This window comes from Paraburkholderia sp. CNPSo 3281, assembly GCF_024206515.1.
GTDB lineage: Bacteria > Pseudomonadota > Gammaproteobacteria > Burkholderiales > Burkholderiaceae > Paraburkholderia > Paraburkholderia nodosa.
The window spans coordinates 1-56599 of record NZ_JAMBPS010000009.1 but is presented as its reverse complement, the minus strand read 5'-3'; the positions used below and the strand labels follow the sequence as shown (position 1 = coordinate 56599).

Below are 56599 nucleotides of genomic sequence, written 5' to 3'. Positions count from 1 at the left end.
GGCGCGCTGGCTTTGACGGAGTCGAACTGCACGCCGCGAATGGCTACCTGTTCGATCAATTTCTGCACGACGGATCGAACCAGCGTACCGACCGCTATGGCGGTTCGATCGAGAACCGCGCGCGCTTCCTTCTCGAAGCACTCGATGCCGTGCTGACCGTCTGGCCGGCCGACCGCGTCGGCGTGCATCTGAATCTGATGTCCAGCTCACACTCGATGCATGATTCGAATCCGCGTGCGCTGTTCCGATATGTCGCACAGGAATTCGGCGCGCGCAACATCGCGTTCATCTTCGCGCGAGAGGGCCTCGATCGCGGCGAAGAGCGAATTGGCCGCGACGTAAGGCAGATCTTCAAGGGGGCCTACATTCTCAATGAAGGGCTGACGAACGAAAGCGCACAGGCCGCGATTGATCGCGGCGAAGCGGACGCCGCAGCGTTCGGGCGGGCCTTTATCGCCAATCCTGATCTCGTCGAGCGCTTTCGACGAGACGCGCCGCTCAATGCCGTCAACGCGGAGACGATCTATACGGACGACGCAACCGGATATAACGACTATCCGTTGCTTGACGACGCCACCGTGAGCCTATGACCGACTTGGGGAAAATCTCGGCCATCGGCAACACCGTGTACGCCAGCGTTGCGCGCGAGCCGCAGGAACGGCGTGAGCCGCTTGCCGTACGCAAGCTCGCAGGCGATGCGCGCTAGCGCTGCGGTACGCCGTTGCGCCACTCGCCCCAATGCGTGACGATGTCCTGCACTAGCGGATTGCCCGCGAGGAACAAATTGTCGATCGCGATCGTAAAGCCGCCTTGCGACGCGTAGTTGAGCAGATTGTCAGCGCTCGACTGGCCCGCGTACGGCCGGTCGAAATCCGAGCCGGCGCGCAGCACCGCCACACGGTTCAGGTCGACACGATGCACGTTCGCCGCACGCGTCAGCGCCTCGAAAGTGGCGTTGTCTTCCTGCTGCGTCGTGCAATAGGTGCCCTTGCCGTCGGTCAGGATCTTCGTCCATTGCCGCGCCCGCTCACCGAGGTCGGTGCCCGACCACCAGGTATCGCCCGCCAGCGTATCGCACTGGATCACGGTCGGCGGACGGTTTGCGGGTGCATAGCTGTATTTGGCACGGGCGGCCTGTGCCTGGGCGTCGTCGGTCAGCGTCACGTTGCGAGACAGCGCGAACGCCGCGTTCGTGAGCGCCGGATTCAGCTGGAACACTTCGGTGCGATAGTCGAGCGGCGGCTTCTGGGTCGGGCCCGTCGTGTTGATGCCGAGATAGCCGGTGTTCCAGCCCGGCGGAATTTCGCGTCCGTCGATCTCCCACTGAATGCCGAAGTCGACGAGCCAGTTCGCCCAGGCAGCGGAACCGACGGTCCCCTGAAGCGGATCGATACCGGCGATGCCCGCCACCATGAAGTAGGTATGGCGCAGGTCGAAACGCGGCGAGAACGTCAGCGCCATGATCGACGCGGCGGCGTTTGCGTGCCCCATGCCGGTCGTCATCACGCAGACATCCTGGCGGTTGCAGTGCACGGCCGGGTAATCAGGGGACAGACCCGCGACGGTGATGTCCTGCCACGGTCCGAGATGATCCAGCCACACCTGCCCTTCCGGACCGAACATCGAAATGATCATCACCTTGACCGCCCGGCTATGCGACGCGCCGTCGTCCTGCGCGAAGCTGTCGTCGGCATGCGCGATGGCTGGTGCTGCGGCCGCGCCGGCCACGAGCAACGATGAAATCACTGCGCCAAAAGCACGATTTAGCATGATAGGTCCCACCCGTTATGTAAGAACCGCGGTTGCGAAACGTGAATCGCGTGCCGTGTTGTCGACTGATGTCGTGGTTTTTTTCGGCGTGCAGCGTGGGACCTGGGCGTGAGCCACTCAGGCGACAGTGAGTATAAGCGGAGAAAAAAATCGCCTGTTACGACCTGCAACGACTACGACTGAACCTCTCCTCCAAGCCACCGTCTCACCCGGAGCATTCGGCAGGGACCACGTCGATCAAGCGCGGCCCCACTTTTTTATCCACGACTGGAGGAAATGGAACATGCCAAAGAAGCCCTCAGTTCGAACGTCAACCAGCAGTGGCAGTGGCCGCGTTCTCGCCGCCCCCGTCTTCTCGCAGCCGCAGCCTACACCAGATCCGCAAACCTTCATCGTCAGGCACGCCTCCGATGTGGCGGCCTACAGGATGATCGACGAACTCAACCGCGAGCACAAACTCAAGGCCCTTGCGTTTCCTGCCCCGCGCGGCGGCGTCGAGCCCCGCCTGACACTCGCTGACGTGATCGACAACGATCAGACCATCCTCGACCAGATCAATGCGAACGGTCAGATCGTTTTTCACTCGACGGGCGATTGCGGCAGTACCCGCGGCCCGAAAACGCAGAACGAGGTGTCCGACAAGATGGTCAGTGACTTCGACGAAACCGATCCTGCCGAAGTGCCGCAATTCAATTTTCTGCTGGGCGACATCGTCTACAGCTTCGGCGAAGCGCAGTACTACTACGATCAGTTCTACGAGCCCTATCGCGACTATCACGCACCGATCCTCGCCGTCGCCGGCAATCATGACGGGATGATCTCGCCTTTGCAGCACGAAAAGAGTCTGCAGGCGTTTCTGCGAAACTTCTGCTCCGACTGCTTTCAGGTCTCGCCCGATGCGGGCAACCTTTCACGTACTGCGCAAATTCAACCTGGCGTTTTCTTTACATTCGAAGCGCCGTTCGTGCGCATCATCGCGTTGTATAGCAATACGCTCGAAGATCCAGGGGTGATTTCGAATAGCGACATCGGCAATAGCCAGCTGAAGTTTCTCAAGGCGGCGTTGACGCGGGTGAAAAAGGAAGGCTACACGGGCGCACTGCTGTTCGCGCATCATCATCCGCCGTATGTCGCGCGCGGACGTCACGGCTGGAGTGTCGAGATGCAGCAGCAGATCGATGCGATCTGCGAAGAGGTGGGCGTATGGCCCCATGCCGATCTTGCGGGACACGCGCACAACTATCAGCGCTTCACACGCACACGCCCGGACGGCACCCACATTCCGTACATCGTGTGCGGCAACGGCGGACACAACGTACAGCGACTGACCACCAACGGACAACCGCCGCTTCGTGCACCGCAACTGATCCAGGCCGCAACGAAGAGCACCGATGCCGTGGTCATCGAGAACTACGACGACCAGAATTACGGCTATTTGCGCATTGTCGCGAACGACACCCAGTTGCGCATCGAATATCACGCTGCCGTCGATGGACCGTATACCAAGGCGCCCGACGATCAGGTGACTGTCGACCTGAGTACCCGCCAGCTTTCCCACTACGTGGCCCGCAATGCTGGCATACCCGCGCTGGCCACGCGCATCCGTGAATATGCGCAAAGCGGGAAGCCCTGACGCTGATCGGGACGTCAGCACCGGTACGGTACAAATCAGGTGACGTGTTGAACCCTGAGGAATTCGGTGGCTCGCATCCACGAGTTCCTCTTCTCCCCTCTCTGGATTCTGCGCACGGATCATGCTTTGCCGGAAGTTGATAAAGACTCTTATTCAAGTCCGGCATTCGACATGGTTCCCACGCATGACGTGTGGTCGGATCCGTATGTGACGCCTGGAGACTTTGCCGATGCCAATTTTTCAAAATGCCGTCGGCGAAAAACGCGCAACCGTACAAGGGAACGCCGGGTCATCCCGCCTGCATCGGGCGCTGCATCGCGTTGTTCGTAGTTCTCCTTAGTAGAATCGATTCCCCCGCTCCCCGTGGCACATCGTATGCGCGAGGCGGCTGTTGGCGTACGCGCAGAATTTGAGCGCGGCACCGGCGCACTTTCGAAGCGGTTTGTACGAGGAAAGGGGCGGACGATGAACCGAGCGACGAAACACACGGCGACATGGGTGGTGATGTTAGCGCTGTCCGGTGCGGCTTATGCAGCAGCAGGCGGCAACGGTGGCGGTGGCAATGGTGGCGGTGGCGGCCACGGCGCGGGCGCGGGCGCGGGCGGCAATGGCAATGGCAATGGCAACGGCGGCCACGGTGCGGGCGTCGGTGCGGGTGTCGGTGCGGGTGTGGGTGGCAACGGCGCAGGAGTGGGTGCGGGCGTCGGCGCAGGTGTGGGTGGCAACGGAGCAGGCGTCGGTGCGGGTGTCGGCGCAGGTGTGGGTGGCAACGGAGCAGGCGTCGGTGCGGGTGTCGGCGCAGGTGTGGGTGGCAACGGAGCAGGCGTCGGTGCGGGTGCGGGCGCCGGCGGCAACGGTGCCGGTTCAGGCGGCAACGGTGCAGGCTCGGGGGGCAGCGGTTCCGGCTCCGGTAGCGCCGGTGCCGGTTCGGGTAGCGGCGGCGCAGGTTCGGGTGGCAGTGGCGCAGGTTCGGGTGGCAGTGGCGCAGGTTCGGGCGGCAGTGGCGCAGGTTCGGGCGGCAGTGGTGCGGGTTCGGGAGGGAGCGGCCATGGTGCCGGTAGTTCCGGTGCCGGTAGCTCCGGTGCCGGTAGCTCCGGCACAGGTAGCTCCGGCACAGGCAGTTCGGGCACGGGTAGCTCCGGCACAGGGAGTTCGGGCACGGGTAGCGCAGGTGCAGGCGCCGCCGGCGGAGGTAACGCGAGCGCAGGCGGCCCGGGCGTGGCATCGGCCAGCGCCCTGGGAAGCGTGTTCGCCCGGTTGCGCATGAGGCAGAACGTGGTCGCGGTAATGCCCCAGACCGCGCCTGGTGGGAACTCCATAGCGCACGCCGCGCCGGCAACATACAGCCAACCGAGGGTAACGGGTGCGGGCGGCAGCACAAACGCCCCGGCGACGGCTACCTCGGATACCGGCTACGGCCCGCCAGGCGTCATCGGCACGGGGACCGGCTCTCGCGGTACGGCGGCCGCCATACCGGTCAGCAGCGAATACAGCCCGCCGGGTGACATCGGCCCGAGTGTCGGTTCGGGCCCCTGGGGCGGCTTCGCCGTGGATACGGGCGGCATTGAACCACCGATCCTGACCCCCAACGGGCCGGTCAGGTGATCAAGGGCGGTTGCCACGCGGAACTGCTACAGCAACGCGTTGGCACCCGTCCCGGCGCGGGTTTGCGAACCGTTTGCCCTGGTTCCTCGTTTTGATAAGGCAGAGGGTCACCTTCGCCCTACTCGCCCGGATCAACGCCGCGTGCACGACGGCCGTCACGCGCAAACGCGTCCATGATCGCAAGACGATCCGCGCTGTCGGGTGCGGCCCCCCCGAGTCCAACGGCACATGACCAGGAGAAATGACGAAGACTCACTCGGACGGACCAGGGTGCGGATCGGGCCATCGCGCAGGCCGCCGCTATCGACGCCAGGAGCCTGCCTGCCGGATGCATTCAAACCTTGCTTCGCACTTGCAAGCGATACCGGCTGGGGCTCTGACCAAACATCCTTTTGAAAGTCGAACTAAACGTGGTCTCCGATGCGTAGCCAACGGCGGCGGCGATGCTCGCGAGATTATCGTTGCCCGTCTTCAAGGCATCCCTTGCGATCGTCATGCGCCAGCGGATCAGATATTCCAGTGGAGGCAATCCCACGAGGTCTTTAAAGCGCTCGATGAAGGCGGTGCGTGACATGCCGACTTTCGACGCCAGTTCGTCCACCTTCCACCGACGGGCCATGTCTTCATGCACCATCTTTAGCGCGGCGCCGATCCTTGGATCCGACAACGCGCCTAGCCAGCCGGTGGACCCCGAACTCGCGGCCAGATGCGCGCGCAAGATGTTCACGAGCACGATATTTGCGAGGCTGCCCGCCATCGCCGCCGCGCCAGGCCGGACTGATTCTGTCTCTGTCCTGATCAATTCGAGGGCCGCACGCAGCGATCTGGCATCCGGAGAATCCGCGGAAACGAGCACGAGCGGGGGCAAGATATTGAGCAGCAAGCCGCTCATGTCTCCGTCGAATTCGAACGTCCCCCCGACGCTTATCGTGCGCGTGCCTCCCCGTCCATAGCGAACGATCCCGTCCGCATCCAGGTGACTGGCAAACACCTTGTCTCCGTCCTGCATTTTCACGGCGGGGTCACTGGCAAAACAGTAGGGCGATCCGTCGGTGAACAGACAGAAGTCCCCCTCCTCCATCTTCGCGGGCGTGGTGACGCCTTCGATCCATACCCATCGGGCGCCCTTGATGACACCGCCGAATTTCACATGACGATAGGCGGGAAATCTAAGGGCCCACGGACCGGCTGCCTCAAAGCGGGCCGAGAGCACGCTTTTGACTTTCAGCAGCGAGAACACATCGGAAAGCGGGTCCATGTGAAATTTGTACGATGCAATAGGAAATCTGATCGATTGATTATGGATTGAACGTACATCATGAGCAAGAATGGCGGCTCCCATCCACTGCCGCCACCGATGCACACAGGAGCGAGGTCCAGAATGTCTCAGAGCCAATTCGCAACCACCCGGGACGAACTCGTCGCACGCTTTATCCCCTTGCTGCAGGAGATCAAGGACATGACCGCGGGCACCGAGGTCGAGCAATGGCTGAATTCGAAATATGGCGTTGAAAGCGCGTTGTACAGGGACCTGTCGCAACTGATTATCGCCGGCGTGAATGAAGGCTGGGCGGCCGACATCGAGGTCGCCGGTCCGCGCTATCGTCGCTCACGAGTCGTCGTGCCGAGCGCGGAGACGCTCTTCTTCAGCGCCACGGCGGTACTGCTGGACAGCACGGACAATACCCAGAACAACCCGGAAGGCAGCTTGCGCGCCGACGACCATTTGCACCCCTATGGCGAGATCAATCTGGTGGTGCCGCTCAATGAAGGCGCAGCGCTCGCGGGTCCGAACGGCTGGTGTTATGGCGGCTGGACAGCACCCGCGCCGGGCAGCCATCACTTTCCTGAAGTCAAGGGCGGTGCCGTCGTCTCGCTCACTTTTCTACCGGCGGGACGGATTGCCTTCGACGTCGAGCCGCCGCAACTGGCGCGTCGGCCTTCTTCGTCTGCTGCTGGTGGGCGAACGGCCTCTGGGACAAGTGTCCCCGCTTCCGCGTAACCTCAGCCTTGCTTGCGCGGCGCCGAAGTCAGCGCAACCGCCGAGCGCTCGACGGCGTCGGCGATCCGCTTCGACAGCGCCGGATCCGGCACCGCCCGCGCCAGCGTGACTCCGCCCGACAACATCGCAAGCAGCGCGATCGCCTTGTCGTCGCGCGCCGCGCCGGCTTCGTCGGGCAGGCCCGCCGAGACCTCCTCGATCAAGCGGCGCAGCTCCGCCTCATAGGCTTCGCGAGTCTCGCCGTCGGCGCGAACCATCTCGGGCGAAAAGCTCGGCAGCGCGCAGCTTTCGCCGATGTCGCAAGTGCGCTTCGGGCCCAGATAGAAGCTAATGAACGTCTTGAGCCAGCGTTTGCCGCGGCTCGCTTTCAGATCGGCGACGGCGAGCCGCAACTGTTCCATGCCAGCCAGAACCACCGTGCGGAACGCCTCCCCCTTCGATTTGAAGTGCCCGTAGAACGCGCCGTTGGTGACGCCCGCCTCCTTCGTCAGGCCGTCGATGCCGGATCCGCCGTAGCCGTCGCGGCGGAACAGGCGGCTCGCTGCATCGACGATGCGTTTGCGGGTTTCGTTCTTGTGCTCGGCGGTATAACGCATCGGAATCTCACATTCGGAGCGATCGCTCTTTTTTCTTGCTTAAAGAGCAACCAGTGTCTATACATAGAGAGCAGTTGCTACATATATACCACTAACCGCAGTCACTGACACGTGAGGATCTGACATGCCTATCACGCTGACCGTATCCGAAGGAGTGCTGTCCACCGAGGCGGAAGCCCATACCTTCGCCGCCTTGACGCAGGCGTTGTTGAGCGTCGCGCAGCTCGAAGGCAACGCGTTTATGACGCCCAATGTGATCGGAACGCTGAACGTCATACCGGCCGCACGCGTGTTCTCGGCCGGCAAGCCTGCGGCCGCGGCGTTCGTCGAACTCACGCTGCCGCAGATCGCGCTCGCGACGTCCGAGGCCAAACAGGCTTTCACCGAAAAGGCGACCGCGATCCTCGAACAAGCCGCCGGCGGGCGCCTGACGCGGAATCACATCTGGACCAATATCGTCTATGCGGCGGACGGTTCCTGGGGAATCGCGGGCCGTGCCCACAGCAACGCGGAGCTCGTCGAAGCGATACAGGGAGCGGCGATCGAGTGAACCAGGCGCACGCGTTCCACTGGCTTCCGGCTTTCTTCACTTTCGAGTGCGCCTGTTCCGGCGACTGGCCTAAGGCAAAATAGACGCGGAAGTCACGCGCGACGGGCGGCATCGTACCGCTCGTCGCGCCAATCAGACGCGTGGAGATGCGCTATGGATAGCCGCCCGAAAAACCGCTCGACGCTGACTGCGCTGTCGCTCCTGCTGGCTGGATGTGCCGCCAGCGGCGTGCCGCAAAGCGGGTCACATCTGAGTCCAACGGAGTGCCGTGACCTGGCCGCGCTCAGGACCAATGCGCCTCCGACGATGGCACAACACCAAAGCGAAGTTGCGGCGCTAAGGAAAGCCGGCTACGACCCGTCACCATGGAACGACCCGTACTACCCCGAGGATCTTCAGGCGGCGCAGCGCCTGGTCGACCATTGGTTCGCAACGGAGTGCCAGCAGTTTCAAGCCGGGTGAGAAACCCCGTCACGCCTGTGCTCCTCAGCCGTCAGTCGAGACTGTCACGCTCTCCCAGGCACGGATTTCGTCTTCCAACGTCGACAGCTTGTCCCTCACGAGCCCGAGTGCATCGCTACCGAGCAAAAGATGCGCGGGAGGGTGGTCCGCGGCGATTGCGGCAAGCATCGCGCGCGCTGCCTTTTGGGGATCGCCCAATTGCTTGCCGCTTTTCTCCTCGCGCGCTTTGCGGATGGGATCGAAGTTCGCGTCGTAATCCGGGATCGAACGGGGCGTTCGTCGCATCGAGCGACCGGCCCAGTCGGTGCGGAAGGAGCCAGGCGCAACGGCTGTCACGGCGATACCGAAAGGCTTGACCTCCTTACCAAGCGCCTCGGAGATGCCCTCCAGGGCGAACTTGCTACCGCAGTAATAGCTGATGCCCGGCATGGTGATATAGCCGCCCATCGACGTGATGTTCAGAATGTGGCCACGTCTGCGCGCACGCATGAACGGCAGAACTGCCTTCATCATGGCGACGGCGCCAAACACGTTGACGTCGAACTGTCTGCGCATTTCGGCCAGGGGCGATTCTTCCATGACGCCTTCGTGCCCGTAGCCAGCATTGTTGACCAACACGTCGACCGGTCCGACGCTCGCCTCGATTTCCTCGACGATACCGTCGATCGCGTCGAAGTCGGTCACATCGAGCACGCGTGCGAATGCGGCATTTGCAGAGAGAGACTCGAACTCGCGCTTCGCCTCGAGACTTCTCACGGTACCGACGACTCTGTGACCTGCCGCAACCGCCTCTTGCGCTAGCGCGCGACCAAAGCCGCTGCTCACGCCAGTGATGAGCAGGATTTTGCTGGACTCCATTGAAGCTTCTCCCGAATGTGGTCTGGTGAGTGCATACTAGTCTGAAGAGCGGGCCGAACCAAGCTAGATTCCGCTATTTTTCTTGCCTAAAACTATGAGCACGAAGCGGGCCTCCATCCACAATCCTGACCTCTCGTCGCGCAGCCGCAAGCGCATCATTGCCTTGCTTCGCGCGCTGGCGCCCGAGGAGGGCTACAACCTGACCGCGCTGCCGGGGGTCCGTATCCTGCGTTCGAACCGGCCGCTGTCACGCACGCCGGTTCTCTACGATCCCGGCATCGTGATCGTTTGCCAGGGGCGCAAGCGAGGTTATTTCGGCGACCGTCTCTACCTGTACGATGAACAGCACTATCTGGCCGTGTCCGTGCCAGTTCCGTTCAGCATGGAAACCGACGCAACCGCGGAGCGTCCGTTGCTTGCGCTCTACCTGCATCTCGATTTCACGCTGGCCGCCGAACTGGCTGTACAGATCGATCGCGAAGGCGTAACGGAGCGCGTGCAAGCGCCCCAAAGCATGATGTCGACGCCGATGGATGACGCGATGCAGGTCTCGTTGCTGCGCTTGCTCGAGGCGATGCATCGGCCCCTCGAAGCCGCCGTATTGGGCCCGTGCCTGCTGCGCGAACTCTATTTCCGGGTGCTCACCGGCGCACAAGGCAGCTCGATGCGCGAGGCTTTGGCGATGCGAGGTCAGTTCGGCCGGATAGGCAGATCGCTACGCCTGATCCATGCCGGCTACGCGCAGCCGCTGGACGTGATGCAGTTGGCGCAGGAAGCTGGGATGAGCGTGCCGAGCTTCCATAGCCACTTCAAGGCGATCACCCAGGTCTCGCCGATGCAGTACGTGAAGTCGACGCGTTTGCATCAGGCTCGCCTGTTGATGGTCCGTCAGGACCTGACCGCGGAGGCGGCGAGCCTCGCGGTGGGCTACACGAGTGCGTCCCAGTTCAGCAGGGAGTTCAAAAGACTCTTTGGCCTCACGCCTGCAGCGGAAACGAAGCGGATACGCGCAAGCTTTGCCATTCCGGAGCCGTTTGCGGATGCGATATATGTTTCGTCGCACTGAGTCTGGCGCACGCAGGTCGAGCACCGACTTAGGGATGTACCGCCGCGGGCCATCGGACTCTTTCGTTATCCTCACAGACGTCCATAGCTGTGCAACCCGGACAGGAACATGTTCACCCCCAGGAATGCGAAGGCGGTGACCAGCAGGCCCGTGAGCGCCCACCACGCAGCAACATGCCCCCGCAACCCCTTCATCAGCCGCATATGCAGCCAGGCCGCATAGTTCAGCCAGACGATCAGCGCCCACGTTTCCTTCGGATCCCAGCTCCAGTAACCGCCCCACGCCTCGGCGGCCCACAGCGCGCCGAGAATCGTCGCAATGGTGAAAAACCCAAAACCGACGGCGGTCGACTTGTACATCACGTCGTCGAGCACATCGAGCGCCGGCAGCCGGTCTGCCAGCACGCCCCGCTCCTTCAGCAGGTACGCCACGCCCACCATCGCCGACAGCGCAAAACTGCCGTAGCCGATGAAGTTCGCCGGCACGTGAATCTTCATCCACCAGCTTTGCAGCGCCGGCACCAGCGGCTGGATCTGCTGCGCGTCGCGCGCGATCGAGTACCACATCAGGAACCCGACCGCCGCGCCGATCACGAGCAACACGAAGGCGCCGAGCGAGCGCGTGTTGTAGTGCTCCTCGTAGTACAGGTAAAAGAGTGCCGTGATCACGCTGAACAGCACGAACACTTCATACAGATTCGAAATCGGAATATGGCCGACGTCCGTACCGATCAGGTACGACTCATACCAGCGCACCATCATCCCGACGAATCCCATCAGTACCGCGGCCCACGTCAGCTTCGAGCCGATTGCGCCGCCCGACGGCGAGCGCGACAGCGTGCCCAACCAGTAGAACAGCGTGGCCAGTACGAAAAGCACGCTCATCCAGAGAATGGCCGACTGGCTGGACAGGAAATACTTCAGGAAGAACGTGCTGTCGGCGCGCCCCAGGTCGCCCTGGTACATCTGGATCGCGAACAGCGATAGCGCTGCGATTGCGGCAATCAGCATCCGCGCGGGCTTCCATCGCCAGCCGAGCACGACGAAGACCGGCACCGAGCAGACCAGCACCAGTCGATCGTAGGCGCTCATGTACGCGTGGTAGCGCGACAAGGCGAAGCCGGTGCCTGCAAGCATCGCGAGGGCAAACAGCCAGTCGAATGCACCAAGGCGCCTCGCAAAGGAACGCTCCTCGGACAACAGACTCGTTCGATCCGCGCTCCACGTGGGCCGAGGCCGATGCATCGCCACTGAAGCCGTTACCGCTGCATCGGAAGACGATGAGGATGATTTCATGGTATTTAAAGTTCAAAGATGACGTCGACGGATCGGTGTCTGCACGCCTGCTTGCTCATCGATCGCCAGGGGGACCGGCAGACGCCTCCCCTTCGGGCGGAAACACCTCGACGTACGCCGCGACGGCACGCATATCCCGATCCGACATGTTGGCGCACACCGCCTTCATGGCCGCGCCGCGAGGCCGGGTGTCGGTTCGCTGGAAGACCTGGAGCTGCTTCATGACGTAGTCCGCGTGCTGGCCCGCAAGCCGGGGAAACTGATTCATCCCTTCGCCATGCTGGCCATGGCACGCCATGCATGGCGTGACGCCCTTGTCCGGCAGGCCCAAATGATAAATCGCGTTGCCTTCATTGATGAGCGCGAGATCGCTCGCTTCACCGAGGACTGCGGGTTGACTCGAGAAGTACGTCGCAAGCTCGTCGATCTGCGCGTCAGTCAAATGGGTGAAACCCCACATAAAACGCTGCGCGTTCGGGTCAGCTCGCGAATGACTCTTGAAGTCCGTCAGTTGATCGACCAGGTATTCCTTGCGCTGCCCAGCGAGCTTCGGAAACGTAGGCGACACCGAAACGCCGTTCGCACCATGGCAGTTCGAGCACACCTGCAAGGCGATGGTCTTTCCGCGCACCTGCGGGTTGTCGACCTGCCGCGAATGCTCCAGGTCCTGACATGCCGTCCCGGCCAGCAGCATCCCGATGGAGACGATATGCGTCACTTTGCTCATGGCAACAACCTCCTTGCTGCATCCTTTACGGTCCTCTGCCACTCTCACGGTGCACGGGCCGTCACCACGAAGCAGCCCACAGATAGATGAAAAGCGTGTCGTTGTCTCTCGCGTTACGCCCGGCGCCGTCGTAGTTTGACGTGGCTCCCAGAAACTTGGTGTAGTGCGTGTACTGAATGCCTATCCGGATGCGTTGATTCGGGATCCAGAATATTTCAGGCGTCCATCCCTGCGTGTTCGGGTGGAAGTTCGCGCTGGCCGCGTAGGCTGTGCTGTCTGGACTACCGGTCGTGTTGAAGAACGAAAGACTGAACCCGTACTTGGCCTGGTAGACATACGATGCCTTGATCCTCAGCGAGTCGAGATTCCCCGACGTGCTGTCGCTGAACACGAAATTGTTCGGATCATGGACGTTCTCACGCACATAGCGAGCTTGCGCAGTGATCGTGTGCGGCTCGAGCAGGTACTCGTACTGAGCGTCCATGCCGTAATCGCGGTAGCGCGTCACGCCCTGCGTAAAGATCGGGAACTGGTTGGCGTCGTTCGGATAAATGTTCACGTTCAGCAGGAACGCGCCGACCATTGCGCTATGGGGTCCCCAGTCTCGCGTCAACGCGACGCGCGCGTACGGGTTGTAACCGCGCAGATAGGTTTGAGGGTGAGCCGAGTCGCCTGCCTTGTTGCCGTGACTCATGAACGACCAGATGCCGTCGGCCGTGCTGTACGCGGTCAGTTCGGCGTAGACCGTCTTGTTCCAGTACAGGTAGCCGCCGATGCCTGCCACCTGGGTCGCAAGACTTCCTTCGATGACCGGAAGATTGGGGATTTTGGCAACCGGACTGATCGTCGATGAAATGTACGGGTAACCCCATGCCGGCGCGGAGTTCCAGACATCCTGCACGGTCGGATTGTTGTGCAGCGTTACACCGAGGATAAGGTCGTTCGCTTCGCCCATGATCCGGTCCACGAACCGGAAGTCTGTATTGTCGGATGCCCAGTGGCCTTCCCATTTGTTCGTTGCGCCATTCTGATGGTCGTAGTTCGTGTAGGTGAACTGCGTAAAGGCACCAATTTTGTCGGTGATCTTTCCGGCAAGGAAGATGCTCGCGAAGTCGAATATCGGGAGACCATTTTTGGTGTTGATGGTGTTGCCGCTCGCGTCAGTATTGACTCGCGTCTGGCTCAGATCGCCGATTGCCATCGCGGCAATCGGGATCGTGCGTTCACCTAGCGTATAGCCAGTGAGCTTGAACATGCGCCCATATGGCGTGAGTTCAGGAAATTGCCCCCCGGCGTGGCAAGCCACACAACTCTGGCCGGTTTGGCGCGCGAAGATCGGCAGCGCGTGTGCGACGGTCGCCGGCAACAATGCCAGCAACACGAACGCAACTGCCCACCCACAGAACAGCCAATGATGAAATGCTGCGTGGCTGACGAGTACCTTTGTCATGGCTGTCACTCCTGCGCCGCGTCGAGAAAATGCGTCGCATCGGCGGTAGGCGCTGAAGTCCGTACTCCGTGTGCCGCGGCGATCAAGGAGCGACAGGCTCCATCTGGTGAAACCGTTCACGATGAACCCTTTTCACGCACGCGACGTCTGCATTGTGCAAACGCGCAATCAGAATCGCGATGGGTCAACCTCCTCTATTTTTGGTAGGGGGCTCGCTAGCCGTCGCGGTGCATCGATACAGCGGTTCGCAGCTCGCGCGTAACATCGAGCGACACGACTGTTAGGGACGAAGCACTGCGCGCACGATCGACCTGATCGAGCATGACGGGTCGCGCCACCGCCGCGCGGCGTTGTGCGACTCGCGTTCTGCTTAAACGAGAAGGCGCCTCGAATATTCCCGAAGGGCTGCGCGCAAGACAATGGAAAGGTATCCGAAAGATCCGATAGCCGGCGCGAGGCCGTGGCGCCGACGCCCGGCGCAACCGGTTGCCCGTATTCGAGCGCATGGGGCGCGAATTGCCGGGCCAGGCGGCCCGAGATCGTGTCGAACCTGGCGGTGTCGGAACTGGACGGATCGCGCCCGGTCGAATCCGATTCACGGATCGAAAATGAACCGCGCAAGTACAAGGCGCTCAGCGACATGAAGCGGTCGGACACTACTGCCTTGCCATGGCGGGCAGGGGCAGTGGTCGTTGCCAACACGACTAATCGCTTCGCCTTGCCTGATGTGGGCGACGGATTGATATTTAATCCGTATTCCGAATCAATTACCCCGCAATCCATGTTTTTGCTTTGCGCTTCTATTCACGCGCCGACATTTCGCCGCCCTCCCCATTCTGATAGGTGTGGGCGGCCGCGGTAAGCGCTATAGTCTCCATTGAGGGTGCCCCCCGCGTCCTCTCTTTGTGTCTCCTCAAACCTCTTGCCCGCCTTGTGCGGGTATTTTTTTTCCTCGCTAACGCATTGCGCCTCCTCCCACACGCGCACGATACGCAATTGCCAGGCAATCCTCTCCATCCCATCGTGCGCAATCGCCTCATCGATTCAATACGCATAAGACCCATTATTTGGGATGCCAGACGATCAGTGTTTACACGAATGGGTTAGAGCATCGCTCTTTTCATAATATCAACGCACTAAAAGCGGCGGTACGAGACTACTCCACAGGAGGCACCGTGACGGGCATCCGACTGAGCGGCGTAACGAAGCGGTATGGCGAAACCGAGGTGATCACCGGCCTCGACCTCGACATTCAATCCGGTGAGCTCCTTGTCTTTCTCGGCCCTTCGGGCTGCGGGAAATCTACCTTGCTGCGCATGATCGCCGGGCTCGAAACCGTGAGCGACGGCCAGATCAGCATTGGCGAGCGGCGCGTGAACGACCAGCCGCCGGGCAAGCGCGGCGTGGCGATGGTGTTCCAGCACTACGCGCTCTACCCGCACATGACCGTGTACGACAACATGGCGTTCGGCCTGCGCAATACGGGCGTGAGCACGGGCGAAGTCGACCAGCGCATCAACGAGGCCGCGCGCATGCTCGAACTCGGCCCGCTGCTGCAGCGCCGTCCCGCCCAGCTTTCTGGCGGCCAGCGCCAGCGCGTCGCAATCGGCCGCGCCGTCGTCAAGGAACCCGAGGCCTTTCTCTTCGACGAGCCGCTCTCCAACCTCGACGCCGCATTGCGCAGCCGCACGCGCCTCGAGCTCGCGCGCATTCATCAGCGCCTGCATTCCACCATGGTGTTCGTCACGCACGATCAGGTGGAAGCCATGACGCTCGCCACGCGCATCGTCGTCATGAACCGCGGGCGCATCGAGCAGATCGGCGCACCACTCGACATCTACAAGCGGCCCGCCACGCGCTTCGTCGCGGGTTTCATCGGCACGCCCGCCATGAACTTTATCGATGTCGAGCGCGTTGGCGACAACGGCGGCCGGCTGATCGTCGCCCTGCCGTTCGACGGCGTAGAGGCGCCCACCGCCATTGCCGCGGCGAGCTTGCCAGCAGGCAAGCTCACGCTGGGCGTGCGCGCCGAACACGTGCTGCTGGACCCGCAAGGGCCGCTGGTCGGCCGCGCCGAAGTCATCGAACGGCTAGGCGACCGCTCGCTCGCGCATGTGAGCATGCCCAACGGTCAATTGCTCGTGGCCGAGTTGCCGCGCGCACGCGAACTCGAAATCGAGACTGGCGACACCATCCGAATGAGTCTCGATGCAGCCCACCTGCATGTATTCGATGAAACCGGCAAGGCCTGGCATGGCCTCTAACCGCTCGCTCGCCATGCCGCTGCCGGAAACGCGCGAGGGCCGCCGGCGCAACCTGCGCGCGCCGTGGTCCAACGCGCTGTTCGTGCTGCCGTTCGTGATCGTCTACGTGCTGTTGCTGATCGTCCCGTTGTGCTTTGGCTGGTGGCTCAGCCTGCAACGCGTGGACCTGCTCGCCGGCACGAGCGAGTTCATCGGCATTCGCAACTATCTCGATCTCACCCTCGACCCGATCTTCCGTGGCGCCCTGCGCAACACGTTCTACTTCGTCATTCTCACGGTTCCTGTTTTCGTGCTACTCGGCCTCGCGCTCGCGCTGGTGCTGAACCGGCCCGGGCGCTTCGGCGCCGCGCTGCGCGCGCTCTTTTTCGGCTCATCCGTGTTATCGGTCACAATCGTCACATTGGTCTGGAAGCTCGTGATGATGCCCGGCAACGGCCTGCTCGCCGACCTGAGCCACGCGCTCCATTTGCCGGAATTCGTTCCGCTGATGCACGAGGCCACCGCGCTGCCCGCCATCGCCGTCGTCACAGTCTGGTGGATCATGGGCCTGCCGATGATGCTGTTCCTGGCCGCGCTCCAGCAGATTCCGCAGGAGCTTTACGAGGCCGCGGCGCTCGACAACGCCTCGCGCTGGCGCACGTTCACGAAGATCACGCTGCCTTCCATCTGGCGCACCGTTGCGCTCGTGGCGGTGATCGAAGCGGTGCTGCAGTTTCAGTTGTTCGGCCAGGCACAGTTGCTCACGGACGGCGGCCCCAACAATTCCACGCGCCCGCTTGTGCAATTCATCTACGAGACCGGCTTCCGCCAATGGTCGTTCGGCTATTCCGCAGCGGCAGCGCAAGTGCTGTTCGCGCTGATGCTGATCGGCGTAGTTGCGCAGGCCTGGCTTCTGCGCAAGAAGGAGAAGGCATGAGCACGTTCGCTTTCGAAACCCGCTCGCGCGGCTCGCTGACGGGCCGCATGGGCGACCGCCTGAGGCTGGGTGCCGTGGTCGTGCTCGCGCTTTTCTGGATCACACCGCTCGTCTGGGTGCTGTGCCTCTCGTTCAAGCCGAATGCGTTTCTCGAACAGCACACCGACGTGCTCTTTTCGCCGCCCTTCACGCTGCAGAACTACACGAACATCCTCAACACCTCGGCGGTGGGCGGGTGGCTCGTCAACAGCCTCATCGTTTCGATCGGCCAGACGCTGCTCACGCTCGTGATCGCCTCGCTCGCGGGCTATGGCTTTGCGCGCACCGAGTTTCCCGGCAAACGCTATATCTATGTGCTTTGCCTGTGCGGACTCGCCGTGCCCGAGCAGGCACTCGTGATTCCGCTGCACCACATCTTCGCCACGCTCGACTGGCACAACACCTACGGCGCGCTGATTCTGCCGCGCCTCGCCTCGCCGTTCGGCGTGTATCTGATGACGCAGTACTTCAAGGCCGTGCCCCTCGAGATCGAGGAGGCCGCCTTGCTCGACAATGCCTCGCGCTTCAAGGTGTTCTGGCGCGTCGTGCTGCCGCTTTCGCTGCCGGCGCAGGCTACGCTCGCCATCTTCACGTTTCTCAGTGCGTGGAACGACTATCTCTGGCCGCTCGTTTCCGCGTCGAAGCCCGAGATGTACACGCTGACGATCGGGCTCGCCTCCACGCAAGGCAATTTCGCGCAGTCCGAGGGCATCGGCTACCTCATGGCGCAGGCCGTCTTCGCCGGCTTGCCCATCTTCGTGCTGTACCTGTTCTTCCAGAAGTACATCGTGGCGGCCGTGGCCGGCACCGCAGTCCGGTAGGCGGCGGCCCCGAACCACGCATCGGCCGGCCGCGCCTGATTTTCATTTGATTCGCAGTACAAACAAAATGATCCACTGGGAGCGCGTGAACAGCGCGCCAACGGGGTCTTGCACAGGAGAGAGACATGAGAAGATCGTTGATGCGCGGCGCACTCACGCTTGCTGCGCTCGGCCTTGCGGCAACCTTGACGGCGCCGGCCCAGGCCAAAACGGAAATCACGCTGTCACGCTTTTTCGGCGCCTGCGACGCCGAATACGGCAAGGTCAACGACGTGAGCCAGGCCTCGGGCGAGTGCGGCATCATCACGACGCTCGTCAACCAGTTCAACGCGACGAACAAGGAAGACATCGTCGTCAAGCCGCAGATCATCGAGTGGGCGCCCTACTATACGCAGATCGACGCGCGCATTCTGAGCCGCGACGTGCCGACCATCTCGGTCATGCACGAGGCCGTACTGGGCGACTACGTGAAGCGCAATCTGGTCGAACCGCTCGACGAAGGCTTCAAGTCGGTCGGCGTGGACAAGGGCGATTTCACGTCCCAGGCCCACCGCGCCGTGACGTTCGGCGACAAAACCTATGCGCTGCCGTTCGACACGCATTCGTGGCTCTGGCACATCAACGTGAACCTGTTCAAGAAGGCGGGACTCGTCGACGCGAGCGGCAAGCCCCTCCTGCCGAAGACGCCCGACGAACTGCTCGCTCAGGCGAAGCAGTTCAAGGACAAGACGGGCCTGCCCTACTTCGCTGTGCCGATCGCCAACGAATCGGCCGCGCAAACGCGCACGTTCGACACGTGGGTCTATCAGCAGAACGGCACGCTGTTCCCCAATGGCCCGTCGAAGATCGACATGGACACGCCGGCCGCCACCAATGCGCTCACGCTCTACGACAAGCTCATGAAGGCGGCCGCGATCACGCCGGGGCTCGACTACGGCGCGGCCAACCAGGCCTTCGAAAACGGCAAGGCGGGCGTGCTCATGTGCGGCACGTGGATGATCGAGGACTTCACGAATCTCGCGAAGAAGGCAGACTCGCCGCTTGCCAACGGCTACGACGTGGTGCCGTTCCCGAATCTGTATCAGAAGAAAGCGGTGTGGGCCGACGGCCACTCGTGGGTCATGCTCAAGGGCGGCGCAAAGGACGAAAAGACGCGCCACGCCGCACTCGTGTTCCTCAAGTTCCTCTACGACCACGACGGCGACTGGGCCCGCACCGGCCATCTGCCCGCGCGGCAGTCGATCATCACGAGCGCCACGTTCAACGCGCTGCCGCATCGCGCGGAAATCAAGGAGATCTCCACCACCGGTTACGCACTGCCGAACACCGTGCCGCGCCAGTTCGCGATCCAGCAGATCGTGGGCGAAGAGATCAGCAACATGCTCTCGACGGGCAAGTCGGTCGCCGACGTGCAGAAGCAAGCCGAACAACGCACCAACGCCCTGCTCGCGCGATAACGCCACCGGAGGTCCGCGCCCGCCCGGCGCGGCCGCCTCACTTCACAGCTACAGGATGGATAGAGGAACACCATGATCGCTTCCCGCCTCATCGTCGATCGCGACTTCGTCATTTCCGAGCTCGACCGGCGCCTCTTTGGCGTCTTCGTCGAGCATATGGGCCGCTGCGTCTACACCGGCATTTTCGAGCCCGGCCATCCGGACGCCGACGAGCGCGGTTACCGCAAAGACGTGATGGCGCTCACGCGCGAACTCGGCCCGACGATCGTGCGTTACCCGGGCGGCAATTTCCTCTCGGGCTACAACTGGGAAGACGGCGTGGGCCCGCGCGAAAAGCGCCCGCGCCGCCTCGATCTGGCGTGGTACTCCACCGAAACCAACCAGTTCGGCACGAATGAATTCATCGAATGGTGCCGCTCGCTCGACATCGAGCCCATGTACGGCGTGAACCTCGGCACGCGCGGCCCAGACGAGGCGCGCCGCTTCGTCGAGTATTGCAATCATCCGGGCGGCACGGCGCTCTCCGACCTGCGCCGCGAGCACGGCTATGAACAGCCCCACGACATCAAGTTCTGGTGTCTCGGCAATGAAATGGACGGCCCGTGGCAGATCTGCCGCAAGACTGCCGAAGAATACGGACGTGCCGCGCTCGAAACGGCCAAGCTCATGCGCTCGGTCGACCCCACCATCCAGCTCGCCGCGTGCGGCTCCTCCACGCACGAAATGCCCACCTATGGCGCGTGGGAGGACCGCGTGCTCGACCATTGCTTCGAGCAGGTCGATTTCATTTCGCTACATACTTACTTCGAGAACCGGCGCGACTCGACCGCGGAATTCTTCGGCAACATCGAAGTGATGGACCTGTTCATCAAGGAAATCGTCTCGGTGGCGGACAGCGTGGCCGCGCGCAAGCACTCGTCCAAACGCATCATGCTTTCATTCGACGAATGGAACGTCTGGTACAAGGCGCGCACCATCAACGACCTGCGAAAACCGGGCTGGCCCGAGGCGCCGCGGCTCATCGAGGAGGTCTACAACCACGAGGACGCGCTCTTGGTGGGCGGCGCGCTCATCACCATGATGAACAACTCGGACCGCGTGAAAACCGCCTGTCTCGCGCAACTCGTCAACGTGATCGGGCCGATCATGACGGAGCCCGGCGGCCGCGCGTGGCGCCAGACCATCTTCCATCCGTTCGCGCAGGCCTCGAAATTCGGACATGGCCGCGTGCTCAAGCCGGTGATCGATTCGCCCACCTATGAAGCGGAAACCTTTCCGGAGATCCCCTATCTTTGCGCAGCGGTGGTGGACGATCGCGCCACGGGCACGACGACCCTCTTCGCGCTCAACCGCCACCTGAGCGACGAAATGGAACTCGATGTCGAGCTGCGCGGACTCGGCAAGGAACGCACGCTCGATCACGCGCTCGAGTTGTATCATGCCAACATGAAAGCGGTGAACACGGTGGAGGCGCCAACGACAGTGGCGCCGGCAGTCAACAGCGCCGTGTCGGTCGAGGGGGAACGCGTGCGCGCGAAGCTCAAACCGGGCTCGTGGAACGTGATTGTGACGACCGCCCGATAACACAGCACGGACACGCTGTGCACGACGTCCACGAAGGGGAAGTGATGTTCGAGCGCGAACCGGTCGTTGGCAATATAACAACGCAGATCGCCAAGATTATCGGCATGCGCGTGGTCTCGGGCGAGTTTGCGCCCGGCGACGCGCTGCCGGTCGAAAGCGAACTGTGCAGCGCGTACGGCGTGAGCCGCACCACGCTGCGCGAAGCGATCAAGCAGTTGGCGGGCAAACGGCTCATTGCCGTTTCGCCCAAGATCGGCACACGGGTCCTGCCCTTCTCCGACTGGAACCTGCTCGACCGCGATGTGCTCGCGTGGCGCCTCAATGCGCAGTTCGACTCGAAGATCGTCGAAGACATATTCGAAATGCGTATCTGCTTCGAGCCGCGCGCGAGCTTTCTCGCCGCGCGCCATGGCAAGGAAGAGACCTTCCAGATCATCGAGCGCCGCTACCTGGAACTGGCGAGCGCTTACGGCCAGTCTGCCCAGCACGGCGCCTCGGACATACGCGCGGCCGCCGACGCGAATCTCGAATTCCATCTCGCCATCATCACGGCCTCGCAGAACGGCATGTTCATCACGATCGGCAACGCCATCAAGGCCGCGCTGCGCGTGTCGTCGGAAATGATGCAGCGCCAGGCCGCAAAGCCTAGCGAAGACCTCGAACTGCATGATGCCGTGCGCCGGCACATCGTCGCGCGCGAAGCCGACGCTGCGGCGGCTGCGATGACGCGCCTGCTCGAGCAGTCGCGCGACCGGATTCTGCGCTATACGATCGCACCTTGACGAGCGCAGGCGCGCGTTGCCGCGCTGTGCCGATTGCACCACCCTCCACTACGCACGGCTTGCGCGCCGCCGCTACCCGTGCGCACCCTGGTCAGCGCCCCCTTCCGGCCACTATGCAGAAATCGTCACGAGGCGCACGCTAATCGACCAAGACGCGCCGATTTTCGCTACCTAGACTGCAATCGCCGATCCCGCCACGTTACGCGGCAACGCGAAACCCGCAGGCGTGCTCCGCAACAACTCCAAATCGCACTCGCCGGCACTGCAGCACCGAGCGGCCGGCATTGCCCAACATGCACCTGAGGGGAAGTGAAAAGTGAAATTGAAGGTTAAGCACTCCGCACTTGTAGTCGCCTGGGCATTTTCATGTGCCGCCGCGCACGCCGACGTCGTCAAGATTGGTTTTGCGGCGCCGCTCACGGGCGCGCAGTCGAACTATGGCACCGACATGCAAAAAGGCGTGCAGCTGGCCATCAACGATTTCAACGCCACGCATCCCACCATCGGCGGCAAGCCCGTCTCGTTCGAACTCGACTCGCAGGACGACCAGGCTGACCCACACACGGGAACCGTGGTGGCGCAACGCCTGATCGACGACGGCGTCAGCGGCATCATCGGCCACTTCAACTCGGGCACCAGCATTCCCGCCTCGGATCTGTACAACCGCGCCGGCCTGCCGCAAATTTCGATGGCGACCTCGCCGGTGTATACGGCACGCGGCTACAAGACGACGTTTCGCCTGTTGACGAGCGACGCGCAGGCCGGCCGCATCGTCGGCTCCTATGTGGTGAAGACGCTGCACTACAAGCGCATTGCGATCATCGACGACCGCACCGCATACGGCCAGGGCATTGCCGACGAGTTCGCGAAGGCCGTCGAGGCCGCCGGCGGCGCGGTGATCAAGCGCGACTACACGAACGACAAGGCACTTGACTTCTCTGCAATCCTGACCAACCTGAAGGGCCTCAATCCGGACGCCGTGTTCTACGGCGGCGGCGACGCGCAATCGTCGCCGATGATCCGCAAGATGCGCCAGCTTGGCATCAAGGCGGCGTTCGTGACCGGAGAAATGTCGCGCTCGCCCACCTTCCTCAAGATCGGCGGCAGCGCGGCCGAAGGCGCGATCGTGTACATGGGCGGCCTGCCGAAGGAAAAGATGCCCGGCTTCGCCAGCTACGCCACGCGTTACAAGGCGCGCTTCGGCGAAGACCCCATCACGTACTCGCCGTACTCGTACGACGGCACGATGGCGCTTCTCAACGCGATGAAGGACGCGAACTCGACCGATCCGAAGGTCTATGGACCCTACCTCGACAAGCTGGCGATCAAGGGCGTGTCGGCTGCGACGATTTCGTATGATTCGACCGGCGACCTCAAGGATGCGCCCGTGACCATCTACAAGGTCCAGCATGGCGATTTCAAGCCGGTCGACACGATCGCGGGCAATTGATGTCGTTCGCGGGTCCAGCATGGACCCGCTGAATCTGCACTGATCGGCCTCGGCCGTCGGTGCGGATGGGTGCGTCTCCCGCCTGCCCCCATACGCTTGCCCCCAGGTGCCAGATCGCCCCTATCGGGTGTTCCCGCAATCGGGCATGACCGTTGCGCCCACGCCTCGTACGCGGCGGCATCGCCGCCCGTCGAAAGCGAAGGGAGACAGTCATGAGACAAACCGTATTGGGCGTCTACGACAGCTATGGGAGCGCACGTTCCGCGCAAAAGGCACTTGGCGACGCCGGCGTCGCGCAAGCCGATATCGCCATTTACTCAATGTCGGTCGAGGCCCCAGAGGAAAAAGGGCCGCGTGTGTATGCAACGGGCTCGAGCGACACGGGACAACACACGCCGGTATTCGATCAACTCGAACGCTTGTTCGCGCGGCTCTTTACGCACGGCGCCTATCCGCCGGAGACCGAAGATTACCGCGAGTTCATCCGTCGCGGCGGAGCCGTCGTCAGTGCGGACGTTTCCGAAATGCAAGTGAATCTGGCGCGCGAGGTAATGCGCAGCGCGGGCGCAGCGGACATCGAGGAACGCAGCAGTGCCTGGCACAACGCTTCGTCGGGCATCGCGCCCTCCCGGAGCACGGCTCGGGCGGCCGGCAGTTCGCACGAGACATCGCCCGAGGCGGCAGCCGAAACACGGCATGCGGCATTTTCCTCTGCAGTGCCAACCGTAGTCAGCGGCATGCAGCAGGTCACAACGCACGCAACAACGGTGCCCGAGCGAACCCCGAGCGCGGCCAAAGCGCAGTCGACATCGGCGAGAGGCCTGGTGGGCGATCCTGTCATGGGCACCCCGCTCGACGACGCATCCTACGAGACGGAAGTCCGCAAAGACTATGACGCAAACTACGCGGACTCAGGCATGTCCTACGAAGAATATTGCGCAGCTTACGAGCACGGCGCAACGCTAGGCCAGGACGAACGGTATCGCGGACACGACTGGCAAGGGATTGAGCCGAGTGCTCGCGAGGATTGGGAGTCGCGCTACCCGGAAAACGGCTGGGAAAGATTCAAGGCCGCCGTGCGCCACGGCTGGGAACGCATGAAGAGGGTTTGACGCCGCCTGCTTCCACCTGCCTTTACCTGTTCCCGGGCTGCTGACCCAGGCAGCCTGGGAACACGCGCTCGATTCACCGACTTCGTCTCCCCTCCTCCTTCCCCTCCCAATACGCGGCGCACGCAAATCGCGTTTGCGGATTTCCTTCCGTTCCCGCCTGGTTCATCGCCTCGTCAGCGGCCTCCGGCCGTACTCCCGCCGTTCAATCTTGCACATTCGTATACCCCTGGAAGGACTCGTAAGCGATTGGCCAAAGGCCACGCTGATTCCTGCTTCATGCGAGCGCTCTGGAAGCGAAGATTTGCCTCGCCGCACGCCGATTGCCCCCCGATCGGCGTAAGGCGGGGCGCGCTTCCCCCTTCTCGGCGCGCCCCTTTTTTGTTCCATTGCGCCAAGGAGGCCCATCATGACCAGCCCTATCGGTTCGAGCAGTATCGCGCACACGTCCTCGTTGACGACGCTGGGCGAAAACCGCAACACCAAAAACTCCAGCACGGGAGGCACCGCCGGTAACCCCTTTCCGCAGCAAGAAACCGTGAATCCGGCCTCGCCGGTCGGTCCGCTCGGCCACAACATCAACACTTCGGCATGACCACTACGCCCTCACGGGAGCCGTCGACGCAGCGCTCGCCCATGTGCCTGACACCTCGGTTGTCATCGCATCTGGGGCGCGCCGCGTCGGCCATTGCCCTCGCCTGCCTCGCGCTGCCGCTCGACGGCTGTGCCGTGGTGGCCTTTCCATGCCGGGTCGCATCGGCCACGCTGAAGATCGTGCCGCTGGTCGGTCACCCCGCAGCCGTGCCATTTGACGCGTGCGCGGCGGCGGTCGACTGATCGAGGTCCAGCCGATGAAACGGGCGTCATTGATCGCTTTCGTTTTGAGCGCGGCATACCTGGCCGCGCCGCTCTCACCCGCGCACGCGGACACGCACTACGAAGGGCGAGTGCAAATCTACGTCGCGCCGAAGGCCCCCGCGCCAGCGAACCCGCCGAGCGAGGCGAGCGCAGTGAATACCGCGAGCGCGGCGCATGCGGCAAGCGCAGCGAAGCCGCCCGCACCGCCGGCGAAAAGGCGACGGTCGGCGCCCGTTGCACCGCCCACCCGTCCGCGCGTTCCGGCGCCGGATGACTCGCCCTTTGCGTTTCGCGGCATTGTGCTCGGCACGCCGCTGAGCGCGCTGCGGCAATCGGACATGGTGCGCGCGACGCCGCACGAGAGCGAACTGCTTTGCGAGACCGACATCGCAGGCAGCGACATCGGCATGATGGTCAAGAGTTACACGAGCCTAACAGTCGCTTGCCGGTGGGCGCACCACACGGCGCAAGGCTGGACGCCCTCGCGCGCCGTCGTGGACGGCGTGCCCGCGGTGGACCACATCCTGCGCTTTGCGCACGCATCGGCCGGCGAGCCGCTGCGGCTCTATGAAATGTCGTTCGTCGTGGACTCGACAACGGCATTCGATCTGCGCAACCTGCTCGCCTCGCGCTACGGTGCGCCTCGCGTGCTTGGCGCGTCTTCGCTGCCGCTGCTCGTGTGGGAGAACGCATCGAGCACGATCACCATCTGCCTGCTGCCCGACAGCCAGCGCGCGACGCTCACATACCTGCTCAAGCCCGCCACGCTGCGCGCCAAAGGCAGCGAGAAAGGGCTCAAGCTGAGCCAGTTCGACGAAGGCTGAAGCGGTGCACGCCAACCCGTCGCCGAGCGGACGAACTCGACGAAGCCGCTGAATTTGCTAAAGCCGATGAATCACTCTTGCACCCGCCCCTCCGCCATGCCATTCGATCAATCGGAATCCTCAATTTCCAGCGCATGCCGCACGACTCATTCGAAAGGCCTGCCGTACGTGTTGCTGTGCGCGTCGCTCGCCGCGGCGCTCGCTGGCTGCGCGACGCCGGAGTCGATCGTCAACACGCCCATGACGCCACCGCTCGCGGAACCGCTGCTGAACGTCAATACCAGCGGCGCGATCTATCAGTCGGGCACCGCCATCTCGCTGTACGAAACACCGCGTGCTCAGCGAATCGGCGACGTGCTCACAATCCGGCTGTCCGAAACCTATAGCGGCAACGATGTCGCGAATGCCGCCGCGAAGCGCGACAGCAACATTACAGCCACGGCTGCCGACCAGTCGACCGGCGCGGCGGCGCGACTCGCGCGCCTGTTCAATATCGGCTCGGCTTCGACCTCGTTCAACGGCAGCGGCAATCACTCGCTTTCGAGCGACATGACCGGCACGCTGGCCGTCACGGTCATCAGCAAGACGCCTACGGGTAATCTGGTGGTATCCGGGGAGAAGATCATCGCGATGAGCGGTGAGCATCAACGGTTGCGGCTTTCCGGGATCGTTAATCCTAACGATGTGGAAGCCGATAACTACGTTGAGTCGGGGAAGATTGCTAATGCCCGGATCGAGCAGGTGGGGCGTGGGTTGCTCAATGATGCGACTACCGTCGGGTGGTTGCAGCGTATGTTTCTTAGTGTGCTTACGTTTTGAGGTTTTTTGGTTGCTTTCGCGTTTTCTTGTTTTCGCGTCGGTACGCGGGCGTTGCCCCTGTGCGGGGCAACACTTGCATACTGCCGCGAAAACAAGAAAATGCCAATGGTTTAAAAAACGATCCCAAAGAACCGCTCAGTCATCCTCACCATCAGGCATTTCACCTTCAAACTCATCGCCATACTCACTGCCGGCTTCACCGGCCGGCTCCCGAGCAGCATGCTCACCAAACCGCTCGGCGAACCCCACCTCGCCATCCGGCACGAACACATACCCGTGCCCCCACACCGTCTGAAGATACCGCGGCTCAGAAGGATCGGTTTCAATGAGCCGCCGCAAACGCCAGATCGCGACATCGAGACTACGGTTCCGATACCGCCCAGCCTCCCCATACACGATTTCGATAATGCGCTCGCGTGAAAGAATCGTCATCGAGTGATTGACGAACAGCTTGAGAAACGCGAATTCGCTAGAACGCAGCGGCATGCGGACTTCGTCGCGATACAGCTCCCGCGAACGGAAATCGAGTTCAAAAGGGCCGAAGCGAAACGATTCCCGGCTCTCCGGCGCGCCGGTGAGGTTCGAAATGCTGCGCCGGCGCATGACAGAACGAATGCGCGCCACAAGCTCGCCCGGATCGAACGGCTTGCCCACGTAGTCGTCGGCGCCGAATTCGAGGCCCAGCACGCGGTCGATCACTTCGTTGCGCGCGGTAAGCATGATGACTGGCAAGTCGTCGCCGCTTTCGCGCAAGGCGCGCAGCGCGCTGATGCCATCCACTTCCGGCATCATGATATCGAGCACGACAACCTGCGGCCGCTCGGAGCGCAGCCGCTCCTGCATCGCGCGCACGGAGGGCAGCGTCGTGACAGTAAAGCCACGCATCTGCAGATATTCGGCCGTGACGTCGCGCACGACCGGATCGTCGTCGACGAGAAAGATATGATTTGCCATGCGTAAATCGTAAGGGACGAGAACGAGCCGGTACAGGCCCGCAGCCTTACCAATCCTTTCCCGCGCCTCGCGCGGGATACCAGTTTTACTGGTCGCTCGAAGCGGACTGGAACGAATTGCCCAATTGCGTCTGGTCGACCACCATGCTGTCCAACAACCCTTTGAGCTTCACAGCCGCGCTCGAATAGCGGTCGGTGCCGAGGCCGCGCACTTCGTAACGCCCCGTAACGGCTATATGGTTATGCATGAAGATCGTCAGATTGATCGTCGAAAGATAAGCCCGGCTTTCGTCGCTGAACGTCGGCTTGCCGAATTCGATCGATGCGTTATACACGAGCCGTCCTTCACAACTCACCGGCTCGGTTCCGGCGCCATAGACGTCCGAAGTCACGCCGCGCTGTGCGAGCACGAGCTGCAACGATGGCACAAAGTCTCCCGATGTGACCATGGGATTATTCTCGATGCAGATCGAACTGAGATTGACCGGCCGGCCCGACACGAATTTAGGCGAGGAGTAATTCGACGCGACCGCATAACCCGCCTGAATCATGGAGCCGGTCGCATCGGCCGCGGTGATGAGCGTCCACGCGCAGCCGTTGAGCGCGAGCGCCGCGGCGCTCGCGGCGCCGAGTTTCACCGTGCGCGCGCTCGCACGGCTGACGTATGACACGATTTCATGTGGCATGGGAGCGGATACCCGATGCGTTGATGGGCTGCGCGGAACATGACACGTTCCCGGCAGGACTCGCCACGCATGATCGGTGCAAAGCGATACGCGCGATGGCCGGGACATCGGTCAATGTTGAATGCCACTTTCCATTTCTTCAAAAACCTCCCGTTCGGTAAGGAGTTGAACGGCGATCGTGCGCGCTTTTTCAATGCAAAGGCGCGCACCACCCGCGCTCGACAAACTTCGATCATTACCGCGCGCGGCTGCGCGTGTAATGTTTCGTAAGCGCTCCTGCATTCTCCCCGCTGAGTGAGACATTGCGGATTCACCGCCGCGCTATCGTTCTCATTGCGGTTCTCACTGCGGCGCCTCGCGCCTTTGCGACGCCGGACGAGCCACACGCTGCTCCTGTCTTTCTCCTGCTATTTCAACATCATCATGCCTGCCATGAACCGAGAACCGATAATCCGTCGCGCCCCCTTCTTCAAGCGCGGCCTGAACGCTGCTGCGATCGCGCTGTTCGCGTCGCTCGCTGGCTCGCCGTTCGCGCACGCTGCAAGCTTTCACTGCCCGCATAACGCGTCCGCTTCTGAGCGGCTCGTGTGCAACGATCCGACGCTCTCCGCGCTCGACGACAAGCTGGCCGCGCTCTATCGCAGCGCATTCGATGCGGGCACCGATACGACCGCTCTCGAAGCCGACCGCGTGAGCCAGTGGCAATGGCGCCAGCACAACTGCAAGGACAAGGCGTGCGTGACGAACTGGTACGACCGACGCATCGCCGAACTCGAAGGCGATCTCAAGCATGGCAAGCAGGCTGCCGTGCGCCGCGTGAAGGAAGGCGTCGTCGAACAGCAACTGGCCCCGTCCGCACAGGACGCCGTGCTCGAAATGCACGGCATCCCGCCCGCGCCGAAGACCGATGGCGCAGCGGCCGCCCCCTCTGCGGACAGCGCGAAAAGTGTGAAGAAAGCGGGCGCGAAGGTCGCGGCTGCCGAAGCCGATGCGTCGCTGCACCTGCAAAAGATGCCGAGCGGCGTAGCCGCCGACGCGCGCCAGACGCGGCTCGCGCAAGCGCAAGCACACGCGCATCGCCTGCCCGCGAAAGATGCCGCACCGTCCGGCGACGTCTCGGCGATGACCGCGAAAATGGCTGGCGCTAACTCGGCATTCGCCAAAGCGGCAGGCATGGCGTCCATCGACGCGCCGGCCGCGCAGCCCGCGAATCCCGCAGCCAACGAAGCAGCCGCGAAGCCGGCGGCGGACCAGGCGAGCGCAGAGCAGGGCGTGAGCGCACTCAACTGCGCATCCGTCGCGTCGACGGAATCCGCGCACGCGACGCAGGCATCCATCGAGCAAGGCGCCGTCGCCATGAAGTAAGGGGCCATGTAAGCTACGGCAAGAATTCTGCGGTCGCGCGCTGTTCTGCCGGTTGTCGATATCAAATAAAATACGGCGACGAGTCCACACGTTCTCATCGTCGACGACGATCCGGTCGTGCGCGATCTCCTCTCCAGCTTTCTTCGGGCCAACGGTTTCGAGGCCTCGGTCCTCCACGACGGCACGCATCTCGGCGCGCGGCTGGAACGCGAGCGGCCATCGGTCGTCGTGCTCGACGTCATGATGCCCCGCACCGACGGCTTGCGCGCCCTTGCCGCCCTGCGCGCGCAAGGCGACGACATTCCGGTGATCTTCGCGTCCGCGCGCGGCACAGTGGGCGACCGCATTGCGGGTCTCACGCTGGGCGCGGACGACTACGTTGCCAAGCCCTTCGATCCCCAGGAATTGCTGCTGCGTATCCAGACCGTGCTGCGCAGGCGCGGCAACGGCCCCGCGGGCGCACCCGTGGCTCGCGAGCGCTATCGCTTCGGCGCATTCGAGCTCGATTTCATGGCGCGCACGCTCGAACGCGACGGCAAGCGCGTGCCACTGCGCAGCAGTGAGTTCGTGCTCCTGAAGATTTTCACGGAGCATCCCTACCGCGTGCTTTCACGCGTGCTGATTCACGACCTGCTCCACGCAGACGGCCTGGAATTCAACGAGCGCAGTCTCGATGTACCGGTCTGGCGCCTGCGCCGCGTGATCGAAGACAATCCCGCGCAGCCGCGCTACGTACAGACCCTGCGCGGCAAGGGCTACGTGTTCGTGCCACAGAGCGGGGTCGGCATCGAAGGCGACATCGACAACCTCCCAGCAGACGACAGCGGCCGCAGCCTGAACGCGTAATGGCATGAACAATCCGTTGAATACGCTGTTCGGGCGCATGGCGCTGATGTCTGCGCTCCTGCTGTTCGCCATTCAGGCATGCTGGTTCGTCGTGTTCGCGCCGCAGCCGCGCCGCCACGAAGTGGAAGGCTTCGAGCGCGGCCTGCTGCTCATGCTGCATGCCGCGACCAGCGCAGCGCCCGGTACGGCGACGAGCGCGGCACCCAGCACGCCCCCCAACGAAATGGACCTCGCGCCGGCGCTGCGCGTGCATCTCGTGCCCACCTGGAACATGCCCGCCGACGTGCAGCTCGAAGTGCCCAGGCGCGAGCCGCTCGCCGACTTGCGCAAGCAACTCCTGCGCGACCTGCCGCCCGGCACCGAGATTCTCGCCGACCTGCGCCATCGCGAAGCCCTGTGGGTGCGTTTCGCGGGCCAACCCACGTGGATCGTCGCGCCCGTCGATCTGCCGCCCCCGCGCAACCTGCTGCCGCTGTTCGGCTCGATGCTCGCCATCTCGCTGCTTCTCGCGCTGCTCGCCATGTGGCAAATGCAGCGCCCGCTTTCGCTCGTGGCCCAGGCCGCGCGCGCGTTCGGCACCGGCCATCGTCCCGCGCCCGTCAAGCAGCATGGCCCGCGCGAATTGCGCGAACTGATCGGGTCGTTCAACGGCATGATGAAACAGCTCAACGAAGCCGACGACGATCAGGCCGTCATGCTCGCGGGCGTCGCTCACGATCTCAAGTCGCCGCTCACGCGCCTGAAGCTGCGTGCGAGCATGATGGGCTCGGAGCGCGAGCGCGAACAGCTCATCCGCGAAGTCGATTCGCTGAACGATATCGTCCAGCAGTTTCTGGAATTCGCCCGCCAGCGGCCCGAATCGGGTCCCGAAGTGGAAGTCGATGCGCTGCTGCGCGAGCAGTTCTTTTCCGACGCCGGCGACGACGACGATGCGCTCTTCAGGCTCGATCTGCGCGCGGGCTCGGCGTTCCGGCTGCAGCGCTCGCTGCTCGACCGGCTCGTGTCGAATCTCGTCGACAATGCGCTCGAACACGGCGTGCCGCCCGTGGAAATCGCCACGCGCCGCGAAGGCGCGCAGTGGATCGTCGAAGTGCGCGATCATGGCCCCGGCATCCCGCCCGAGCGCGTGGCCGCGGCGCTCAAACCCTTCGTACGCCTTGACGAAGCGCGCGGCGGCGAAGGCCATTGCGGGCTGGGGCTCGCTATCGTGACGCGCCTCACGCGCAATCAGGGCGGCCGCTGCGAGTTGTCCAATCATCCCGAAGGCGGGCTGCGCGTGCGTATCTCGCTGCCGGCCGATGCACGGGCGGCTGTGTAGGTCCCTTGTTGCCCTCTGCTTACCCGTTGATTCGACGCTGCGCTGCCGCTCAGACCACGAGCCGGCCACGCAGACGATTCACCGTTTCGGGCGCAAGGCCGAGACCCACGGTGAGATAGCGGTTGAGGTCGCCGTAGCTGCCCTGCACTGCGTCGAACGCGGCCTGCAGATAGCTGGCCTGCACGGGCGGCGTCAGATTGGCCGAATCCACGCCCGTTGAGCGCCACGCATCCGTCAGCATGAAATCCTTCACGATGATCTCGAGCGGCACGTTTGCGATCAGCAGCAACAGCGCGCACGCCCAGCCCACCACGTCCACGCCGGTCGCACCCGTGATCAGCAGCGGCCCCGGCGCGTCCGCGATATGTTCGAGCAGCGCGCCGTAGATCGAACATTGCATGCGGCCTGTTACGAGCGTGCGCCAATGCATTTGCATCGCCGCATCGAGTTCGCCGGCCAGCATGCCCGCGAACGAAGGTGGCTCGAGTGTGCCCAGCACATTGAGCGCGAGGTAACTCGCGGTGCTGGGCGTCACGTCGGGCGCCGCGTCGATTTCCGCAGGCGTGCGCAGATCGTAGACATTGGAAAGCGCCATGCGCTCGAGCGTCGGGGCGTCGGCTGCGTTCGGGGCGAGCGCGTCGGAGCGGTAAATCAGGGCGCGGCGCACGTGCGCGCCGTCGCTCGTCGAGTAGCCCGGCGCCGCGCCGCCCAGATCGCGGAAGTTCGCGACGGAACCGATGACGGGCGTCGGCGCATCCTGCGCGCCGTCGCCTCCCGTGTATTCGCCGCCACACGCACTCAACAACGTGCTGGCGCAACCGCTCAGCGCCAGCAGGCTCACCGTGCCCTTGAGCAACGCGCGGCGCGGCGGGTTGGCGAGTGCGCCGCCACTTCGGTTGAAGTTGCCGGTCGCGGCCACATGCAAACGCTTACGCGCCTGCGCGAACGAAGAAGTGTAGGCGGAGAAAGGCAAATTCATCGGTTGGCAGCTTATGTAGGGAACCCGCCGTTCGAGCGGGCCGCTGCAACGTCGCGCGTCGCATGCGTTCGGAAAGGGCGCAGTTTACCGGCAGATGCGCCTGAAAAGGTAAAAGCGCAAAACGCCGTAATAATTTTTTCCGATTCACGGGGCATTGCGCACCGATATTCTTCGCCGGTTTTTACTTATATTCTTACCGGACCTTTCCATTTACGCAGAACAGGTAATTCCTGTGCTAATGCGCGGATATTTCCCGTTTCAATCCATGCCTGAATATCGGCCGCGCGGGGTATTTTCTTTATAGATCCTTCAAGTTCTTTCCAAATATTATTCTTGACGCTCTTTGTCGCGCTTTTATAATCGCCCGTGAATTCAGGCATTCGCCTGGGCCACCGTGGCAGTCGTCGACTGCCCCTGGGAGTACCACGTCATGTACAAAGGCAGTGTGACCGAAGAAGCGCGTGAAGTGCTGCGCGCAATCGAGCTGATCCAGCTGGGCGCACGCATGCCTGTGCTCGAAAAAGAACTGACGCTTTCGCGCAATCGTTTGATCAGGCTTTACCGGGAACTCAAGAACGCTTCGCCGCCCAAGGGCATGTTGCCGTTTTCGGCAGACTGGTATTTCACGTGGCTGCCGAACATTCATGCGTCGCTCTTCTACAACATCTATCTGTTCCTTACGGATAGAGCGAAATGCAGCCGGCTCGACGCCCTCACGCGGGCGTACCGCCTTTATCTCGAGCACTGCGAGAGCGCCGAAACCGAACGCGTGCTGAGCTTCACACGGGCGTGGACGCTGCTGCGCTTCTTCGAAGGTGGCCTGCTCACGCTGTCGAGCTGCACCGTTTGCTCCGGCCGTTTCGTGCGCCATGTGCGCGACGCACACAAACCCACCGCCTGCTGCATTTGCATGCCGCCCGCGCGCGCCGGTATGACGCGCGCCGCACGCGCGAGCCGCACTACGGAAACCGACGCCCCGGCGGCCACCTCCGCCACGCGAGGCCGCGCCGCAGCAGCGCTGGGCGAGCTTTCGGGCACCATGCGCGAAACCATGCGCGACACGCTCGCCGACGTCACGCGCGCCCTCGATCCCAAGCGTTCCGCGAACCGCTTGCGCCTTGTCGCTTCGGTTCCCGTCTAGGCGCAAGCGGCGCGTTCCTTACGTCACATCCTCATCGCACTCTGCATCCGCCTGCAGAGCGCGAATATCGCACGCGCAAATCCGGCAGATTGCTTTGTGATCCTGATGAACGTGCTGATTCTGGCGAAGTTCGCATTGCTGCGCCGCAAGCTCAATGGCGTGTGAGTGGGCGGCCTGCCAGATCTCCCAGGCGATCTGCGCGCCGCTGTGCGAATAGTCGTCGTTTTGATCGCGCTCGAGCGCATCGGGCAGACGCGTGTGGACTTGCAGATAGTGCGTGCGATAAAGCGCCTCGAAAATCTCGCGGCGTGACGGGCGCTTCAAGCTCGCCTCTTCGCGAACGTGACCGGATTTGTAAGGCGAAGAGACTTGATCCACATGCGACGTCGAGGCGTACTTCTTCTTGCGGGTGGGGAGGATCACGTATTCGTCGCGCGGCAATACCCACACGACGTTCCGGATATCGATATTGTCGCAGGCTGGGCAAAAAAATTGGCCGCGGAATATCGCGAATTTTTCTGCGTTATTCGTGAGTCGTTTCAGCACCGGACCTGCGATTATTGTGGGCATAAGAAAGTCGAAAGGAGTCGACCATGCAAATCGGGGCGGCGACACAGTTCGCCAACAGCAGCGCCAACACGAGCACACACCGTGCGGGCGCGGCTTCAGACCAGGCAGAACAGGACGGCACGCAGTCGAGCAACGATTCGACGACCGTCGCGTCGTCCACATCGCAGGACGATGCCGTACAGATTTCGCCGCAAGGCTATGCTGCCGCGTCAACTGACGATACCGCGGACAGCGACGACGCCGCGGCCGACGCGAGCGATACCAGCGATGCCACTGACACGAGCGACACAACCGACGCAACGTCGACGCCGACCAGCGCGCAGCCCGTGAAATCGCTCGTTTATGGCGCGTTAGGACTCGAGCGTCCCGACGCGCCCGCCGACCCGAACCACACGTATACGCTTGGGCGCTGGATCGCGGCGGGCATTACGCTCGGCGGCATCATTTCGCTGTTTATCTGAGCGCGCTGCGCCGCGATCCGGCGCGCTTAATGATTCGGACACCCGATGATATGGGCGGCAAGTCGGCTATCATCACTGCCGGCAAGACCATCGATCCATAACGTACACGAGGTCCACCCGTGGCTCTCAGCGCTTTTGCCACTTCGCAAGCCGTTGCGCTCGCCGCCATCGCTGCCGCGGCCGTCGCGCTCGTCAAGGGGGCTGCGGCAGGTAGGCGCGCCAGGCGAGCGACACACCGTCTCGCGCCGTATAACCTCCCGCATCGCCTGTCCAAATCCGCCAAACTGGCGGAATCCGCCGATTGATCTTCGCGGCGAAGTGGCCCATATTCAAATGAGTGCGTAAATCAGGCACCGGTTTTGCGGCAATTCGTCAATCGAAGCGAAAGCGCGCTCCTCCCATGCTCAACGCCCCTGGTCACGACGATTCCGATCCGTCGGAGTGCCCCTACTGCGGGACCAGGTTCAATGCGCCGCTCGCACTCTGCCCTCAATGCGGAGCGAATCAACAGGCCGCTGCCGCCCGCATCGCAGCCGCGAGCGAAGGCCTGCCGGACGAACGCGCACACGGGGTAGCCGAGCGCCTGCGCGCGAACCTGGGCACGCTCCCGGGCGCCCTTGGCGGCAATCGGGCCTACGACGGCGAGTACCCTTCGATCGACGAGGAACACATCGCCGAGCCCAAGCGGCTGCCGCGCTATGCGTGGGCGGGACTCGGCGCACTCGCGATCGCGCTCGCCGGCTTTGCGTTCCTGCATCGCAGCGAATGGGAGCCGAAGCTCGGCGCGCAGGTGGTCGTGGGGTCCGTGATCGGGTCGAAGGGCACACAAGGCGTACAGGGCACTAGCGGCACCGTCGCCGCGCTGACTAACCGGCCGGCCGCCGTCCTGCCGCGTGCGAACGCGGCGCAGCACCGCGTCGCCCAGGAGAATGCGCCGGCCGTCTCACGCCCGCCCGCCGCGCCGCGCTATGCGAGTGCGCATCCCGAGGTCGCGAGCAATCTGGCCAGCGCGCGCCTGAATCTCGACAAGAACAACCTCTGGCCCGCACGCCGGGCGCTCACGAGTGCACTCGCCGTCGAGCCCGGCAACCCCGAAACGCAGCAGCTGCAGGCCGACCTCGTCGCGCGCGAGCAGCAGCGCGACGCGTTGATCGGCGAGGCTCGGCAATGCGAGCACGAGCGCCAATGGGCTTGTGTGCGGCAAAACGCGGGGCATGCGGTGGAAGTCGACGCATCGAGCCGTGAAGCGAGGCACCTGCTCACGCTCGCCAGCACCGAGCACCGGCCGGCCGCCGGCAAGCGCAATGGCCGTACATGGCCATGGGAAAGCCAGTATGCGCAGGCAGGCGACAGCCGCTCTCGCCAGGATCCCCTCTTCTGGCATCACTGATCGGCCCCTCAGGCAGTACTTGCAGACGATTTGTGAACGATGAATAATATTGCACGACGTTCAATATTATTCATCGTTCACATGTCCACGTCCACGCCCCCTCTGCCAGGCCGCCGCGACCGCAAACGTCTGCAGACCCTGGAACATCTCGCGCGCACCGCCGCCGCGCTCTTCGAAGCTCACGGTTACGAGCCGGTGACCATGGAGCAGATCGCCGCCGCCGCGGACGTGGCCAAGGGCACGCTGTACAACCATTTCCCGGTGAAAGAGGCGGTGCTCGCCCATTGGCTGCATCTCGAACTGGCGGCGAATCTCGGGGCGCTGCACGCCAGGCTCGAACACACACCGGGCTTCGCCGCGGGCGCGCGGCTCGTGCTCGATCATTCCGCGAGCTGGTGCGAGGCGCACCCGGACTACCTCGCGCCTTACCTGCGGTTTCGCTTTCTCGGCATCGGCACGGAGCCTTCGCCGTCGCGGGACAGCGAGCAGCTCGGCGACATCGCCGATACCTTTGCCTGGCTCGTCCGGCGCGCGCAGGCGCAAGGCGAACTGCGCGACGATCTCGACGCGGCGCGGCTCGCCCTCTCGTTCCACCACCTCTACCTCGGCGCCATGCTGCGCTGGCTCGCCGAACCGCGCCTGAAACTGCGCAAGGAGTTTGCCGCTGCGGTCGATTTGTTCCTGCACGGCGCGGCCCTGCCCGCGCAGGCGGCCCGGAAAACACCCGCGAAAGCCGCGCCGAAATCGAGGAACAAGGCCCCATGAAGCTACTGATTGCGACCTACGGCACCGAAGGCGATGCGCGCCCGTTCGCCGCGCTTTGCCACGGCTTGATGGACGCCGGGCACGAAGCGCGCCTGCTCGCCGACGCCGCCACGCTCGGCAGCGCCCACGCACTCGGCGTGCCGGCCACCGCGCTGGCCGGCGACATTCGCGGCATGCTTCGCCCGGACCACGCGATCGCCGGCGTCGTCGCGAGGGGCGGTGGCTTCAACGAGACCGCACGCGCGCTCGCGAAGATCGCCGACGAAAACGCGCAGTCATGGATGCGCACCATCGTCGAGGCGGGCGAGGGTTGCGATGCGATTCTGGTTGCCGGGCTGGCCGCGTTCGTGGGGCTTTCCGCGGCGGAGTATCTCGGCGCGAAAGGCATCGGCTCGGGCATGATCCCGATCACGCCGACTGCGGCCTTTCCCTCGCCGTTCTTGCCGCCCAGGTGGGTGCCGCGCGTGCTCAACCGCGCCAGCCACGGCCTGGTGAACGGCCTGCTCTGGAAGGCGTTCCGCGACAGGACCAACGCCGCGCGCGCGATGTTCGGCCTGCCGCCGCGCAAGGCGGTATGGAAGGACCACCCGATGGTGTATGGCGTCTCGCCAGGCCTGCTGGCCGCGCCTGCCGACTGGCCCGCCAATGCACATCTATGCGGACAGTGGCTGGCGCCGAGCCCGGCATGGACGCCACCGGCTGCGCTGGCGCGCTTTCTCGCTGCGGGAGACGCGCCCGTCTACATCGGCTTTGGCAGCATGACGGGCTTCGACAATGCGCGGCTGCTCAATGCCCTGATCGAAGCGATGCAGGGCCGGCGCGCACTCTTTTACCCGGGCTGGAGCGGCATCGATCCGCTGGCGCTTCCCGAAAACTTTTTCGTCGTCGGCGACACGCCGCACGACTGGCTGCTCCCGCGCACCGCCACCGTCATTCATCACGGCGGCTCCGGTACTTCGCACTCCGCAGCACGCGCAGGGGTGCCTTCCATCGTGACGCCGTTCGCGGGCGACCAGTTCTTCTGGGCGGAGCGCCTGCACCAGGCTGGCGTCGCACCGCCAGCGGTCGACGGACGCCAGCCCAGCGCCCGAGCGTTCGCGAACGCACTCGACTTTGCCGCCAGCGAAACGGTGCGAAGCCGCGCCCGCGCACTAGGCGAAACGATGCGTGCGGAAAACGGCGTGGCGAACGCGGTGGCCGCCCTCGAGCGCATCGTTGCGGTCGATGTGCGCGAGGGCGCCTGACGTCAGCCGGTCAGTGAAGCCGCGATGGCCTTCCTGAACGGCATCAGTTTCGAAGCCGCGCGCAGCATGAAGTCGCGCGCCAGTTTCGCGGGAGCGCTGTTGTTCGTATAGACGTCGGTGATGAACCGGGTCGCGAGATAGAGCGGCTTCGTCGCGCGGCGGTGCTGGGTTTCATAGCGCTGCAAAACCGGGGCGGCCCCGATATCGAAGCCGCTCTTGTGCGCTTCGATGATTCGGTTACCTAAGGTTTCCACGCCGAGCAGCCCGAAATTGAACCCATGCGCGGTCACCGGGTGCATGCCGACCGCGGCGTCGCCCACGGCCGCGAAGCGTTTGCCGACGAAGCGTTCCGGATAAACGGCCACGAGCGGATACACATGCCGGGTGCTCGCCAGCTGCATCGCGCCCAGCCTGTGCATGAAACGATCCTCGATATGCCGCGCGAATGCGTCGGGCGCAAGCGCGGCGATCTCGTTGACCTGGCCCACGGGCAGCGTGAGCACGACCGACGACTGATGCGCGTTCGTCGAGCGCTCTGCGTTCATGGGCAGCAACGCTAGCGTCTGATCGTAGCCGAACCATTCCCACGCGGCGTGCTCGTGAGGCGCTTCATGCGTCATGCGGCAAACCAGCATCGCTTTGCCGAAATCGTGCATGCTGGCGGCAATGCCCATCATCTTGCGCGTGGACGAGAAGCGGCTGTCCGCCGCGACGATCAGCTTCGCCGAGAGCGTTTCGCCGCTCTCCAATGTCACGCTCGCCAGAGCGTCATCGGCTTTCACAGCGCTGACCTTTTGGGCCGCGAGCAGCGTCACGTCGCCATGCACCGCCGTGCTTTGCCGCAGCGCCTCGTAGGCAGCCTTGCGAATCAGGTGATTGGAGACCAGCCAGCCCAGCTCCGCGTGGCCGCTCAGGTCGTGCCCGATCTCGAGCGCCCCCGGCGAGGGACCATTGAACACCCTGGCGCTGCGAAGCGGCGCACGCGCGTGCGGGTCAATGAGATCCCAAAGCCCGAACCTGCGCATCGCGCGCACCGACTTCTGGGTCAGCGCGATCTCGCGCCCATCGAACTGCGGCTCGCTGATGTCGGCGAGGCTCTGCTGCTCGACCATGACGATCTTGAGGCCAACACCACTGAGCGAGCGCGCGAGACACAGCCCCACCGGCCCGGCGCCTACGATTACGATATCTGCTTGCATGAATCGAACGATTGGAATGTGACTCAGACGGCTTGATCGGCTTGATCGACCTTCGCGATGCCGCGTTCGCGCAGGGCTTCGACCATGAGCGCGTCCATCGACTTCACGTGCCAGGCGAACCATTCGCGCAGTTCGCCCACCAGTTGCCGCCCCGTGTCGAAGCGCCCCTCGTCGGCAACTTGCCTGCGCACCTCGCCGACCACGTTCAGGACGTGCCGATGCTGGCTAGCATGGCAATGGCGCGGACCGAAGTTCATCTCCTCCATCCACGCTTCTTCCTGCGCGAAATGCTGTTTGGTATGCGCCGCCCACGCGTCGAACGCGCCGAGCCATGTTTCGTCGCGCGCGAGCGCGAGCGCGTCGAGTAGCGCGACGAACTCGGCATGCATCGTATCGGTCATGGGTTCGCCCAGTTGCAGATCGGGCGCGAGTGTCGGCGAGGGGCGCGGCGCGGGTGAGGTCATGAAGGAAAGTGACGGCGTTCAGGAACGGTCTGAAAAGCCCTCTCGGGCAATTTTTCAAGATACCGAGGCGCATGGAATTGCGCGCTGATTTTTAGCAAACGTCGCACGATCCGTCACTGAGGCCGATGGACGCGGCCTGAGCGCATGCAAGCAAAGGGATCAGACGAAAAGAAACATCGATTCCGGCGCAGCGCGGGGGGCGCGGGCCGCAAACGTGGAAGGATGCGAGGAAAGGTGCCGCAGACGCGAAAATACGCAGCCGCGCGGCGCGCGGCTCAAACCAGTTCGGCGAGATTGACGAGGGCGCGGTCGCCGTCGGATTGTGCTTCGTTTTCGGCGCGGAACGTCTTCTCGCTGTACGCGATGACCTTGAACCCGCCGCCTGCCGAACGCTCTATGGTGATACCCCAGTGCCAGCCGCCTTCCTGTTCGAATACGTGCAGCCTCGGACTCGATGGTTGGCTCGGCGATTGAAAAATATTCATTTGAAGCCTCCCGTGGTGGGAATATCGTCTCGGACGATTGCCTGGATAAGAATCAGTTTAAAAACCTCCTTGCTGCGACGCAATACGGAATTACGTGGACGTGAGAACCCTGAGGCGTTGCGCATTATTCGAGAATTACCCTGGTTATTATTCGACGCCTGGCAAATGTAAATGTCGCCAGTTACGCTCCCATTCCAGACTGCCAGACAGCGAGAGCCCGATGACTACCGTAACGAAAGCCGCAACCCATTCCGCATCCCCGTATCAGCTCGATCTTTCGCGGCATGCTCGCCGCGCACTGCTGGAAGGACCCACGCCGATCCAGCCATTGCCTCGGCTAAGCGACGCACTTGGGGGCGTGAATGTTTATGTCAAGCGCGACGATCTCACTGGTCTCGGCGGCGGCGGCAACAAGCTGCGCAAGCTGGAGTTCCTGATGGGCGAAGCGCTGGCTGCGGGCGCAGACACCATCATCACCGTGGGTGCGCGCCAGTCGAACCATGCGCGCTTGACGGCGGCTGCGGCGGCGCAAGCAGGCCTGCAGTGCGAACTCGTGCTCACGCGGGCCGTGCCGCGCGAGGACTTCGAGTATCTGGAGAACGGCAACATCCTGCTCGACGACCTGCTCGGCGCACGCGTGCACGACCTGCCCGGCACGGCCAATGCACTGGAGTTCGCCCAGGCGCGCGCCGACGAGTTGCGCGCCCAGGGCCGCAAGGTCTACGTGTGCCCGTTGGGCGGGTCGAGCCCGGTGGGATGTCTGGGGTACGCGGCGTGCGCCGCCGAAATCATGACGCAGGCCCATGCACAGGGATTGAGCTTCGCGCGCATCGTCGTGCCGAACGGCAGCGGCGGCATGCACGCAGGGCTCGCCGCCGGCTGTGCGGCGCTGGGCATCGACCCGAGCCTCGTGCTCGCGTACACCGTCCTGGCGAAGGCTGAGCAGGCCCATGCCGCCACGCTCGAAAAGGCCGGCAAGACGCTCGAGCTGATCGATCCGGCTCGGCGCATCGAGGGCCGCTCGATCGTGATCGACGAAGCACAGCTCGGCGACGGTTACGGCATTCCCACCGACGCCATGCGCGAGGCCGTGCGGCTCGTCGCGTCGAAAGAAGGCCTGCTGCTCGACCCCGTGTACAGCGGCAAGGCATTCGCCGGTCTCGTGCAAGCCGCGCGTTCGGGACGCCTGGCACGCGGCGAGAACGTCCTGTTCGTCATGACCGGCGGCTTGCCGGGCCTGTTCGCGTATCGCAGTGCGTTTTGAGGCGCCGCACTCCAGCACTCCAGCACTCCAGAACCATTGAAATGAAACACGAGGGAACCCACGATGACCGACGACGAACGCGCCATTCGCGAACTGGTGCAAACCTGGATGGAAGCCAGCCGCGCCGGCGACACCGCCAGGGTGCTGAGCCTGATGACCGACGACGTGGTGTTCACGGTGCCTGGTCAGGAGCCGTTCGGCAAGGCCGAGTTTGCCGCGGCTTCGCAAGCGCAGCAGGACATGCGCATAGAAGGCACGGCTGAGATCGTGGAACTTCAGGTGCTGGGGGATTGGGCCTTTCTGCGCAACCGCATCGACATCTCCATTACGCCGCCGGGCGCAGCCCAACCCATGCGGCGTGCGGGCTACACGCTCACGCTGGTGCGCAAGGATGCGAGCGGACGCTGGCTGCTCGCGCGCGACGCCAATCTCGTGGCGCCGAAGGCGTAAATCCCCCGCCGCGAACGCGGCCGTCGGCGCTACAAACCACGATTCGGGCGCCGCTCGCCAGGCCGCCGCGGCGTGGGCGTGCCCGCTTGCTTTCACCGCTGAAAGAGAACAACCCCGCCCGACAGGCCTTGCGGCGTTACGCCCCTTTTTTGAATCAGAAAACCTTATCGATTCCTTCAGTTTATTGAGTTTCCCTTAATCGTGCGCTTGCGGCAAAGTGACGCTCATACGCTCGGAGCCACTCCTTGAACCAACGCATCGATCCCTCCCTACTCGCCGCGCCCGACCTGTCGTACGCCACGTTGCACTCGGGCATTGCCCTGCCGTTCCTCAAGCGCGGCGATGGCGAGCCGCTGCTGTTCGTCCACGGATCGCTCTGTGATTACCGCTACTGGATGCCGCAGCTCAACGGCCTGTCGGAGCATTTCCGCTGCATCGCGCCTAGCCTGAGCCACTACTGGCCCGCGGCGGACGCCTGTATCCAGGGCGATTTCGGCTGGGAGAGCCACGTCACCGAGCTGGCCGATTTCATCGCCGCGCTCGGCGTTGAATCGGTCCACCTCGTGGGCCATTCGCGTGGCGGCTGCGTGGCGTGGCATCTGGCACGCCGCTATCCGCGTCTTGTGCGCACGCTGGTGCTGGCCGACCCGGGCGGCCCGCTCTCCCGCGTGGACGACGACGAAGCCGCGCTGCCTCCCGCCACCAACGCGTTGCGCACGCGCGCCGCCGACCTCATCCACGCCGGCGAAGTCGAAGCGGGACTCGAGTTGTTCGTTGATTCCGTGAGCGTGCCGGGCGCCTGGAAGAAAGGCTCGGCGGCGTTTCGCCAGATGGCCATCGCCAACGCCACGACGCTGCCCAAGCAGTTGCAGGACCCGCTGCCGCCGTATGCGCCGCGCGCCGCCCGCGAGATCAAGTGCCGCACGCTACTGATCGACGGCCAGCGCAGCCCGCTCATGTTCCGCAACAACGTCGAAGCACTGGACGAGTGGATCGAGTTCGCGCGGCGCGTCACGATCAAGGGCGCCACGCACGGCATGAACGGCACGCACCCTGACCTCTTCAACACCTACGTCCATACCTTCATCACGCAAGGTTGAGACTTCAGTCACGGCCCGGCTGATTCGTTTGTGGTTGAAACGACTCAACCGTTGGCCGCAATGCCAGCCGCACCGGCATGCGGCTCGGCACCATCGCGAACGCCGTGATTTCCTCGATCGTCGAGGGATCGGCGGCCAGCTTCACCTTGAAGCGGTTCATCAGCGTGGAGAGCACGAGGCGCATTTCCATCGCCGCCAGATGCCGCCCCGGACACACACGCGGCCCCGCGCCAAACTGCACCCACGCTCGCGGATCGTGCACACGCGCATCGCCACCCGCATGGCCGCGTAGCCAGCGCTCGGGGTCGAACCGCCCGGGCTGCGAGTAGTGGCGCGCGGCGAGCATGGGCGGGCTCCAGGCCGTGACCGGCATGCCGCAGATCTGGAAGCGATACGGCGTGCCGAGTTCCTCCGCCCACTGTTCGAGCACGCGATGCAGTTTCGGCGCGTTCAGCTGATGCAGATTGCCGATGAGCGGCAAGCCGCGCGGGCACGGCAGGTCGCGCACCTGGCGCAGGCGCTGGGCGGAGGATGCGGCGGCGTCCATGGCGCGACGGCGGGGTGACGGTACTCAGTCGAGCGACATGCCAAGTTCGGCGGCCATGCGCGCGACGAGCGTCTGCAGGCGCTCGACTTCGTCGGCGAGACGCTGCTGTTCGGCGCGCACCGCCTCGAAGTCCGAGAGCGACACGCTCTCGCCGGCTTCCTCGCGAGCGCCGGGCGCGATGGTCCCCGCGGCAACGAAACTCGCCGTGTTCACTTCGCCGCACAGCAGATGCATCCAGCGGCTTTCGCGCTCGCCCGGCGCGCGCGGCAGCTTCACGACGAGCGGCGGCTCGCGCTCGACCAGTTCTTCCAGGAAGCCTTCGACTGACGAGACATCGGCGAACCCGTGCAGGCGCGACGAGTTCAGGCGCAATTCCGCCGCCGTCTGCGCGCCGCGCAGCAGCAGCACGGTCAGCAGCGCCACGGCCTGGCTCGGCACGCCGAGCACGCGGTTCAGGTTGTGCTCGAAGCGCGGCACGCGGCTGCTGCTGCCTTCGAACACGAGGCTCAGCAGCTTGAGGTCTTCGATGGCGGCCAGCACTTCGGCTTCGCTCATGTTCATGACCGGGGTGCGCGCGGTCTTCTGGTTGCAGCCGAGCGTGAGCGCGTTGAGCGAGAGCGGATAGGTATCGGGCACCGTGTGCTGCTTTTCGACCAGCACGCCGACGATACGCGCCTCGATCGGCGAAAGCGCGCGCAAGGCGCGCGGCGAGGAAGCATCGGCAGGAGAATTCATGGGCAGATCAGTCCGCTGTGTTTCAGTTGGAATCAGGCGTTCGATCATACGCGCGCCGGGCTTCCCGCAGAAGTCACGTGTCGCTCAGCCTGCGATCAACCCGCAAGCAGCTTCAGCCCCGCCGGCAGCGCCTCGCCGAACACCCGGCCCGTGTCCGCGGTATCGAGCGCGACGACTTCGCGCACCATCGTGACCCACGCAGGCGGCGCGTTTGCCGACTCCATCCGGCGCACCACGGTCTCGCGCAACCCGGCGGGCAGGTCGCGCGAGCGGTCGCCCGTCATGCGCGCGATTTGCGCGGCGGCGAACATCGCCGGTTCGATCTTTTTCCAGTCGAGCGCGAGAATCGCGTCGAGCCAAAGCGCGGCGGTTTGCGGCGGCACCACGCCGTGCGCGCTGCCGTAGAACGGCTGGCGCGCGCCGATGCGGCCCACGGCCCACCACGTCTGATGATTCTCGGAAGGCTTCTGAAGCCGCTGCAACAGCCGCTCGCCGATCTCGATCTTGCGCTCGGCCGCAATCTGTTCGAGCGACGCGTAGAGCCGGATCATGTCCGGCACGCCGAGCTTCGCGGTGTCGAAGGGCAGCTTGTGGCGCTTCGAGCCGGCCGCCTCTTCGAGGTACGTCATCGCCTCCAGCACCTCGTGCTGCTGCGCCTCGTTCAGACCACCGGCCGCGCGCCGCCAGAGCGTCCACCACTCCGACCACACCTGGCCTTCGCCCACGAACTGGATGCCGTCGTCGAAGAGCGACCAGAGCTGCTCGACGCGCCATTCGTCCAGCGGATAGCCGAAGCCCGGACGCAGACAAAAGCCGGCGAGGTTCAGCCACAGGCGTTCGTGATCGGCGGAGCGCCGGCGCTTGCCCGCGCGTTCCCAGAGCGCGCCGAATAGTTCGCGCAGCAGCGGGCCGTCCCAATTCTGGCGCGGCCCGAGCCGCTCTTCGAGATGCGCGCGCAAGCGCCTCACTTCCTTCGCGTCGACCTTGACGGAGCGCGCGCCGAACACGCGTTCGATCGCGTCGATGGCTTCGCCCTGGCCCGCGTGGCGCGACTCGCCGTTCGCCGCGCCGGCACCGGCCTCGTGCTCCGCGCGGCGCAGCGCGAATTCGAGCAGCCAGCGCTGCGAGGCGTCGTCGGTGGCGATGCAGTGCATCTCCAGCGTGCCGACTTCAGTGAGCGCGGTCGTGAGCTTGACGGGACACTCGCGCGCCGTCTTTGCATCGCCGCCGCCTGCGGGCACCACGGTCGCGAGCGGCGGCAGGCGCACGAAGTCGCCCGCTGCGAGGTCGGCCAGCTCGCCGGGTTGCCACGCGGTGTCGGCCACCGTCGATGCGAGGTGGAACTGCACCGGCTGGCCCAGCTGCAATGCGAACGTGCGGTCGTCCAGATGCAGTTCGTGGCCTTCCTCTGTGCCTCGCGGCAGGACACACACGCCGCGCGCAGCGGCATCGGCTGCCGCGCCTTCGTCGAGCACGAGAAAGTAGCTGCGCGGCGAGCCGCCGCCGATACGCGGCGCGTTGCCGGCCCGCGCGAGCGCATAGGCGACCGCGCCGCGTGCGACGGCCACGTCGGGCTGATCGTTCTGCAGCACGTTGAGCGGCTCGCCGCGCCACGTGCCGAGCGTATCGGCCAGACGCTGCGCGAGCGCGCGCGCGCGGAACACGCCGCCGTTGAGCAGCAGCGCGTCGGGTATCGGCAGCGCGGTTTCCGGTTCACCGGCCGCGCCCGAAGACCCCAGCGCCTCGCGCGACTGCGCGGCGAAGCGCTGCAAGAACGCCGCGATATGGCGCGTGATGGCCGGATCGGCGGCATAGGGCAAGCCGAACTCGACAATCGCCGCCCGCGAGCGGCGCGGCAGGTCGCCGGCAGTGCCCATCGGGAAGAAGCCGTCCACCACGATCTGCGCGACTTCCTGGCGGCCAAGCTGCGTGGTGCGCGCGCCGCCCACGAGACGCGCACCCGCGCCGAGCAGCGTGATCGGCACGGACTCGGGCGCACTCGCGTCGAGCAACTGCTCCTTCGCGACGCGGCAGCGCTCGACAAGCTGCGAAAGGCTCGCCGCGCTCAGGCGCGTTTGCGCGTTCGCGAGCCGGCCTTCGGCCAGATGCGCAAGCGCGAGATCCATGTTGTCGCCGCCGAGCATCAGATGATTGCCCACGCCGATGCGCGTGAGCTGCGGCTCGCCGCCCTCGAACTGCACCTTGATGAGCGTGAGGTCGGTCGTACCGCCGCCCACGTCGCACACGAGCACGAGGCGCGACGCGCCCAGCTCCGCATCGAGCGTCGCGCGATGGTGATACAGCCAGTCGTAGAACGCGGCCTGCGGTTCTTCGAGCAGGCGCAGCGCGGGCAATTTCGCCATGCGGGCCGCTTCGAGCGTGAGCGCGCGCGCGCCGTCATCGAACGAGGCGGGCACGGTGAGCACCACGTCCTGATCTTCGAGCGGCGCATGCGGGTAACGATGGTTCCACGCGGCGCGCACGTGCGCGAGATAGCTCGCGCACGCGGTCACCGGCGAAACCTTGGCGACGTCGTCGGGCGCGCCCCACGGCAGGATCGGCGCGAGGCGATCCACCGCTGCATGCGAGAGCCAGCTTTTCGCGCTCGCCACGAGCCGGCCCGGCACCTGCGCGCCGAGCGTGCGCGCGAGGCGGCCGATGACGGGGTCGTCGCCGGGCGTCGGCGCACGCCACGGCAAACGCAAATCGCCCGCCGCAAGCTCGCCTGCCGCCGGGTGATAACGCGCGGAAGGCAGCATCTTTTCCGCGCCCACTTCCCCGAGGCCGGTGAGTTGCTCGACGTCGAACACGCGGATGGCGTCGCCGCCCGCCTCCACGTACGCCACGACGGTATTGCTCGTCCCCAGGTCGATGCCGACGACGTATGGCTTCATCGGGCTCAGTCGCCTGCTCCGCCACGCACGTCGAACTCGACCTTCCAGCGCTCGTTCGTGCCGCTCGGCATGGCTTCAAGCTCCAGCGTACCCGCCTCCGTCACGCGCGCGTGCAGCTTCACGGGCACGACTTCGCCGGGCGTGCGGCCTTCGGTCGGCAGCGTGGCCTGAATTTCCTCCAGCTCCTGCAAGTCTTCGGGCGTCCAGTAGTCGAGCATCGTGCCGACCTGGTCCAGGCGCCGCACCGACGAGCCGAAGAAACGGAAGTGCACCGGCTCGCCCACGACGAGGCCGAACTCCTGCGGCGGGAGCGCCGCCTCGGTGCCCTCTTCCATGCCGAACGGCGCGACGCAAAGCGCCGACACGGGCGGCTCGAGCCCCGGCACCGCCGGCATGGCCGATTCGACGGCCACGTAATACGCGCGCGCCGTGCCGCCGCGAATGCGCACGCCCTTGCCGCGCTTCACGTAGCCGTAATAGGCCGCGCCGCGCGCGACCGCGAGGTCGAGGTCCGCACCGCCGAGCAGACGCGCGCTCGCAGCGCCTTCGGCCGCGAGCCAGCCGTTGAGGATCTCGAGCACGCGTTGCGAAAGCAGCGCCGACTTGAACACGCCGCCGTTGAAAAGGACCGCCGTGGGGTGCAGGAAGGTCGCGCCTGCGGGCGGCGCGCCAAAGCCTTCGAGTTCCGCGAGCGCCTGCACCTGGCGGCCGAGGAAGGCCGCGAGATGGCGCGTGACCCCCGCGTCCTGCGCATACGGCAGGCCAAGCTGCGTGAGACCCACGCGCGTGCGCACGGCGGGGCGCGCAGCGGCGTCCACCTGCGGGAAGAAGCCTTCGAGAATGATCTGCGTGAGTTCGGCGCGCGTGAGTTCCGTGCGGATCGAACCGCCGATCAGCTTTGAGCCGCGGCTCGGCACGACGATCGGCACCGTATCGACGGAGGCGTCGCTCAGCAGCGTTTCCTTGGCCGACCGGCACGCATAGGTCAGCGCGCGCAGTTGCCACGGATCGGCCTGCGTGCCCTGGGCCGCGAGCTTGCGCGCGACCACGTGCGCGAGCGCGAGGTCCATGTTGTCGCCGCCGAGCAGAATGTGCTCGCCCACGGCCACGCGGTGCAGTTCGAGATTGCCTTCGCGCTCGACCACGGCGATCAGTGAAAGGTCGGTCGTGCCGCCGCCCACATCGACCACGAGGATGATATCGCCGACCTTCACGTCCTTGCGCCACGCACCGCCGCTCTTCTGAATCCAGCTATAGAGGGCCGCCTGCGGCTCCTCCAGCAGCGTCATGTTGGCGTAGCCCGCCGCCTGCGCGGCCTCGGCCGTCAGCTCGCGCGCGGCAGGGTCGAACGAGGCCGGAATCGTGACGGTAATCTCCTGCTCGCCGAACGGCGCCTCGGGGTGCGCGTGGTCCCAGGCCTCGCGCAGATGCGTGAGATAGCGCACCGAGCTTTCGAGCGGCGACACGCGCGTGACTTCGGGCGGCGCGTCGTTGGGCAGAATGGCCGCGCGGCGATCCACGCCGGGGTGGCACAACCAGCTCTTCGCGCTCGAGACGAGGCGGATCGGCGTGCCCGCGCCACGGCTGCGCGCAAGCTCGCCCACGGCGTACTCGCGCGTGGCGGTCCACGGCAGCGTGAGGTCGCCCGGCGTCAGCTCGCCCGCATGCGGCAAATAAAGAAACGAAGGCAGCAGGTCGGGCGATTCCAGCGTGCCCGGCGCCGTCAGCTGGGTCACGTTCAGCACGCCCTGCTGGGTCTTTTCGCCATCGCTGGCGCTGAGGTCGACGTAGGACAGCGCGCAATGCGTCGTGCCCAGGTCGACGCCAATCGAATAACGCGGATCGCTCACAGCTCCACCTCCGCCGGCGCGATGATGCGCGCGTCGTGTGTCTTGACGAGTTGCGGCAGCTTGACCTCCTCGACGCGCCAGCCGCGATGCGTGAGGCTGCCGCTGAACGGCGCCGCGCCCACCACGTTGCCGGTGAGGCGCACGGCGGCGGCGTCGAAGCCGGCCGGCAGCGTCACGCGCGAGCCTTCGGACTCGCTGCGCACCGGGCGGATCGCGAAGTGGTCGCGCAGCGTGGCGCGGCAGCCTTCGTGGACGATGCGGGCGGCGGCGCCGATATCCGCATCGGCATAGCCGGCAATGTCTTCCTCGACGAAATCGACGAAGCGCGCGTTGCGCTGGAGCAGGCCGAGCAGTTGGAGCGCGGCGTCGGGCGTGGCTTCCTTGATGACGGTGGGTGCAGGTGCGGGTGCCGGCTTCGCGACCGGAGCCGCGGCGGGCGCAGGCGCGGCGGCGCCGGGTGCAAGTCCGCCTTCACGCAGACGGCGCACGTTGGCGGCGAGCTCCCCATCGCCGAGGATCGCGAAGAACGATCCCAGCGCGACCGAAAGGCGGCCGAAGAAAGACAGATTCGATTCGGGCATGTAGACGACTCCAATATCGCTTGAGGGCTCGCAGACAAGGCGAGCCGACCTGCCGGGCTCGCAACGAGGCCCGATCGATGCCTGGAAGGAGGCGGCCGGCAGGGGAAACTCGAGCCCGGCGCGGGCTCAAAACCCGTATTTTGCCTTGTCGCGGGCGCAAGCCGGTCAAAATGCGGATCTGGCGAGGGAATGGCGCGCCCGGCGGCGGGCTAGGGGCGTTGTTGGCGGGCGGCCGGCGCGGCTGAACCTCGGCGGTCAGACGTTGAACGCTGCGGACCCAAAAAGGCGCGCCAAGGCAGAGAAATGGGGCGCGAATTGGACGACAGGCGGCGTGGGCAAACGCTCAGGCCTGCGCCGCCGACCTAATTCGCTTTGAAGCCCCGGCGCTTTCAGGGAAAGATGGGCGTCGTCGCTTCCGCGCCTTCCACGTCGGCGCGCGGCACGTGCTGCGCGATGTTCGCCTCGATCTCCGCTTCGCGCGAGCCGGGCACATCGGCCATGACCAGCAGCTGGCCGTCCTCGATCGGCCCGTGAAAGCGCGAGAGCCGTGTGTTCGGTTCGTCCACGCCGATCATGCCGGCCACCCACGCGCCGAATATCGCGCCCGCGAGGGTCAGCACGACGACCACCCCGCCCGTGATATCGAAGTTCGCGGGCGGAAACATCAGCGCCACGAGGCCGACGATTGCGCCAGTCGCCGCGCCGAACATCACGCCGCGCTCCAGCGCATGCACGACGTCGCTGCGCTGCAGCAGCGAGGCCTCGGGCAAGCGTTCGAGCCCCACGCTGTGATTGGCGAGCACGTGAATATGACGCCACGTGATGCGCGCGCGCAGCAGATCGTCGACGATCGCCTGCGCCGTGGTGGTGTCGGGAGCGAGGAAATAGAGGCGTCTCATGATGGCCCTCCTTCGGTCATGCGGCGACCCGCTTGCAACTGGCTAGCAACCGGCCCGCTGCCACATGACTACGATGCGATTCCGATCATCCTACGCCTGAGTTCCTGTCAGCGCGACAGCCTGGCGTGGGTCTACGCCACAATCCGCGCGCGCCCAGAACCCGTCAGCGCCACGCGCGTCGAGCCGCCTAAATCTCGACGCGCGCACCGACCTCGATCACGCGATTGGCCGGCAGCTTGAAGAACGCGGCGATATTGCCGACGTTGTGCAGCATCACCGCGAAAAGACGCTCACGCCAGAGCGCCATGCCATGGCCGCGCTTGGGCACCACCACGGCGCGGCTGAGGAACCACGACGTCTCGTCGAGATCGAACGTCAACTCCGCGGACTTATAGGCGGCGAGCGTGCATGGCAAGTCCACCTCGTCCTTGAATCCGTAATTGACGACGACGCAGTAGCAGCCCGGACATAGCAGTTCGACCATCACGCGCTCGCTCTCGGCCACCCACGGCACGCTCTTCGTCTTCACGCTCAGGAATACTACGCGTTCGTGCAACACCCGGTTGTGCCGCAAGTTGTTGACGAGCGCGTGCGGTACGGCGTCGGCGTTCGGCGTGAGGAAAATCGCCGTGCCGCCTACGCGCATCGGCGAGCTCTCGAGCAGCGCCGCGAGATAGGGCTTGAGGGGCTTCTTGCCGGCGCGCGCGCGCGCCTCGGCCGCCATCATTTCCCAGCCCTTTCCCCAGGTCGCCATGACTGTGAACATCAGTGCGCCGATCACGAGCGGGAACCAGCCACCGTCCACGATCTTGAGCAGGTTGGCCGAGAAGAACATGGCGTCGATCACGAAGAAGAACGCCGTGGCGAACACGCACAGCAGCCAGTTGTAGTGCCACGCGTAACGCACGACGAAGAACGTGAGGAACGTCGTGATGAGCATCGTGCCGGTCACGGCGATGCCGTAAGCGGAGCCGAGCGCCGTGGACGACCGGAAGCCCACCACCGCCGCGACCACGGCGACGAGCAGGATCCAGTTGATGCCGGGCACGTAGATCTGCCCGATTTCGCGCTCCGAGGTGTGCACGATATTCATGCGCGGCAGGAAGGAAAGCTGCATGGCCTGCATTGCCATGGAATAGGTGCCCGAAATCACGGCCTGCGAGGCGATGACGGTGGCAACGGTCGCGAGCACGATCATCGGCACGATGGACCATTGCGGGAAGAGCCGGTAGAAGGGGTTTTGCATCGCGCCCGGGTTGGCCAGCAGCAGCGCGCCCTGCCCGAGGTAATTGAGCGCGAGCGAAGGAAACACAATGCCGAACCACGTGAGACGAATAGGCTGCTTGCCGAAGTGACCCATGTCGGCATAGAGGGCTTCGGCGCCCGTGAGCGAGAGCACGACCGCGCCCAGCGCGACGAAGGCGAGCCAGCGGTGATGCAGACAAAACGCGATGCCCTCGCGCGGATCGAGCGCGAACAGCACGGCTGGCGCGGAGGCAATGTTGGCCACGCCCGCCACGGCGATCACGACGAACCACAGCACCATCACCGGCCCGAACACAGCACCGATGCCACCCGTGCCGTGCTTTTGCGTCACGAACAACACAATGATCGCCGTAAGCGTCACCGGAATCACGTAGGTCTTGAGCGCGGGCTCGGCCACTTCGAGGCCTTCCACGGCGCTCAGCACCGAGATGGCCGGCGTGATCACGCTGTCGCCGAAGAAAAGCGCCGCGCCCATCACGCCGATCACGAGCAGCGCAGCACGCAGATGCGGCCGCGACGCCACCGAGGAAGCCGCCAGCGCGAGCAGCGCCATGATGCCGCCCTCGCCGTGATTGTTCGCGCGCAGGATGAGCGCGACGTACTTGAGCGAGACGACGATCATGAGCGACCAGAAGATCAGCGAGACGATGCCTACGATATTGAAAGCATTGACCGCAAGGCCGTTGCTGGGATCGAACACGGTGGCGAGCGTGTAGAGCGGGCTCGTGCCGATGTCGCCGTAGACCACGCCGAGCGCGGCCAGCGCGAGCGCGGGAAGCGCCGGGCGATGCGGGCCGGAGTCGCCAAGGCGCCCGTGCGCGGGCGCCGCGGATGCGGATTGTCCCATGTCTCCCTCCTGGTAGTGCCGCATGCGGACCGGGGGGCCGCGCGGCCTTGTCGCTTCGTATTGGCGAGGCTGCCCCGTTGGGCGCGCTAGTCGAAGTATAGGAACTTGGCGCGAAAATGCGCTTCGCGTGGCACGCAAAGGCAACAGCGCCGCGTGAGGCGCGATGCCTTCGCAAAACTGTCATAGTCGAGCGTATTTTCCTGAACATTTGCCCGCTCCATCGAGTCGCCCGGCACGCGTACAACCATAAGGACATGCACAATGCGAACCCGCCTCACGCTCCTCTGCGCCGCGCTGGCGCTCGCTGCGTGCGCGTCGCAGCCCCGTTCAGCGCAACAGGACGCCGGAACGCTTTCTGCGCAAAACGCGGCCTTCGCGCAAAGCGGCGTCACCCCACACGGACGTCCGGTGAAAGTCATGATCGTGACGATGTTTGCGCCCGAAGCGAAGACATGGCTCGATCGCCTCGGTCCCTGGGAGTCCGTGACGATCGCGGGCCTCTCGCCCGACTACCCCAATGTGCAATGCAATGCCGCCGACGTCTGCGTGATGACGACCGGCATGGGCCACGCGAATGCCGCCGCCTCGACCATGGCCCTCGCCTTCGCGCCGCAGTTCGACCTGCGCAAGACTTACTTCCTCATCGCGGGCATCGCGGGTGTGAATCCCGAGCACGGCACGATCGGCTCGGCGGCCTGGTCGGACTGGCTCGTCGATTTCGGCCTGCAGTGGGAGATCGACGGCGATGGGCGCCCGCTCGGCTGGCGCACCGGCTATCTCGGCATCAACACGAAAAGCCCCAACGACAAGCCCGCGCTCGACTACCGCACCGAAGTGTTCCGCCTGAATCCGAGGCTCACCTCGGCCGCCTGGGCGATCTCGCGCGACGTGACGCTCGCCGATAGCACGCAGGCCCAGGCCGCGCGCGCGAAATATGCTTACGCACCCGCCAACCGGCCGCCCACGGTGATCCGTTGCGATTCGGTCGCCGACGATACCTGGTGGTCGGGCAAGGCGCTCGGCGCGAGGGCGAGCGAGTTCACGCGCCAGCTGACCGGCGGACAAGGCGTGTACTGCATGACGCAGCAGGAGGACAACGCCACGTTCGAAGCACTCAGCCGCGCGGCGCGTGCGCAACGCGTGGACCTCGATCGCGTGGCCGTGCTGCGCGCGGGCTCGGACTTCGATCGTCCGTATGCGGGCGAATCGAACGCGGCGAATCTGCTGAACTATGCGAGCCAGGGCGGCTTCGCCCCCGCGTTGGAAAACCTCTATCGCGCGGGCCGTCCGCTCGTGCAGACCATCGTCGCGCACTGGAGCGACTGGCAGGATGGCATTCCTGCAAATTTGTCTGCCGCATCGCCTCGATAGCCACATCACGCCCTGTCCCCGCTTTGCCTCGTTGAAGCGAAGCATCCTTGTGAGGAATACATACGATCGGGCGTGCCGCTATCCGGCATGCATCGCCAATTCGCAAAGCAATTACAGCGCACGATCGTTCATACGCATTGCGCATCGGAATGCGGGATTTCCGCTACTGAAATCCTCCTTTGACCGGATAGCTTTATCGCGGCATCTATGCCAGATTAGGTCTCACGCATTTCGAGCGCAGCGCAGGGGTCGCGAAGCGATGCGCCATGATTCCACGGGGGACAGCATGCACGGCAACTTCTCTCCCCTTCATGCCGTCACGCACATCATGTTCGCGAGCGTGCACGCGTGTGTGCATTCGCGAGCGCGCGCGTCATGAACACCGCCAGCATCGTCGTGCTCGGCGCGGGGCCAGCGGGCGCAGCCGTTGCGCGCTCGCTCGCGGGGCTCGGTTATCGCGTGCAGGTGGTGAGCGACTGGCGCCGCTTCGATGCTGCTGAAGCCTTATCGGCACGCGCGATCGAAGCGCTGCGCCGCGCGGGCCTGCATCGCGCAGCCAGCTGCGGCGAAGGGCCGTGCGTGCGCACCACGCTCTGGAACGGCGCGCTGCAAACGCTCGACGCAGAATTCCTCGTGGACCGGCGTGTGTTCGATGCGGCCCTTCGCGAGGACGTGTGCAGCGCGGGCGTCGACATGATCGAGGCGAACGTGCGCTCGCTGCATTCCTCATCCGCGGGTCACGATCTCATGATCGAAACCGCCGATGGACCGCTCACGTTACGCGCGGACTTTCTGGTCGAAGCCCGCGGGCGCCTCGCGCCGCTGTTGCGCGACGCCACGCGCGGTCCGCAAACCGTGAGCCTGCTGAACGTATGGAAGGGCCGCGCGGGCGCAGCAGCCACCGCGGTGGAAAGCCTGCCGGCCGGATGGGCATGGATGGCGCGTCTGGGCGACGGCCGCCGTTACTGGCAATTGACGCTGGACGTCACGAACCCCGAACTGCCGAAGCGCGATGAACTGCTCGCGTTTTGCGAGCGCATGCGGCACTCGCCGCTTGCCAGCGACTTCTTCGCGGGCGACGCTGCGAACGATGCACGCCTCTATGCGCGCAGCAGCACCGCCACGCTGTGCGGGCGTACCGGCGGCCACAACTGGCTGCGCGTGGGCGACGCCGCCATGGCCGTCGATCCGCTCGCGGGCAATGGCGTGTTCCAGTCGCTCACCTCGGCGTTGCAGGCACCCGCGGTGATCCACACGCTGCTCGCGCGGCCCGAGCGTGCGCCGCTCGCGCTGCGCTTCCACCAGCAGCGCATCGAGCAGTTGTTCATGCGCTTCGCGCGCACCGGGCGCGATGTCTATGCGCTCGAACAGCGCTGGACGACGCAGCCGTTCTGGCAAGCGCGTGGTGCATGGCCTGATGACCGACCCGCTCACGTTAGCGCCGATTTCAACGAACTGAATGTGGGACGCGCGCCCGTGATCGATGGCGGCATGATTGCCGAAGCGGACGTGGTCGCGAGCCCGGATCAGCCGCTCGGTATCTGGCATCTGTGCGATGCTGCGCTTGCGCCAGTAGTTGAGGCGCTGCGGCGCGAGCCCGCTGAGCAGGTGCTCAAGTCGCTCGATGCCGATCAGGCGCGGATGATTCGGCACTGGCTTGCTATGCAGGATTTTCCTTAGCGGCTGGCTCTTTTTTGGCCTTTCCTTGTGTTCGCGTCGGTATGCAAGTGTTGCCCCTGTGCGGGACCTATCCGCCATTTTGTGGGCGGGGCATATCATGAGAGGTAAAAATCATGGATATGCCAATGAAGAAGAAACGCACCGTCGCTTCGCAGGCAGCGGCCCGCGGGCCGCTGCCTGCCCTGCCTGAAGGGCTGCTTGACGAGCTGGTCAAGGGACCGATGACGCCCGCCGAGGTTCAGGATCTGATGCTCGCGTTCAACAAGGCAATCATCGAACGCGCGATGGGCGCCGAAATGAACATGCATCTGG

At 64.4% G+C, this 56599-nt stretch carries 54 protein-coding genes and 3 pseudogenes (1 of these 57 cut by a window edge); 34 read left to right on the top strand and 23 right to left on the bottom strand.

Translation table 11 applies throughout. The annotated features are described in order from the left end of the window. Nucleotides 1-590, top strand: partial view of an alkene reductase gene (locus tag M3I56_RS12595; protein ID WP_254354214.1) — the 3' portion only. It extends 487 nt beyond the left edge of the window; the window shows 590 of its 1077 coding nt (coding positions 488-1077); its start codon lies beyond the left edge, outside the window; the stop codon is at nucleotides 588-590. Nucleotides 591-610: 20 nt separating this feature from the next. Here the strand turns inward: M3I56_RS12595 and aroE are convergent. Continuing rightward, nucleotides 611-694, bottom strand: a pseudogene (aroE, locus tag M3I56_RS12590) (shikimate dehydrogenase); the annotation flags it as partial. Between the two features lie 8 nt (nucleotides 695-702). Continuing rightward, nucleotides 703-1770, bottom strand: coding sequence for a purine nucleoside permease (locus M3I56_RS12585; RefSeq protein WP_254354213.1), 1068 nt, complete (start codon nucleotides 1768-1770; stop codon nucleotides 703-705). 283 nt (nucleotides 1771-2053) lie between these two features. Here M3I56_RS12585 and M3I56_RS12580 point away from each other — a divergent pair, with 283 nt between their 5' ends. Together M3I56_RS12580 and M3I56_RS12575 are read left to right on the top strand one after the other, a co-directional pair. Next, nucleotides 2054-3403 (top strand): metallophosphoesterase, encoded by a 1350-nt coding sequence (locus M3I56_RS12580; RefSeq protein ID WP_254354212.1) that lies wholly within the window; start codon nucleotides 2054-2056, stop codon nucleotides 3401-3403. A 501-nt stretch (nucleotides 3404-3904) separates the two neighbouring features. Next, nucleotides 3905-5008 (top strand): hypothetical protein, encoded by a 1104-nt coding sequence (locus M3I56_RS12575; protein WP_254354211.1) that lies wholly within the window; start codon nucleotides 3905-3907, stop codon nucleotides 5006-5008. Nucleotides 5009-5342: 334 nt separating this feature from the next. Here the strand turns inward: M3I56_RS12575 and M3I56_RS12570 are convergent, their stop codons facing one another. Then, entirely contained in the window at nucleotides 5343-6266 is a 924-nt protein-coding gene (locus M3I56_RS12570; RefSeq protein ID WP_254354210.1) for an AraC family transcriptional regulator, read from the bottom strand. A gap of 123 nt (nucleotides 6267-6389) precedes the next feature. Here M3I56_RS12570 and M3I56_RS12565 point away from each other — a divergent pair. Then, nucleotides 6390-6932: pseudogene (locus M3I56_RS12565) on the top strand (DUF4863 family protein); the annotation flags it as partial. Nucleotides 6933-7012: 80 nt separating this feature from the next. Here the strand turns inward: M3I56_RS12565 and M3I56_RS12560 are convergent. Beyond that, on the bottom strand, nucleotides 7013-7606 hold the full coding sequence (locus M3I56_RS12560; RefSeq protein WP_254354208.1) for a TetR/AcrR family transcriptional regulator: 594 nt from the start codon (nucleotides 7604-7606) through the stop codon (nucleotides 7013-7015). 124 nt (nucleotides 7607-7730) lie between these two features. Here M3I56_RS12560 and M3I56_RS12555 point away from each other — a divergent pair, with 124 nt between their 5' ends. Continuing rightward, on the top strand, nucleotides 7731-8156 hold the full coding sequence (locus M3I56_RS12555; RefSeq protein WP_254354207.1) for a Tautomerase enzyme: 426 nt from the start codon (nucleotides 7731-7733) through the stop codon (nucleotides 8154-8156). Nucleotides 8157-8309: 153 nt separating this feature from the next. Then, entirely contained in the window at nucleotides 8310-8618 is a 309-nt protein-coding gene (locus tag M3I56_RS12550; RefSeq protein WP_254354206.1) for a DUF4148 domain-containing protein, read from the top strand. Nucleotides 8619-8642: 24 nt separating this feature from the next. Here M3I56_RS12550 and M3I56_RS12545 read toward each other — a convergent pair whose 3' ends face one another. Then, nucleotides 8643-9476, bottom strand: coding sequence for an oxidoreductase (locus M3I56_RS12545; RefSeq protein WP_254354205.1), 834 nt, complete (start codon nucleotides 9474-9476; stop codon nucleotides 8643-8645). A 94-nt stretch (nucleotides 9477-9570) separates the two neighbouring features. Here M3I56_RS12545 and M3I56_RS12540 point away from each other — a divergent pair, with 94 nt between their 5' ends. Then, nucleotides 9571-10542 (top strand): AraC family transcriptional regulator, encoded by a 972-nt coding sequence (locus tag M3I56_RS12540; protein ID WP_254354204.1) that lies wholly within the window; start codon nucleotides 9571-9573, stop codon nucleotides 10540-10542. A 71-nt stretch (nucleotides 10543-10613) separates the two neighbouring features. Here the strand turns inward: M3I56_RS12540 and ccsB are convergent, their stop codons facing one another. From ccsB to M3I56_RS12525, 3 genes are all read right to left on the bottom strand, one after another. Further along, on the bottom strand, nucleotides 10614-11786 hold the full coding sequence (gene ccsB, locus M3I56_RS12535; protein WP_254354313.1) for a c-type cytochrome biogenesis protein CcsB: 1173 nt from the start codon (nucleotides 11784-11786) through the stop codon (nucleotides 10614-10616). Nucleotides 11787-11892: 106 nt separating this feature from the next. After that, entirely contained in the window at nucleotides 11893-12564 is a 672-nt protein-coding gene (locus M3I56_RS12530) for a cytochrome c (RefSeq protein ID WP_254354203.1), read from the bottom strand. Between the two features lie 61 nt (nucleotides 12565-12625). Beyond that, on the bottom strand, nucleotides 12626-14134 hold the full coding sequence (locus tag M3I56_RS12525) for a cytochrome C (protein WP_254354202.1): 1509 nt from the start codon (nucleotides 14132-14134) through the stop codon (nucleotides 12626-12628). 421 nt (nucleotides 14135-14555) lie between these two features. Between M3I56_RS12525 and M3I56_RS12520 the strand changes: the two genes are divergently transcribed. The 13 genes from M3I56_RS12520 (at nucleotide 14556) to M3I56_RS12460 (ending at nucleotide 26937) form a co-directional block, all read left to right on the top strand. After that, nucleotides 14556-14876 carry a hypothetical protein gene (locus M3I56_RS12520; protein ID WP_254354201.1) on the top strand — a complete coding sequence of 107 codons (321 nt, stop codon included), beginning with the start codon at nucleotides 14556-14558 and terminating at the stop codon, nucleotides 14874-14876. A gap of 313 nt (nucleotides 14877-15189) precedes the next feature. Continuing rightward, entirely contained in the window at nucleotides 15190-16278 is a 1089-nt protein-coding gene (locus M3I56_RS12515) for a sn-glycerol-3-phosphate ABC transporter ATP-binding protein UgpC (protein ID WP_254354200.1), read from the top strand. Next, nucleotides 16268-17194, top strand: coding sequence for a carbohydrate ABC transporter permease (locus M3I56_RS12510; RefSeq protein WP_254354199.1), 927 nt, complete (start codon nucleotides 16268-16270; stop codon nucleotides 17192-17194). The genes M3I56_RS12515 and M3I56_RS12510 overlap by 11 nt, the downstream gene beginning before the upstream one ends. After that, entirely contained in the window at nucleotides 17191-18054 is an 864-nt protein-coding gene (locus M3I56_RS12505; protein ID WP_254354198.1) for a carbohydrate ABC transporter permease, read from the top strand. Before M3I56_RS12510 ends, M3I56_RS12505 begins: the two co-directional genes overlap by 4 nt. 125 nt (nucleotides 18055-18179) lie before the next feature. After that, nucleotides 18180-19511, top strand: a complete 1332-nt coding sequence (locus tag M3I56_RS12500) for an extracellular solute-binding protein (RefSeq protein ID WP_254354197.1) — start codon at nucleotides 18180-18182, stop codon at nucleotides 19509-19511. Nucleotides 19512-19583: 72 nt separating this feature from the next. After that, nucleotides 19584-21095, top strand: coding sequence for an alpha-N-arabinofuranosidase (locus tag M3I56_RS12495; RefSeq protein ID WP_028207401.1), 1512 nt, complete (start codon nucleotides 19584-19586; stop codon nucleotides 21093-21095). Nucleotides 21096-21112: 17 nt separating this feature from the next. Beyond that, nucleotides 21113-21877, top strand: a complete 765-nt coding sequence (locus tag M3I56_RS12490; protein WP_245623810.1) for a FadR/GntR family transcriptional regulator — start codon at nucleotides 21113-21115, stop codon at nucleotides 21875-21877. 316 nt (nucleotides 21878-22193) lie between these two features. After that, complete coding sequence (locus tag M3I56_RS12485) at nucleotides 22194-23327, top strand: branched-chain amino acid ABC transporter substrate-binding protein (protein ID WP_254354196.1); 1134 nt, start codon at nucleotides 22194-22196, stop codon at nucleotides 23325-23327. Nucleotides 23328-23554: 227 nt separating this feature from the next. Continuing rightward, nucleotides 23555-24439, top strand: a complete 885-nt coding sequence (locus M3I56_RS12480) for a hypothetical protein (RefSeq protein WP_254354195.1) — start codon at nucleotides 23555-23557, stop codon at nucleotides 24437-24439. A 406-nt stretch (nucleotides 24440-24845) separates the two neighbouring features. After that, nucleotides 24846-25031 carry a hypothetical protein gene (locus tag M3I56_RS12475; protein ID WP_028207397.1) on the top strand — a complete coding sequence of 62 codons (186 nt, stop codon included), beginning with the start codon at nucleotides 24846-24848 and terminating at the stop codon, nucleotides 25029-25031. 41 nt (nucleotides 25032-25072) lie between these two features. Next, nucleotides 25073-25273: a DUF6726 family protein gene (locus M3I56_RS12470; protein ID WP_051481869.1), complete on the top strand. Its 201-nt coding sequence runs from the start codon at nucleotides 25073-25075 to the stop codon at nucleotides 25271-25273. A 14-nt stretch (nucleotides 25274-25287) separates the two neighbouring features. Beyond that, nucleotides 25288-26118, top strand: a complete 831-nt coding sequence (locus M3I56_RS12465) for a hypothetical protein (RefSeq protein WP_254354194.1) — start codon at nucleotides 25288-25290, stop codon at nucleotides 26116-26118. A gap of 54 nt (nucleotides 26119-26172) precedes the next feature. Next, complete coding sequence (locus M3I56_RS12460; RefSeq protein WP_254354193.1) at nucleotides 26173-26937, top strand: flagellar basal body L-ring protein FlgH; 765 nt, start codon at nucleotides 26173-26175, stop codon at nucleotides 26935-26937. Nucleotides 26938-27072: 135 nt separating this feature from the next. Here the strand turns inward: M3I56_RS12460 and M3I56_RS12455 are convergent, their stop codons facing one another. Continuing rightward, a complete protein-coding gene (locus tag M3I56_RS12455) occupies nucleotides 27073-27891 on the bottom strand; it encodes a response regulator (RefSeq protein WP_254354192.1) in 819 nt (272 codons plus the stop codon). An 85-nt stretch (nucleotides 27892-27976) separates the two neighbouring features. Next, on the bottom strand, nucleotides 27977-28561 hold the full coding sequence (locus M3I56_RS12450) for a hypothetical protein (RefSeq protein ID WP_375541719.1): 585 nt from the start codon (nucleotides 28559-28561) through the stop codon (nucleotides 27977-27979). A gap of 447 nt (nucleotides 28562-29008) precedes the next feature. Between M3I56_RS12450 and M3I56_RS12445 the strand changes: the two genes are divergently transcribed. The 3 genes from M3I56_RS12445 (at nucleotide 29009) to M3I56_RS12435 (ending at nucleotide 32105) form a co-directional block, all read left to right on the top strand. Beyond that, on the top strand, nucleotides 29009-29941 hold the full coding sequence (locus M3I56_RS12445) for a lysozyme inhibitor LprI family protein (RefSeq protein WP_254354191.1): 933 nt from the start codon (nucleotides 29009-29011) through the stop codon (nucleotides 29939-29941). A 96-nt stretch (nucleotides 29942-30037) separates the two neighbouring features. Beyond that, nucleotides 30038-30787: a response regulator gene (locus tag M3I56_RS12440; protein ID WP_309249152.1), complete on the top strand. Its 750-nt coding sequence runs from the start codon at nucleotides 30038-30040 to the stop codon at nucleotides 30785-30787. Nucleotides 30788-30791: 4 nt separating this feature from the next. Continuing rightward, nucleotides 30792-32105 carry an ATP-binding protein gene (locus M3I56_RS12435; RefSeq protein ID WP_254354189.1) on the top strand — a complete coding sequence of 438 codons (1314 nt, stop codon included), beginning with the start codon at nucleotides 30792-30794 and terminating at the stop codon, nucleotides 32103-32105. A gap of 49 nt (nucleotides 32106-32154) precedes the next feature. Here the strand turns inward: M3I56_RS12435 and M3I56_RS12430 are convergent, their stop codons facing one another. Together M3I56_RS12430 and M3I56_RS12425 are read right to left on the bottom strand one after the other, a co-directional pair. Beyond that, nucleotides 32155-33084 carry a tyrosine-protein phosphatase gene (locus tag M3I56_RS12430; protein ID WP_254354188.1) on the bottom strand — a complete coding sequence of 310 codons (930 nt, stop codon included), beginning with the start codon at nucleotides 33082-33084 and terminating at the stop codon, nucleotides 32155-32157. Nucleotides 33085-33269: 185 nt separating this feature from the next. Then, complete coding sequence (locus M3I56_RS12425) at nucleotides 33270-33464, bottom strand: hypothetical protein (RefSeq protein WP_254354187.1); 195 nt, start codon at nucleotides 33462-33464, stop codon at nucleotides 33270-33272. Between the two features lie 50 nt (nucleotides 33465-33514). On the opposite strand from M3I56_RS12425, the gene flhC reads away from it, so the two are divergent. Next, nucleotides 33515-34225, top strand: coding sequence for a flagellar transcriptional regulator FlhC (gene flhC / locus M3I56_RS12420; RefSeq protein ID WP_254354186.1), 711 nt, complete (start codon nucleotides 33515-33517; stop codon nucleotides 34223-34225). An 18-nt stretch (nucleotides 34226-34243) separates the two neighbouring features. Here flhC and M3I56_RS12415 read toward each other — a convergent pair whose 3' ends face one another. Then, nucleotides 34244-34771, bottom strand: a complete 528-nt coding sequence (locus M3I56_RS12415; RefSeq protein ID WP_254354185.1) for a hypothetical protein — start codon at nucleotides 34769-34771, stop codon at nucleotides 34244-34246. Nucleotides 34772-34818: 47 nt separating this feature from the next. On the opposite strand from M3I56_RS12415, the gene M3I56_RS12410 reads away from it, so the two are divergent. The 4 genes from M3I56_RS12410 (at nucleotide 34819) to M3I56_RS12395 (ending at nucleotide 38655) form a co-directional block, all read left to right on the top strand. Next, nucleotides 34819-35256 (top strand): hypothetical protein, encoded by a 438-nt coding sequence (locus M3I56_RS12410; protein WP_254354184.1) that lies wholly within the window; start codon nucleotides 34819-34821, stop codon nucleotides 35254-35256. 400 nt (nucleotides 35257-35656) lie between these two features. Beyond that, nucleotides 35657-36646 (top strand): hypothetical protein, encoded by a 990-nt coding sequence (locus M3I56_RS12405; protein WP_254354183.1) that lies wholly within the window; start codon nucleotides 35657-35659, stop codon nucleotides 36644-36646. 81 nt (nucleotides 36647-36727) lie between these two features. Next, nucleotides 36728-37411 carry a TetR/AcrR family transcriptional regulator gene (locus M3I56_RS12400; RefSeq protein WP_254354182.1) on the top strand — a complete coding sequence of 228 codons (684 nt, stop codon included), beginning with the start codon at nucleotides 36728-36730 and terminating at the stop codon, nucleotides 37409-37411. After that, the gene (locus M3I56_RS12395) at nucleotides 37408-38655 is read left to right on the top strand and encodes a glycosyltransferase (RefSeq protein ID WP_254354181.1); all 1248 of its coding nucleotides are present in this window, start codon (nucleotides 37408-37410) and stop codon (nucleotides 38653-38655) included. The genes M3I56_RS12400 and M3I56_RS12395 overlap by 4 nt, the downstream gene beginning before the upstream one ends. Before the next feature lie 2 nt (nucleotides 38656-38657). On the opposite strand, the gene ubiM is transcribed toward M3I56_RS12395, so the two are convergent. From ubiM to M3I56_RS12380, 3 genes are all read right to left on the bottom strand, one after another. Continuing rightward, nucleotides 38658-39854, bottom strand: a complete 1197-nt coding sequence (ubiM, locus tag M3I56_RS12390; protein ID WP_254354180.1) for a 5-demethoxyubiquinol-8 5-hydroxylase UbiM — start codon at nucleotides 39852-39854, stop codon at nucleotides 38658-38660. A gap of 23 nt (nucleotides 39855-39877) precedes the next feature. Beyond that, nucleotides 39878-40318, bottom strand: coding sequence for a hemerythrin domain-containing protein (locus M3I56_RS12385; protein WP_254354179.1), 441 nt, complete (start codon nucleotides 40316-40318; stop codon nucleotides 39878-39880). 275 nt (nucleotides 40319-40593) lie between these two features. Next, a complete protein-coding gene (locus M3I56_RS12380; protein ID WP_035514678.1) occupies nucleotides 40594-40803 on the bottom strand; it encodes a hypothetical protein in 210 nt (69 codons plus the stop codon). A 220-nt stretch (nucleotides 40804-41023) separates the two neighbouring features. Between M3I56_RS12380 and M3I56_RS12375 the strand changes: the two genes are divergently transcribed. The 3 genes from M3I56_RS12375 to M3I56_RS12365 all read left to right on the top strand — a co-directional run bounded on the left by M3I56_RS12375 (nucleotide 41024) and on the right by M3I56_RS12365 (nucleotide 43617). Further along, the gene (locus M3I56_RS12375; protein ID WP_254354178.1) at nucleotides 41024-42067 is read left to right on the top strand and encodes a D-cysteine desulfhydrase family protein; all 1044 of its coding nucleotides are present in this window, start codon (nucleotides 41024-41026) and stop codon (nucleotides 42065-42067) included. A 63-nt stretch (nucleotides 42068-42130) separates the two neighbouring features. Next, a complete protein-coding gene (locus M3I56_RS12370) occupies nucleotides 42131-42517 on the top strand; it encodes an SgcJ/EcaC family oxidoreductase (RefSeq protein ID WP_254354177.1) in 387 nt (128 codons plus the stop codon). Between the two features lie 245 nt (nucleotides 42518-42762). Then, a complete protein-coding gene (locus M3I56_RS12365) occupies nucleotides 42763-43617 on the top strand; it encodes an alpha/beta fold hydrolase (RefSeq protein WP_254354176.1) in 855 nt (284 codons plus the stop codon). 4 nt (nucleotides 43618-43621) lie between these two features. On the opposite strand, the gene M3I56_RS12360 is transcribed toward M3I56_RS12365, so the two are convergent. From M3I56_RS12360 to M3I56_RS12330, 7 genes are all read right to left on the bottom strand, one after another. Further along, nucleotides 43622-44164 carry a cytochrome P450 gene (locus M3I56_RS12360; protein ID WP_254354175.1) on the bottom strand — a complete coding sequence of 181 codons (543 nt, stop codon included), beginning with the start codon at nucleotides 44162-44164 and terminating at the stop codon, nucleotides 43622-43624. A gap of 24 nt (nucleotides 44165-44188) precedes the next feature. Continuing rightward, a complete protein-coding gene (locus tag M3I56_RS12355) occupies nucleotides 44189-44899 on the bottom strand; it encodes a YceH family protein (RefSeq protein ID WP_254354174.1) in 711 nt (236 codons plus the stop codon). A gap of 95 nt (nucleotides 44900-44994) precedes the next feature. Next, nucleotides 44995-47793, bottom strand: coding sequence for an Hsp70 family protein (locus tag M3I56_RS12350; RefSeq protein WP_254354173.1), 2799 nt, complete (start codon nucleotides 47791-47793; stop codon nucleotides 44995-44997). A 5-nt stretch (nucleotides 47794-47798) separates the two neighbouring features. Continuing rightward, nucleotides 47799-49643: an Hsp70 family protein gene (locus tag M3I56_RS12345; protein WP_254354172.1), complete on the bottom strand. Its 1845-nt coding sequence runs from the start codon at nucleotides 49641-49643 to the stop codon at nucleotides 47799-47801. Next, the gene (locus tag M3I56_RS12340) at nucleotides 49640-50224 is read right to left on the bottom strand and encodes a DUF2760 domain-containing protein (RefSeq protein ID WP_254354171.1); all 585 of its coding nucleotides are present in this window, start codon (nucleotides 50222-50224) and stop codon (nucleotides 49640-49642) included. The genes M3I56_RS12345 and M3I56_RS12340 overlap by 4 nt, the downstream gene beginning before the upstream one ends. Before the next feature lie 389 nt (nucleotides 50225-50613). After that, nucleotides 50614-51123, bottom strand: a complete 510-nt coding sequence (locus tag M3I56_RS12335; RefSeq protein WP_028207377.1) for a hypothetical protein — start codon at nucleotides 51121-51123, stop codon at nucleotides 50614-50616. Nucleotides 51124-51310: 187 nt separating this feature from the next. Next, nucleotides 51311-53236, bottom strand: a complete 1926-nt coding sequence (locus tag M3I56_RS12330) for a potassium transporter Kup (RefSeq protein ID WP_254354170.1) — start codon at nucleotides 53234-53236, stop codon at nucleotides 51311-51313. Between the two features lie 261 nt (nucleotides 53237-53497). Between M3I56_RS12330 and M3I56_RS12325 the strand changes: the two genes are divergently transcribed. The 3 genes and pseudogenes from M3I56_RS12325 to M3I56_RS12315 form a co-directional block, all read left to right on the top strand. After that, the gene (locus M3I56_RS12325; RefSeq protein ID WP_254354169.1) at nucleotides 53498-54607 is read left to right on the top strand and encodes a purine nucleoside permease; all 1110 of its coding nucleotides are present in this window, start codon (nucleotides 53498-53500) and stop codon (nucleotides 54605-54607) included. A 375-nt stretch (nucleotides 54608-54982) separates the two neighbouring features. Continuing rightward, a complete protein-coding gene (locus M3I56_RS12320; protein ID WP_254354168.1) occupies nucleotides 54983-56287 on the top strand; it encodes an NAD(P)/FAD-dependent oxidoreductase in 1305 nt (434 codons plus the stop codon). Nucleotides 56288-56400: 113 nt separating this feature from the next. Then, nucleotides 56401-56599 (top strand): annotated as a pseudogene (locus M3I56_RS12315) (IS256 family transposase); the annotation flags it as partial.

What these genes read in the sequence shown, in the direction of transcription:
- M3I56_RS12585 (WP_254354213.1), bottom strand. Translation starts at nt 1,770, where the DNA reads ATGCTAAATCGTGCTTTTGGCGCAGTGATTTCATCGTTGCTCGTGGCC.
- M3I56_RS12580 (WP_254354212.1), top strand. Translation starts at nt 2,054, where the DNA reads ATGCCAAAGAAGCCCTCAGTTCGAACGTCAACCAGCAGTGGCAGTGGC.
- M3I56_RS12570 (WP_254354210.1), bottom strand. Translation starts at nt 6,266, where the DNA reads ATGGACCCGCTTTCCGATGTGTTCTCGCTGCTGAAAGTCAAAAGCGTG.
- M3I56_RS12560 (WP_254354208.1), bottom strand. Translation starts at nt 7,606, where the DNA reads ATGCGTTATACCGCCGAGCACAAGAACGAAACCCGCAAACGCATCGTC.
- M3I56_RS12555 (WP_254354207.1), top strand. Translation starts at nt 7,731, where the DNA reads ATGCCTATCACGCTGACCGTATCCGAAGGAGTGCTGTCCACCGAGGCG.
- M3I56_RS12550 (WP_254354206.1), top strand. Translation starts at nt 8,310, where the DNA reads ATGGATAGCCGCCCGAAAAACCGCTCGACGCTGACTGCGCTGTCGCTC.
- M3I56_RS12545 (WP_254354205.1), bottom strand. Translation starts at nt 9,476, where the DNA reads ATGGAGTCCAGCAAAATCCTGCTCATCACTGGCGTGAGCAGCGGCTTT.
- M3I56_RS12540 (WP_254354204.1), top strand. Translation starts at nt 9,571, where the DNA reads ATGAGCACGAAGCGGGCCTCCATCCACAATCCTGACCTCTCGTCGCGC.
- ccsB (WP_254354313.1), bottom strand. Translation starts at nt 11,786, where the DNA reads ATGCATCGGCCTCGGCCCACGTGGAGCGCGGATCGAACGAGTCTGTTG.
- M3I56_RS12530 (WP_254354203.1), bottom strand. Translation starts at nt 12,564, where the DNA reads ATGAGCAAAGTGACGCATATCGTCTCCATCGGGATGCTGCTGGCCGGG.
- M3I56_RS12510 (WP_254354199.1), top strand. Translation starts at nt 16,268, where the DNA reads ATGGCCTCTAACCGCTCGCTCGCCATGCCGCTGCCGGAAACGCGCGAG.
- M3I56_RS12505 (WP_254354198.1), top strand. Translation starts at nt 17,191, where the DNA reads ATGAGCACGTTCGCTTTCGAAACCCGCTCGCGCGGCTCGCTGACGGGC.
- M3I56_RS12500 (WP_254354197.1), top strand. Translation starts at nt 18,180, where the DNA reads ATGAGAAGATCGTTGATGCGCGGCGCACTCACGCTTGCTGCGCTCGGC.
- M3I56_RS12495 (WP_028207401.1), top strand. Translation starts at nt 19,584, where the DNA reads ATGATCGCTTCCCGCCTCATCGTCGATCGCGACTTCGTCATTTCCGAG.
- M3I56_RS12475 (WP_028207397.1), top strand. Translation starts at nt 24,846, where the DNA reads ATGACCAGCCCTATCGGTTCGAGCAGTATCGCGCACACGTCCTCGTTG.
- M3I56_RS12470 (WP_051481869.1), top strand. Translation starts at nt 25,073, where the DNA reads ATGTGCCTGACACCTCGGTTGTCATCGCATCTGGGGCGCGCCGCGTCG.
- M3I56_RS12465 (WP_254354194.1), top strand. Translation starts at nt 25,288, where the DNA reads ATGAAACGGGCGTCATTGATCGCTTTCGTTTTGAGCGCGGCATACCTG.
- M3I56_RS12455 (WP_254354192.1), bottom strand. Translation starts at nt 27,891, where the DNA reads ATGGCAAATCATATCTTTCTCGTCGACGACGATCCGGTCGTGCGCGAC.
- M3I56_RS12445 (WP_254354191.1), top strand. Translation starts at nt 29,009, where the DNA reads ATGAACCGAGAACCGATAATCCGTCGCGCCCCCTTCTTCAAGCGCGGC.
- M3I56_RS12435 (WP_254354189.1), top strand. Translation starts at nt 30,792, where the DNA reads ATGAACAATCCGTTGAATACGCTGTTCGGGCGCATGGCGCTGATGTCT.
- M3I56_RS12430 (WP_254354188.1), bottom strand. Translation starts at nt 33,084, where the DNA reads ATGAATTTGCCTTTCTCCGCCTACACTTCTTCGTTCGCGCAGGCGCGT.
- M3I56_RS12425 (WP_254354187.1), bottom strand. Translation starts at nt 33,464, where the DNA reads ATGCCTGAATTCACGGGCGATTATAAAAGCGCGACAAAGAGCGTCAAG.
- flhC (WP_254354186.1), top strand. Translation starts at nt 33,515, where the DNA reads ATGTACAAAGGCAGTGTGACCGAAGAAGCGCGTGAAGTGCTGCGCGCA.
- M3I56_RS12410 (WP_254354184.1), top strand. Translation starts at nt 34,819, where the DNA reads ATGCAAATCGGGGCGGCGACACAGTTCGCCAACAGCAGCGCCAACACG.
- M3I56_RS12405 (WP_254354183.1), top strand. Translation starts at nt 35,657, where the DNA reads ATGCTCAACGCCCCTGGTCACGACGATTCCGATCCGTCGGAGTGCCCC.
- M3I56_RS12400 (WP_254354182.1), top strand. Translation starts at nt 36,728, where the DNA reads ATGTCCACGTCCACGCCCCCTCTGCCAGGCCGCCGCGACCGCAAACGT.
- M3I56_RS12395 (WP_254354181.1), top strand. Translation starts at nt 37,408, where the DNA reads ATGAAGCTACTGATTGCGACCTACGGCACCGAAGGCGATGCGCGCCCG.
- ubiM (WP_254354180.1), bottom strand. Translation starts at nt 39,854, where the DNA reads ATGCAAGCAGATATCGTAATCGTAGGCGCCGGGCCGGTGGGGCTGTGT.
- M3I56_RS12385 (WP_254354179.1), bottom strand. Translation starts at nt 40,318, where the DNA reads ATGACCTCACCCGCGCCGCGCCCCTCGCCGACACTCGCGCCCGATCTG.
- M3I56_RS12380 (WP_035514678.1), bottom strand. Translation starts at nt 40,803, where the DNA reads ATGAATATTTTTCAATCGCCGAGCCAACCATCGAGTCCGAGGCTGCAC.
- M3I56_RS12375 (WP_254354178.1), top strand. Translation starts at nt 41,024, where the DNA reads ATGACTACCGTAACGAAAGCCGCAACCCATTCCGCATCCCCGTATCAG.
- M3I56_RS12370 (WP_254354177.1), top strand. Translation starts at nt 42,131, where the DNA reads ATGACCGACGACGAACGCGCCATTCGCGAACTGGTGCAAACCTGGATG.
- M3I56_RS12360 (WP_254354175.1), bottom strand. Translation starts at nt 44,164, where the DNA reads ATGGACGCCGCCGCATCCTCCGCCCAGCGCCTGCGCCAGGTGCGCGAC.
- M3I56_RS12355 (WP_254354174.1), bottom strand. Translation starts at nt 44,899, where the DNA reads ATGAATTCTCCTGCCGATGCTTCCTCGCCGCGCGCCTTGCGCGCGCTT.
- M3I56_RS12350 (WP_254354173.1), bottom strand. Translation starts at nt 47,793, where the DNA reads ATGAAGCCATACGTCGTCGGCATCGACCTGGGGACGAGCAATACCGTC.
- M3I56_RS12340 (WP_254354171.1), bottom strand. Translation starts at nt 50,224, where the DNA reads ATGCCCGAATCGAATCTGTCTTTCTTCGGCCGCCTTTCGGTCGCGCTG.
- M3I56_RS12335 (WP_028207377.1), bottom strand. Translation starts at nt 51,123, where the DNA reads ATGAGACGCCTCTATTTCCTCGCTCCCGACACCACCACGGCGCAGGCG.
- M3I56_RS12330 (WP_254354170.1), bottom strand. Translation starts at nt 53,236, where the DNA reads ATGGGACAATCCGCATCCGCGGCGCCCGCGCACGGGCGCCTTGGCGAC.
- M3I56_RS12325 (WP_254354169.1), top strand. Translation starts at nt 53,498, where the DNA reads ATGCGAACCCGCCTCACGCTCCTCTGCGCCGCGCTGGCGCTCGCTGCG.
- M3I56_RS12320 (WP_254354168.1), top strand. Translation starts at nt 54,983, where the DNA reads ATGAACACCGCCAGCATCGTCGTGCTCGGCGCGGGGCCAGCGGGCGCA.